This is a genomic window from Algoriphagus antarcticus (assembly GCF_002150685.1).
Lineage (GTDB): Bacteria > Bacteroidota > Bacteroidia > Cytophagales > Cyclobacteriaceae > Algoriphagus > Algoriphagus antarcticus.
This window is the reverse complement of the sequence record NZ_MSSW01000064.1, coordinates 1-57671: the sequence shown is the minus strand read 5'-3', so window position 1 is coordinate 57671 and position 57671 is coordinate 1. Positions and strand designations below refer to the sequence as shown.

Genomic DNA, 57671 nt, shown 5'->3' with positions numbered 1-57671 from the left:
TGGAAATTTTATGGATTCCTCGAAGTAAGTTTGTCATTGGAAAGGTCCGTACTAAAACACGCCGCAGCTCACCTTGATAAACGTTATTAAAAACACAAAAAATCAGTCTTCATTAAAAACTTTGTTTCCTATTTAAGAAACAATTATACTTGTATAAATTTGGAAATGAATGAGCCAGAAATTTAAGATCGAATTACTTGAAGAGGTAAATCAATTTCTAAACGGACTTAATGAAAAGGCACGGGATAAAATCATTTACAATCTGACGAAATCTCAAATTGTCAATGATAACGAACTCTTCAAAAAACTTAATGACAACGTTTGGGAATTTCGAACTCTTCACAACAAAACCAAATACCGACTTTTAGCTTTTTGGGATAAAACCCACAAAACCGAAACTCTTGTTGTTTCAACTCACGGAATTGAAAAGAAAACGGCCAAAACACCAAAGAAAGAAATTGAAAAGACAGAGCGTATAATGAAACAATATTTCAATGCTAAAAAATAGTGACATGGAAAAGAAAGGAATGAAAACTTACAGTTTGGACGAAGTAACCGACAAATACATCGGAAAAAAGGGAACTCCAAAAAGAGATGAATTTGAAAACGAACTACGTCTTGACTTAATCGGCCACGCCATAAAGCAAGCACGGAAAGAACGGAATTTGACACAAGCACAACTTGGGGAATTGGTTGGTGTACAAAAAGCACAGATTTCCAAAATAGAAAACAATTTGACTGACGCCAGATTTGAAACAATTCTAAAAGTTTTTAAGGCATTGAACGCCAAAATTAATTTTAATGTCGAACTATTGAATCAAAATCTGAACTTGATATAAACTGCGGAAAAGCACTACATACATCGATTAAACGGCCTCGCCAGATTTCTCTAGCGAGGTACGCATCCCAACTCAACATAGTTTGAAAGCAGAGCTCTAGGCTTAATCCCTACAGCAGCTGGATATAACTACACCTTTCTATCAATACCAATTTGTTACTGAATAGTGCCATCAACCTCCATCAATCAAGGCATCCCACCCCTACTCCTTCCTAATCAGCTGCACCGCATCCAATCGTACTCTTGCCTTTTTGATAAGGCCGGATAAGGTATTTCGCTCTTCAACCGCTGCCTGGATTTCATCGGGCCTGATATCTTTGTTCTTTTTTTGCAAAGCGGTAAGCCGATTGATTTCATGATCCAGAATGTGTTTCATCCGTTCCAAGCCCTTTTCTATTTCTTGTTCGCCCATTTCCTCCGCGATTTCTGTGGCGGATGAAATCATATCGGGCAGCATCGTTTCCACGAATACGTCATTTTCCAGCAAGGAATCCATCTTTCCGAGTATTACGCTTTTGTTGAGCAATGCTACGGAATAGCTGTCCGTCACTTCCTCCCCCGTATGGTCTACTACTATTCTCAGGGGAGTATGAGGAAGGAATCGGTCTATGTCAATTCGTTGCTTTCCGGAAGTTTCAAAAACGAAAATCAATTCAAGCACTACTCCAGGTTTGCCTGAGCCCCGAATCAGTCCACAACTTGCGGTTCCGATGGTTGAACTTAGCATTCTATCAATAGCCCCAACTGAGCGTAGTTTGATATCATTGCCCTAAGCGTAATCCGTACAGTAGTCGGATGTAACTACGCTTTCCTATCTTAATCAATTTCAAATTGATCTTGATACTAGGGTGAAATTGCAAACTTCACCCAGTGCTACCCACAGACTCTTTACTAGACTAGACAAATGGGTAGCATTGACACGATAGCAACTATTGTCCTCAGCATAATTCGATTGCAAAGGGCTAGACGTTATTCGTTCAGTAGTCGGAAGTAACTACGCATTCCTATCCTTTAGAATCCCGTACAGCTGTCGGTAGTTATTCGTCCGGCTCAAAAGCTTTTTTTTGATTTAACTTAGGATATGGGGGAAGCATATCAAATACGAGATCAAGAAATGCCATACTTTTTGACTTTTCAAGTCGTCGGATATAATTGTATTGTGCTATCCCAATAATGAATGTGAGACCTTGACACGAGTGGATCTGATAGTACAATTGAATCAAAAACGTATCATATCGTATCATATCGTATCAATAAATACTTACATTTAAGATATGGAGAATAATGTCTACAATTTGGTGCTAGATATAGACTGGAAACTTATGGGAACTATCAGTCAGATCGACCGGTTTGATGCTTCTTGGGCTTCAATAGAAAAAAAAGAAGGTCAAAGCCTATTGCAACTAAAATCTATTGCTACAGTTTTAAGTGTTGGGGCATCTACACGGATTGAGGGATCAAGTCTTAGTGATGAAGAAGTAAATACACTCTTACTCCAACTCGATATCACTAAACTTGAGGATCGAGATTCTCAGGAAATTGTTGGGTATTTTGAGACACTTGATACAATTTCAGAATCATTCAAAGAAATCGAAATAACTGAGAATAGTATAAAAAATCTTCATAACATCTTGATGAGGTTCGGTCAAAAAGATGAATGGCACAAAGGAAATTATAAAAAACACAACAATGCAGTCGAAGCTAATTATCCTAATGGCACGAAGCAAATCATATTTCAAACCACTGAGGCCGGTTTCGCAACAGATGACGCGATGAGCGACTTGATAAACTGGTATCAGTCCGATGACGAGACACATCCTCTAGTCAAATGCGCGATATTCACTTATGAATTCTTGAGTATTCATCCATTTCAGGATGGAAATGGTAGATTAAGCAGATTATTGTCTTCTCTCCTACTTTTGAAAACCGGATATAATTGGATACAATTTATAAGCTTTGAACACGAAATAGAAAGTAGAAAATCAGAATATTATCGGGTTTTAAGAAATTGCCAAAGCCAAAGACCTTATGAAAATGTAAGTGAATGGATTAACTTCTTCTTAGATGCGCTTAAAACTATCCAAGAAAAACTGTTGAAAAAGTTAGAAGTAAAAGGTATCCAGAACCAATTATCTCCGAGAGAAAAATCAATTCTGACTTTCATAGGAATTAACCCAGGATCTAAATCAAGTGAAGTGGCCCAAAAACTAAGTATTCCAAACCCAACAGTAAAAAGAATACTAACGGATTTGGTCAAAAGAAACCTAATTGAAAAACATGGAATAGGCCCAGGAACAAATTATTCAACATTATAATTGAAAAGCACTCAGATTATACTTCACCAAGTTACCATCCACGAGTTGGAAAGGCTTAAAAAAGCAGTAGATTCAAAAGAAAAAGGCTATGAAAAAACATAGAGTAATAGAAACGCTAGATCATCTGCCAGATGAATTCAGTCTTGAAGACTTAGTTGAAAAATTATTGTTTTTAGGAAAAGTTGAGAAGGGATTACAAGATGCTGAAGAAGGCAAAACTATCAGCTTGCATGAGGCAAAAATGAAAATGGAGAAAAAATGGCAAGCCTCACAATAAAACTTACAGAATCCGCTTACTTGGATATTGAAGATTTAGAGAATTATGTGAGTCAAAGTTCCCCAAAGATTGGGAGGGATTTTGTCAACAAAATTTTCACAAAGATTGAACTACTTTATGATCATCCGAGAATAGGCAGAAAGGTACCTGAGTTTGATAATGATAGAATCAGGGAACTATTACAGGGTAAATAAAGAATTGTCTATAGGATTGTGAGTGAGGACTTGATAGAAGTGCTTCGAATAATTCAAAGATCAAGATTGATGGATTTGGAATAAAAAGGCTGAAAACATTATGCATAAGCAAGACATCCAGGGATAGCTGGATATTTAAACGCTAGGAATAATCCAAACGGCAAAGGGATACAACTACGACTTCCCCTAGCCTAAACCACAATCTCTTTACAAAACAGGACTTCTTCCCAAAATTCCCGAACTTGGAATCTTGAACCAAGACAACACTCTCCCATGCTTATAATACCTGACGAGAAAATGAGCGGATTTCTGGAACACAAAAAACTGATTGAAGCGCTTCTAGAGATTTTTTAGTCTGACTAAACCATGCCGGTACGGCACCCCCCCTTGGCGTAGTCCACTCTCTTTCAGTATTGAAGTTCATGAGGGCGCTGGACTGGGTGTAATCCCTACAGCATTCGAATGTAGCTACACCATTCCATACATACCAATTTGGATAGTGTCATCAAAAGAGTCCAACCTCCATCGATCAAAGCATTCCGCCCTACTCCTTCCTGATCAGCTGCACCGCATTCAATCATACTCTTGCTTTTTGGATGAGGACGGATAGGGTATTTCGTTCTTCAACTGCTGCCTGGGGTTCATCGGGCCCACCCTGCCGAAAACCTACTCTAAACTGATTTATTCAAAAATATTTATTAAATTTGTATCCAAGTAGATACATTATTTATGTTCTTTATTGAGAAAACAAATGAATTTGACAAGTGGCTTAAAAAGTTAAAGGACTTTAAGGCAAAAGCTAAAATCCTTTTCAGAATTCAAAAAATTGAAACTGACGAACACTTTGGCGACTGCAAAACAGTTGGCGATGGAATACGTGAAATGCGAATAAATTTTTCAAAAGGTTATCGAGTTTACTTCACAGAGAAAGAAAGAAAAATAATTGTTTTGCTAATTGGTGGAGATAAATCCACTCAACAAAAAGACATTGCGAAAGCGAAAGAAATTTGGAAAAAATTAAATAAATAGAAAAATGGAAACTTCAAGATTTGAAATAGCGGATTATTTAGAAAGTAAAGAAATGATTGCGGAATATCTTAATACTGTTTTAGAGGAAGGAAATGATGCGGATGTGATTAATGCAATTGGACATATTGCAAAAGCTATCGGAATGACAAAAATTGCGGAAGAAACTGGTTTAAGCCGACCTAGTTTGTACAAAGCATTATCTGATGGAGCAAAACCTCAATTTGCGACAATTATGAAAGTGTTAAAAGCAATCGGAGGACAAATCCAAGTCAATCCAATATCCCCCACCTGAGCGTAGTTTGAGATCGGGGTGCTGGGCGTAATCCGTATAGCAATCGGATGTAACTACACCCTTCCGCCCATACCAATTTGTATTTGGATAGTGCCACCAAACTAGTCTTCAACCTCCATCGATCCACGTATTCCACCCCTACTCCTTCCTAATCAACTTTACAGCATCCAATCGTACTCTTGCTTTTTTGATAAGGGCGGATAAGGTATTTCGTTCTTCAACAGCTGCCTGAATTTCATCGGGCATGATGTCTTTGTTCTTTTTTTGCAATGCGGTAAGCCGATTGATTTCATGATCAAGGTGCGTTTCATCCGTTCCAAACCTTTTTCGATTTCACGTTCGCCCATCTCTTCGGCTATTTCCGTGGCGGATGAAATCATATCGGGCAGCACCGTTTCCACGAATGCGCCATTGTTCAGCAAGGAATCCATTCTTCCGAGTACGACACTTTTGTTGAGCATCGTTACGGAATAACTGTCCGTCACTTCCTCTCCCGTATGGTCCACTACTATTCTCAGCGGTGTATGAGGAAGGAAACGGTCGATGTCAATACGTTGCTTTCCGGAAGTTTCAAGCACGAAAATCAATTCAAGTACTAGTCCAGGTTTGTCAGATTTCCCTCTCTAAATTCTCCATACTGGGCATACAAGGTCTATAGATTATGTTCGGACGACCTGTCAAACAACTTCTCATGCGGTGAAAAAACTAAATAATCACCGCATTTTTGCGGTAAATAATAGGTATATTTGCCGCATAGTTGATTTGAGGCAATGGTGAAATACATTTACGAGCATAAAAACTGGACAGACTTTATTTGGGATGATAGAGCCATAAATGCGGTATTTGGCGAAGTCAGGTTAATGCAAGGCAAAATCATCGGGCAAATGAACGCGCTCGGATTTTCTGCCAAGGAAGAAGCCACACTTACCGCCTTAACCTTAGACGTAGTAAAATCATCTGAAATAGAAGGTGAATTGCTCAACTACGAGCAAGTGCGTTCATCCATCGCAAGACGGCTAGGCATCAACACTGCAGGACTTGTGCCGAGTAGCAGACATATAGAAGGTGTTGTAGAAATGATGCTTGACGCCACCCAGCAATACAAATTACCATTGACTGAAAAACGTTTGTTTGGTTGGCACGCAGCACTTTTTCCCACCGGATATAGCGGGCCTTATGAAATAGAAGTGGGCAAATACCGTACAGGCGAAGTGCAAATAGTCTCAGGTGCGATGGGGAAAGAAAAAGTACATTACGAAGCCATAAAACAGGAGCTTGTAAAAGCAGAAATGGACAAGTTTTTAAATTGGTTCAACAATGAATATAAGCTTGATCCCGTTCTAAAAGCCGCCATTTCTCATTTTTGGTTTATCATCATTCACCCCTTTGATGACGGAAACGGCCGAATTGGTCGGGCTATTGCTGATATGTTGCTTGCCCGTGCCGAAAGTAGTGGGGAACGTTTTTACAGTATGTCGAGCCAAATTTTAGTAGAACGCAAACGTTACTACGAAATTTTGCAAAAAGTACAACATAGCACAGGCGACATTACTGCGTGGATCGAATGGTTTTTAAATTGCCTGAAAAACGCAATGCTTGCCACCGAAAATACGGCACAGAAAATATTGCTAAAGGCTGAATTTTGGAAACTGCACGAACAAACATCCATCAACGAACGACAGCGCTTAATGCTCAACAAACTTTTTGATGGATTTGAAGGGAAATTACAAACTTCAAAATGGGCAAAAATCACCAAAACCTCTACTGATACCGCCTTACGGGACATAAAAGACTTGGTAGTAAAAGGCATTTTACATCAAACAGAGGAAGGTGGGCGAAACGCCAGTTACAAATTGCGAATCAATTACTAATCACTTCACTAATTCAATCTCATAAAGAAACTTCACCCATATTCCCCATCAAACTTCATCACCCCCCTACTCCTTCCTAATCAGCTGCACAGCATCCAATCGTACTCTTGCTTTTTTGATGAGGGCGGATAAGGTATTTCGTTCTTCAACCGCTGCCTGAATTTCATCGGGCCTGATGTCTTTGTTCTTTTTTTGCAAGGCGGTAAGCCGATTGATTTCATGATCAAGTGTGCGTTTCATCCGTTCCAAACCCTTTTCTATTTCACGTTCGCCCATCTCTTCAGCTATTTCCGTGGCGGATGAAATCATATCGGGGAGCATCGTTTCCACGAATACGTCATTTCCCAGCAAGGAATCCATCCTTCCGAGTACGACACTTTTGTTTAGGATTGCAACGGAATAACTGCCAGTCACTTCTTCTCCCGTATGGTCTACGACAATTCTCAGGGGAGTATGAGGAAGGAATCGGTCTATGTCAATACGTTGCTTTCCGGAAGTTTCAAGAACGAAAATCAATTCAAGCAAAAGTCCGGGTCGGCCGGAGCCCCGAATCAGTCCACAACTTGCGGTTCCGATGGTTGAACTTAACACCTTATCGATTGCGCCTGTGGCCATGGGATGATCCCAGGTAATGAAACTTACATCCTCTCGGCTAAGTGCGCGCTGTCTGTCGAAGGTCACCTGCACGCCTTCTCTCGGAATAGCCGGAAATACGGAAGCGCTAAATGAAGCAGGATGCAGCAAGTACGTCCGGGCAGCTAGGTCTTCCATCTCTATGTCAAAATGCCGGAAGACTTTGGTCAGATAGGTCTCAAGCGTAGGATCATGGTCTTCAGTCCGTATTTGCTGAATCAATTTCTCCGCAACTTTCGGACGAAAAGAATTCAATTCCAGCATGCTATCACGCCCTTCGGCCAGGTTTTTCTTCAGTACTTTTTGATAGTCAGCGGTCTCGGCAATCAATGCTTCCAATTCGGATTTAGCTTCTTCAAAAGATGCTTTTTTGGAAATCGTGAGTAGTCGATTGCTGAACAGTTTGGAGATCATATTTCCACCTTCCAGGTTGGCATTAAAAGCATTTAACCCTTCATGAAACCATCTGACAAGGAGCTCTTGCGGGCTGCCATTGAGATACGGGACATAAATCGTGATGTCCTTTTTTTGGCCTATCCGGTCAAGTCGGCCTATTCGCTGCTCCAGCAACTCGGGATGGAAAGGCATATCGAATAGGACAAGATGATGGGCAAATTGAAAATTCCGTCCTTCACTCCCGATCTCTGAGCAGAGCAGGATCTGAGCTCCGTCTGCCTCAGCAAACCATGCTGCATTACGATCCCGCTGTACAAGCGTGAGGTCTTCGTGAAAAACGCTAGCGGTAAACTCAGGGAATTTACTCAAGGCCGACTCTAAGGCCAGCACCTTTTCCTTGGAGGTACAGATCAACAAGATCTTTGCAGGATCCAATTCGGCCATTTTTCCCACAAGCCACTTCACCCGCGGATCTTCATCAAACCAAAATTCCTGCTCACTACTTGATTCGGAATCTCTTTCCATATCATGGGAAAACTCATTTCTCAGCCGATCAATCCATAGCGGGTGGTTTTCGGGTTCGGAAAGTGGGATCAGCTGGGCAATCCGCTTGGGGAACCCGCTCATGGCCAATCGGGTATTTCGAAAGAGCACTCTACCCGGCCCGTGTTGATCGAGCAAATCTTCGATTAGTTTGTGGGTTGTCCCCTCATCCTTATGGGCAAGTAAGGCGATTCTTTCTTTGGAAAATAGTGACTCCACCAGCGTTGTTTCTTTTGCTTTTAAACCTTTGCCTGCTGAAAGTTTTTCGACGATCGCAGCAATGTCTTTGTTGCCTTCTGACTCGTTGACAAAATCCTGAAAATTAGCATACCGATTGGGGTCAAGTAATCGAAGTCTTGCAAAGTGACTTTCCACCCCCAATTGTTCCGGGGTCGCAGTCAGGAGCAGCAAGCCTTTTGCCACCCGACTCAGCAAATCAACAATGCTATATTCTGGGCTTGCCTCGGCTACTGACCATTCGAGGTGATGCGCTTCGTCCACTACCAGCATGTCCCAGTTGGCAGAAACGGCTTGTTTGGTGCGTTTTTCAGAACCTGCCAAAAACTCGATGCTACAAATCACCAGCTGATCATCGAGAAATGGATTTCCTTCCGGCGCACCTTTTTCAAGAGAAGCGCAACGTTTTTCATCGAAAATATTAAACCATAAGTTGAATTTTCGCAAGACCTCCACAAACCACTGATGCACCAGCGATTCGGGAACAAGAATCAGTACCCGTGATATTCGGCCCGTCACCAACAAACGATGGAGAATCAGGCAAGCCTCAATGGTTTTACCCAATCCAACCTGATCGGAAAGCAACACACGGGGCGCAAACCTCGAACTCACCTCATGGGCGATGTATAACTGATGTGGAATCAAGTCTACTTTTCCCCCTACAAATCCATGTACCGGCGATATTCTTCGTTGATAATCGTGGTCAAACGTTTCCCGGCGCAAGGCAAACATCTCGGGCGAATCCACATCTCCCGCAAACAGTCGATCATCTACCGTATGCGAATTGGACACATCTCCAAGCTCAGCCTCGCTTAACTCACGGTCTTCTCCGTAGTACACATAAAGCCCATCTTGGATTTTAACATCCTCAATCACGATCAATTGTCCCTGTTGATCTACGACGGTATGCCCCGGTTTAAAAATCGTTCGCAGCAAGGGAGCGCTTTCTATTGAATACAGTCTCACTTCGTCTGATGCAGGAAATGAGATCCGCACTTTCCCTTTGCTGACTTCTGTCACAATGCCCACTCCCAATTCAGGCTCTCCGGAACTGGTATATCGTTGGTTTAGTAAAAATTCTCCCATGTTTTGTTAAGTGTGTAAGATTCCGGATAAACGGGTCAGGTTTTAGGTTAAGAATCGCACAAATGTAACCCTCTCAGTAAGACCGATGGGATAAAACTGCGAGGAATTCTGTTGTCTCCACTAGGCGTTGTTCCGTACAGTTGTCGGAAGTAATTACGACTTCTTATAGAATCCAGTTTGCAACTTCTTACAGTCCTAGCATTTTTTATTCTAACTTACTGTCGGACAAGAATTAAAGTCCTATGCTATGAATAAATTCTTAGTTCTATCGCTCATTTTGTTTGCAGCTGTTCAGATAAATAATACGTTTTCTCAAACTAAAGCACTATGGACAGAAGCAGAACGGGAATACTTAGTCACTAATCTTGAAAGGACTAAACATGAAATCATAATAGCTACTCAAAACCTAAGTGCTGAGCAGTGGGCATTCAAGGAAGACTCAACCAAGTGGTCTATAGGACAAATACTGGAACATTTGGGACTTTATGAGCGAATGTTTGCTCAGGAGGCCGATATAATGCTAAGTTCAAAACCCGAACCAGAACTCAACAGTTTTTCATTACCCGATTCCTCTTATATAGGTTGGATGAATGATCCTAGTCCTCATCAAGCAGAATGGAACGCAGAACCTTTAGGTCTAATGAAAGGAGGAGATAATCTTACTTTTTTTCTATTTGGTAGAAATCACTTGATAGATTTTATCAAGAATACAACGTATGACTTGAAAGCTCATTTTACCTACAGATGGGGTCAAGAGCAACGAAGGAGCATTCATGCATTAATGGTCGTTCACTTTGCCCATACGGACAGGCACTTAAATCAGGTATTCAGAATAAAACAGGCGCCAAGTTTCCCCCTCTGAGCGTAGAATTGGCGTTGGTTTAGGTGTGATACTTACAGCAGTCGGATGTAACTACCTCTAATTATCCCAACCAATTTTAAATAGGTCTTGATATTTGGGTTAAGTTGCAAACTTCAATCAGACCTAGGTTTGGGATATTGAAGAAGTGGAAGATAATTAGGAGCCAGAAAACGAGTATATTAATATTGAAATAGATGATATTTTAGGATATTTTTAAAGTAATTAGTAACAGCTTATATGGATAGTGAATTTTTGAGAACCTCAAACTTAGGAATTGAATTTTTTCAGTCAGGAAAAAGATGTCCGATTTACCTAGAGAACGAGGCAAAAAAAAGGTACAGAGTCTCCATGAGCCCAAAACCATTTGAACTACGTTTTCCTAACGCTAATGAAGTGATAGGAGTTAAAATTTGTGCTGCTATTGATCCATCGATATATGAACCTAGTATCTATACATCCGAGGAATTTTATCCAGATGAAAGAATATATTTTTGGCCTGGGAAAGGTTTAGCTGATACAATTTTTTCCACATCTCAATTATGCATCAGACCTGAAAATTGTAACTATTTAGATATGGATGGAAGGCTAGTGCGAGATGGTAATTACGGTAAAATGATTTACCGTAATTATTTTACTGATGATGTTAGAAATTTCTCCCTTGGACTCAATTTATATCTTGCAATTGGATTAGATACTACTAATTCGCTTCGTAAGGACATAGAAGAGGTAATTTTGGATTTTGACCAGAATGATGAATCCAGCCTTCCCAAACTAATTTCCCCGCAACTCAGCACCAAGACATTAAAAATTTTCATAGCCAGCTCATTCGAACTTCAGGAAGAGCGAAAACAAGTTGAAGATTACCTAGACAGAGAAAATAAGTCCTTAAACAAGAAAAATATCTTTATCGAAACAGTCATTTGTGAGGATTTCAATGACTCAATTTCGAGAACTCGAAAGCAAGATGATTACAACAAAGCAATCTTGGAGTCCGATATCGTCTTATGTCTGTTTTTCACTAAGGCAGGAAATTTCTCAATAGAAGAGTTCAAAGTGGCTCACAATAACTTTTTGAAACAAAATACGCCTATCATCTATACCTATTTCAAAAATGCTCAGATTGATATAAGCAAAATTTCTTCGAAAGACCTAATTAGCAAAGAAGTCTTTTTAGAATACCTTATTGAATTACAGCATTTCCCATCGTATTACACTTCTAGTCAGGATTTAATCATTCAATTCAGAAGGCAACTTGATTCATACTTTTTGGAGAAAAAGCTACTTTAATATTTTAGGACTTCTATCCCAAAGTCCATTCCCCTGCTTTCTTACGAGTTCCTAGTGTTTTATCGTGGTAAAAGAGCAATAAAATCCCGATGGAAATAATGAAATGACCAAACATTGCCGCAATGTATTAAGAATCGCTATGGAGAATAATACTCAGCAGATTCCTAGGGGAAAAGATTGCAAGATTATGAAGAAGATCTCTTTAGCTCCACTAAGCATAGTTCCGTACAAGTAGTCGGAAGTAACTACACCTTCCTATCCAATCCAATTTGCAATTGGAACACAGTAGTCAGTAAACCATTTCAAATTGTCACTGATAGTTGAATCAAGGGGAATTATAGGTAAAATTCCCCAACTTGGAATCTTAAACCAAGACAAAACTCTCCCATGCTTATAATACCTGATGAGAAAATCAGTAAATATCTGGAATACAAAAAACTGATTGAAGCGCTCCGTGGGATTTTTCAGACTGACTACACCATGCCAGTAAGGCATCATCATTTTTACAAAACACCGGAAGGAGACGAAAATACGCTGATCCTAATGCCGGTTTGGAACAACGATTACATGGGCATGAAGCAGGTAACTGTAGCTCCGGCAAATGCCAATCGTAACATGCCTTCTATTTTTGCGCAGTACATTCTTAGCAATTCTAAAACAGGTGAACCGCTGGCCATGATGAATGCCACTGAGCTTACTGCCAGAAGAACAGCTTGCTCCTCCGCACTTGCCTCTTCTTACCTATCCAGAAAAGATGCCGAAAATCTACTAATCGTAGGCGGTGGTTCTGTGGCTAGCCAATTGGTTCAGGCTCATATGTCTGTTAGAAATTTCGAAAAAGTCAGTGTCTGGATGAGGAATACCGCAAAGATGGATGAATTCGTAGCAGGTTTGAAAGATCAGGGAATAGATGCGGAAACAGTAACTAATTTGGAAGAAGCAGCGCGCAAGGCAGATGTTATCTCCTGCGCCACGCTTTCTAAAACTCCAATTATCAAAGGAGAATGGATAAAGTCTGGAACTCACTTAGATATGATTGGTTCACATAAACCAGACACCCGTGAAACCGACGATGTGGCCATTAGTAAGAGTTCTATCTTCGTCGATTCACGTGCCGGTGCTCTTCATGAGACAGGCGAACTTGCGATTCCTATAGCTGACGGCATCATCACAGCAGAAGATGTCAAAGCAGACATTGTTGAATTGGTTAAAGGCATCCACCCTGGGAGAACTTCCAGCGAAGAGATAACACTTTTCAAATCTGCTGGCTTGGCTATAGAAGATCTTGCAGCTGCGCTACTGGTTTATAAAAGCTATAATGGGTAGGGATTAGTATAAATGATGAGGGTGAATTTGAAATCCTTATTTCACCTATACATCTATTTGATCGTTAGGATTAAGGATAGAAAACTCGCACGTGAAATTAACAAATCATCAAACCATTTAAATTTGAGAAATGAAAAAACTACGTATTTATCTGGACACTTCTGTTTTTGGAGGTCTCCTTGACGAGGAATTCCAAGAATATACAGACCCTTTATTCAAGAGGATTGACAATAATGAATTCGTCAAGATTTTTTCGAATATCACAGAGACGAGCTCTTTTCTGCACCTCAAAAAGTGAGACAAAGAGCTGAATCCTTACTAAAAAAATCAACTGAATTCGTAAAATCTGACATTGAATCTGTCGCATTGGCTAAAAGGTATATTGAGGAAGGTGTTATAGGTATAACATCCTATGCAGATTGTCTTCACATTGCACTTGCAACCATTCACAACGCCAATATTTTGGTAAGTTGGAATTTCAAACATATTGTGAATGTGGTTCGTATTATTGGTTATAATTCCGTAAACTTAGCAGAAGGCTACAAACAAATAGATATCCGTTCACCAAGAGAACTTCTGTCAAATGAAGACTAAGAAGAAACAAAAGGAAAAGACTTTCGACGCAGTGAAATACATGCGAGAGCAGAGAGCGCGGATTTCGAAAGACATAATGGATTTGAGTCCCGAAGAAATCGTTGCTTATTTCGAAAACCAAAGGAATAGAAAACCTATTGTCTGATTTTTGACAAAATCGTACACTTTTGGCTATGAAGATGGTAACTGTTGCAAAAGCGAATGCCAATCGTAACATTCCTTCTGTTTTTGCGCAATACATTTTTAGCAATTCCAAAACTGGTGAACCTCTGGAAATGATGAATGCCACTGAGCTAATTGCCCATAATATGCCTTGAATCTTCGCACCTGCCTCTTCTTTACTATTCAGAGAGGATTCCAAAAATTTACTAATCGTAGGGGGCGGTTCTTTTGCAGATTAATTATAACCTCCCATGGCTACTACAGTGGTCACCCACACAATGGCGCATGAGATAAAAATCCCGATAGTATTTGCTAGAAAAGCTTTCTTTCTATCCAACCCAAAAAGATAGCCTGCTATGGTACCCGCATACACACCAGTGCCGGGAAGTGGAATCAGCACAAAGACCATTAGCCCCCAAAAACCATATTTTTTCACATTTTTGCCCGCGCCAGCTTTGGCTCTACGCCCTACAAAAATCGCTGCTTTTTTGTAGTGATTCCATTTCATGAAATAACGATTTACTACATCTAAAAAAAACGACATTAAAGGGAATACCAGCACATTGGCAAAAAAGCAAAGAACAAAGGCCAGATAAATATTTATATCATTCAGCAGCGCGTAAGGGATACCGAATTTCGCCTCTCCAAAAGGGGAAATGCTCCATAGCATGGCGATAAATATGTCGAGAAACATTTTGTGGTGATTAGATGCAGCAAAAGTAATGAATTTCGTACCTGCTACCGCTGGGCAAAACTTCAAATTGCTGATAGAAACGCTTTCCAGTGCAAAAGGATTTATTTTTTTTATCAAGCTGTAAGCAACTCATTACTTTATGCGATTAAAAAGATTATCTGGAATTTTGGCTTCTCCCCACCTGAATGAAGATTGAGAGCAGAGCGCAAGCTATAAGGCAATACAGTAGTCGGAAGTACGTCTTTCACATCAAAAAATGAGGGGTTTTGTTTTTACCAAGTGACGATTATTGCTTCCTTTAGTTCTTCTGCGAGTTTATGAAGTGTTCTTTCTATCTTTTTAACCTGTTCTTCTGATGGGCTTTTAGCTCCTGATACATATTGTCTTAGAAGTCCAGGATTCATACCTGCATGCTCAGCTACGTTGGATATTTTCAAAAAGTCAAACTTCTGAAATAACGCATAAATGTCATATTGACAAATGAATTTCACTTGTTCTGGTGCGAGCTTTTCAAAGCCCCACAATAGTCCTTTGATTTTAGTTTCCAGTTCTTCTACGGTTTGCGCAAAGTCTGTCATTAGGTTGTCGTTGTATTCTACTCTCCCCAACAATACCTTGCCTCCTTGCCTTTCGATGGTCATTGGGATTTTTACGATTTCCATTTCCTTTTTATTTGTCGTGCTATTCTATTGTTGTTCCGGTATTGTTCCGGTGTTGCTATTGCTTATTTGTAAACTCGGAAGCAAGGAGTGACTATTTCAGCCCCGCCTGTTTCAGAATGGAGTTTAAAGTTCCTGGCGGCACGTCCCCTCCATGGATTGGAACCGTCACTTTTCCAGGCTTTACCGGATGTATGAGTTGCTGATGGCTTCATTTCTGATTTTTAATTTTCCATCCATCCTCATAAAGTAACTTTTGCAGTTCCTTTACTTTCATTATCAAAAAGTAACAAATTTGCTACTTAATAACAAGAAAGTAGGTAAAAAGTAACAACCATATTTATTTCCCACTTTGTTGTTTTTAATAGACTCTAACTGAGCCATTTATAGATATTGAGCTTTCCGTAACCTGTAAAGTAATCAGAACTCCAAACGACCAATCTAAATCATTATGGTAATTTACTAGAACAAGAATTGTAAAGTTGAAAGTAAAACCAGCCTGTGAGCTAGTTGTGATTTTTATATTGCAACTGTTCTTCCACCTTACTACCCTATGAAAAACAGAATTGGAACAATCTCTTTAGCCGTTGCCCTTGTCGGTTTGGTGTTTTTTGAAGTGATGTTGCGGGTAGGATTTCTGTCACATCACAGCTGGAAGGTTGTGTTGGCAGGTTTTGAGGCAGCAGCGATCGGAGGATTTGCAGATTGGTTTGCCGTAAGTGCCTTGTTCCGTGAAATACCCATCCCCTATTTCAAAAGACACACCAATATAATAGCTAAAAACAGAGGAAAGCTTACCGAAGGCATAGTCGATTTGGTCACTAACCAATGGCTTTCTCCAGCCGTCATCTCGGAGAAAATGAGCGAAATGAATCCGACCAAGGCTATTATATCCTTTCTGAAAAAACCCACGAACCAACAGAAAACTATTTCCGTGGTGAAGAAAATCGTGGTGAAGTTGGCCGACGAAGTGGACAATCCAAAAATGGCTACTGCGCTTAGAGCAATGCTCAACGAACAGATCAACAACCTGGATTTGGCCACATTCCTAGCGGAATGGTTGGAGAAATCGATTAAAAATGGCGATCACCACCAACTTTGGGAGCTGATGATTGACGCGAGTTCCACGGCAGTTTACAGTCCTGACACCAGAAAACTTTTGCTCGACAAATTGGAATATGCAGCCGCTGAATACGGACACAAAAGCCTGGTAAAAGGCCTCACACTTTCCTTGGCAAAATCTATCGGGGGAATTGATCTAAATGTACTTGCAGATGATCTTCTCCGAAATGCAGAGGAGTTTCTAGCCGAAGCCAAAACGAATCCCACCCATCCGATTCGTGCTAAGTTTGATCATTGGATGTTGGATTTTGCGCAGCAAGTAGCTTCGGGAGATGCGGACAGCCGAAAAATGATCGACAATTTTATCCAAGGATTTACGCAACATTCAGATGCCGAAAAGATCATCCAAAACCTGCTGACAGGCTTCAAACAAACAATCAGGCAACAGCTTGAACATGACGAAACCCCACTCATGCAGTTTGTGATTTCCAAATTGAACAAAGTAATCCTCGATTTAGAAAACGACCTCGATGTACAAAATAAAATCAATCGTTGGATCAAGGATACCGTCTCTCAGCTGATCACTCAATTTCATGGAGAAATCGGAAATATGGTTCGCAACAGTCTCAGTAAGCTGGACAACGAGGAATTAGTCGCTCAAATTGAAGAAAAAGTTGGAAGTGATCTGCAATACATTCGACTAAATGGAGCCGTAGTTGGCGGAATGGTTGGAATCCTGATTGCCTTGGCGAAATTGATTTAAATCATGCTTACTTATCACGTCTATTTGGTTGGCGCTTTTAAAACTACCCACAATAAATTTGAAGTAAAAGGAGTTCAAAATCCATTGGTTCCGAGGGATAAATCAAGATTAACTTTTATAATTAGCCGCATTATTACCAGCAATGGATCCTTTACCAAACGGCTACACATCGCTCAGCCAACGAGGTCAGAATTTTTCCTCTTTGCTCATAGCCATTCTATCCGGACACCGAGCTAAGTCGAGGTGCGAGAAATTTAATTTGGCTTCTGGTCTGGTTGCGGATATACATATTTACTTTTATAGGAAATAATCCCGAATCTAAACCAAGCGAGGTCGTCTTCTACAACCTGAAGGAGATTTTTTTTCTTACTCCTAAAAAATCATGGGTATTCGCATGAATGCACGTACTAGAATTAAGTTTGGTCTTTGCTATTCTAAATAACCCTCTGCCGCGGGGGAGAGAATTGCCAAATTTAAAATTCAATCATTACTTCAAAGATTAAATGTGCAGTTACTTGGATATGCATATAATTACTATTCAAAAACTAATTACGCTATGTTTTGAATAGTAAAAATCAATAATTAATGCGAAACGACACAACAAATTAATTGATAATCAATTACACATTAATATAAACAAAAATAATCACTGCTTTAAACTAAAGTAAAATTAACTAATCTGTAATATGTAAATTAATACTCTAAATTTTAATTTAAATTTATCTCAATAAAAAAATTACTTGCCAAGAAAAAACAGCCATTTACTGACACTGTATTTTTAATAACTTCAATTACATTAGCTTTTTCAGGGAAGTAAAAGCTATTCATTTCGTTAAAGAAAACGATTCTCCGCTAATGAATTGAAAGTAGACCAAATGTTTTTATTAAAAACTAAATACATTGTATTGACTTGAAAAAACCTAAATAAAAACAGTGTATCGAAAAATAACCACGATACCACAATTTTTTTTTCATATTGAAATCTATAGATGTAAAGCAAATATAAAAGAAAAATTATTATTCACTTTTAAAACTAAGAAAGGAGCACATTATGGCTAATGAAAAAAACAATGTTTTAGTAGGACTAACACGTGATGAAATTTTAACTACTAATTCCTCAATTGAAATCAATGTTTCTCGAGATGCAGATATGAATTCTGTTATCAAAAGCATTGGGGTGCAAGGAGTAGATGGTAGAGTAACTCCAACAAGAAAGAGCGGGAACTTTGTATGGAGTGCAGAAAATGGACTTCCACCCGGCAAACACATATTGACTATCGAACCAATTGTTAATTCAAAATCTCAGAAATTGAGTGATTCAATTGTCATCCCTTTTACTGTCATTGCTACAAATTCAAAAATGGAAAGTAATATGTTGATAGGGAGTTTTGTCAGATTAAAACTAGTTGAAAATGGTGTGGAGAGATTACCAAATGATAAAATTACCGATGAAGGATTTATTGAATTTTATAAAGCAATTGACCGAAAAAGCGGTTTACCAATCTCATTTGAATTTGATCAAAAAGGAAGACGAGTGGATGGGGAAAAGATCTTGGAAAGTCATCGTAGTAAGCTGAATTCAAAATTTGGAAAGATTCATCCGACACTTTTTTCGCTCATCAATTCTGAAAAGCCCCCAAAAAAGGTTTTGGTAGATATTTGGTATGAAATAGAAGAACCAGAAGCCATGTCCTCTGATCGTGCTCTTAATGAGTGTGAAAAAGAATCTAACAGTAAAAGAGATCAGGAACAAAGACTGGAAATGCAGGAGCGCTCGGAGAAATTTTCCAAATCTATTGAAGGTAAATTAAAAATTTTGAAAGTTGATGATATAGCACCTTTGATTACTGCAGAGGTCGAAACTTCGAGTATCCGTGAGTTAGCGGCCAATAAAGAAATCGCCGGAATACTTTTACATGAAACTGAAGGGATTTTAGATCTGGATGATTCTATTGCAATTGCCGGGTCTGACGTAGTCCATTCAGGAGGAGAAAAAGGATATGGGGTAAAAGCAGCTGTCTGGGAAGGAGGTCCTGCAAGCAATACTAATTTAGTAATTGCAGGAAAATTCAAATCTAGCCCCACTTCAACTTCAGACCATTCTCAAAATGTGCATGCCATCATTCGAAATAAAGAATCGGGAACACCGGATGGACATGCTCCAGAATGTAGCTTGTATTCTGCTAATGATTTCGACAGAGATGCATTAACCTGGGCTGTTAAAGAGAAAGGTTGTACAGTCATTAATCAAAGTTTCCACAGGGCAAGCGAGCCTGGTTCAGGTGCATTGTCAGGAGATGATATTTATGGCGATTATCTGGCTACAAAGGATCCTTACCCTTTAATCGTTCATGCAGCTGGGAATTTCTGGAATGGTGATGCTGACAACATAATTCCCCCAAGCAGCGAATTCGTCAACCATAAAGGCTATAATACTATTTCAGTAGGAAATCATGATGATACAGCTTCTGCCATGTCAGCCTCTTCAGTTTTTCGTAACCCAAGTTCTTCTCACGGTGACCGAGAACTACCAGAAATATGTGCAAATGGCGTGGGTGTCACTGCAGATGGAATCACCAAAAGTGGTACAAGTATGGCTTCACCGGCAGTTGTGGGTGTCTCCTGTTTACTTCAGGGAACAAATTCAACTTTGAAGCATTGGCCTGAAGGCTGCAGAGCGATTCTATTAGCGAGTGCAACAAAAAATGTCACAGGAAATACCTGGTGGCAGGATGTAAGTAATGGGGTCGATGCAAAAGATGGTGCCGGAGCTGTCAATGCAAATGAAGGATGTAAAATCGCTAAAAACAGAAGGTGGCACAATGCTCCTGCAACTTTAAGAGGCTGGGATATAGGATTACTTAGTTCTTCAAATTTTGGATCTGATAAACTTTCGAATTTTGAATATAAAGTATCAGTGCCAAATCACTTTCATGGACCAAGGAAAGTAAAAGTAGCCTTGGCATGGACTTCAAAAGCGACAAAAACATCAATCCTGTTTTTTAGCTGGTTTATGTCTCAATTAAAAGTTGACCTAGATCTTATCATTTATGATGAAAATGGTGCTGTAGTCGGATATAGTGGGTCCTGGGATAACAGTTATGAGATTGCAGAATTCACTGGCCAACCAGGAAAAACCTATACCATAAAAATCCGACGTTGGTCTGGAACAGATTCTACTTGGTTTGGTATTGCCTGGACTGTAACAGGAGGTCTGAGTTTTACTTTAAATCCAGAACTGATTCAAACAAGTCGTTTGTTCAGTGAGTTTTAGACTTTAGAAAAATCTAAAAGGCTATCTATAAATTTGTAGATAGCCTTTTTCTTTCCATGTACCCGCTTATCTGCACTTATGCCTTTGAAATAAATGTTTATAATACAAATTCGGCAATTCCCCCTTTCCAAAAGGGGGGCATCCTTCTTGAACTTCGGCGTTGAACATTCAATTTACGGCCTCCGCCTGCCGAAGTTAAGTTCGATATAAAGTGGTTTAAATTTGAAATTTTAAAACAACAAACTATAGAATTCGAATTCTGGTTTTCGAAGCTCCATCTCAATAACTATTTTTAAATTAATTGATTGTTAAATTTCTTAATGTCATGAGATCTTCTTAACTGTCTTGGCAATTCAAATGCAATTAATTACATTTAAATTGCTATATTATTATTATATATATTTTTCAATAAGAATGCCATGAAAAAAAAATTAAGTGATCAGGTAATGAATCTTTGGAAAAAAGAATATTCATCTTATTTAAAAAAATACACCAAATATGAACCTACTGAGCAATTCCATCATATCGCCAAGTTGTGCGCACCTGGTAAGTCCTATTACTACATTCTAAATCTAAGTAATTTAAGTTTAGACTACGTGGACCCAAATATTGAAACAGTTATTGGAGTACGGCAAGACATGGCAACGATAGATAGTTTACTGAAAATAGCTTTGCCAAATGAGCTCGAACTAATTTTGAAAAAGGAAAAAATAATTTTTGAGTTTATCTCAACTTTTGTAAACCAACGTGATTTATTGTCCTACAAAATAGTATACACTTATAAATGTAAAGGCTTGAAAGGTCAAATTCAAACCATGATGATTCAGACAACAGCACTAGAACTTTCCGAAATGGGGAAAATTGAACATGCATTTGTAATTCATTCAGATATCAGTCATCTAAGAAATATAACTACTGACTGGGTTTCTTTTATAAGTCTAAACGGTAAAAAGTCTTATTTAAACATCAAAGTAGAACATGCTTGTTTTGATCCAAATCTTGCAAATATGGGTGAATCATCCTGCAACGCAGACCTTTCTAAGCGTGAGCTAGAGATAGTAAAACTTATGAGTCAAGGCTTAAGTGCGAAAATTATCTCTGAAAAACTTTTTATTTCTTTCAACACTACGCGTACTCATCGCAAAAACATTCTCAGAAAAACCAATTGCTCAAATACAGCAGAGCTCATCACAAAGTGCTGGGCTGATGGCGCTATTTGATTTTTTCGGCTCTTACCATATACATTTGAAAAATACGCCTTTTGGGGGATTGCACATAGTTTAATAAATATGCAATTTTAGGTAAATAAGCAGTAGAAATTTATATGCTGGTTTATACTTCATTTATTTTTGGAAAGACTCAACAACTTCAGATATTGAGAAGAATTATGAGATGCTTACTTTCAAATATAGTTGAGTATTAAATCATATAAATAGAAGAGATTAAATACTTTATTAGCCTTTTAAAAAATTATTTGGATGAAAATAATTAGCAATTTCGCATATTTACATGTTATATGAAACTGACTAACAAAATCCGTAGATTAAATTTATTTTGATTTCTATAGAATTATTTCTTACACTTTTATTTTATGATATTTTAATAATGCAAACTTCTCCGGCATAATAGGGATAAGCGTTCAAGCATAAGTAACGAAATAGTTATGTATAATTTTAATATTTATTTTATGGCATCTATTACAAACGCAGTGTTAAACATTGCACACGACCACCAAAAGAAAATGGCAAGGGTAAAAGTTACTTGCAAAATTAATTTTACAAGTCTTGAGCTTTGCCAGATGAAAACCTGTAAAGGCAACTGGTTCAAACTAAAATGTCAACTTTGGGGTGAGGATTCGGGACTTACCGGCGCTGATGATTTCCTCTACACTTTTGGCAATGTATTTTTCTTCCCAGACGCAACGCCATCAGCTTCAGAAACCAAAACCTTTGAAGTTGAGGTAGGTGAAGGATTATTGAATGAAGATTTTGGCACAGATGAAATTTACGCCAAGTTAATTCTTTATAATCTGACTTCTATGGTAACGGTGAGGAAAAAGTCTAATGTGGTTTCTCATAGTTTTTAAACGTTTCTCGAAGATTTGTCTATTTCCTTGATGATGATGTTTATTCTCAATAGGTCAAGGAGGAAAAATTTTACCACGGAGGCTGCGCTTGCAGCCTTCTTTTATTTTGATACAGCGGTTCCCCTGCTGAGCGTAGAATAGTCGTTGGTCTAGGTGTAATCCCGTACAGCAATCGGCTGTAATTACACCTTACTTTCAATCAGAATTTGTAATTCATTGAGATCAAAAGCATTTTTTTGATTTAACTAATGGTATACGAAAAGCATATCAAATAATATAGCGATTGATATCCATAAGTCTAATCACCAAACGGTTTTAACTCAAATTCATAACTTTAGGCTGTGACCCGAAAAGAAGTAAAAACTGCAATTAATGCACTTTTAGATAATACACCTGAGCAAGTACTTCAGGAAGTATATGATTCCCTTAAATCTGTTCAAGGGAAATCTGACAGATCTTTAGCTCTTTCCCAGAACTTTAAAACCATCCTAGCTGAAGACAAGGAACTTCTCAAGAGACTAGCTCAATGATCACAGAGGAGGAAGTTTGAAATCCATTCTATTCTTATTGAACAAGTTGGTGGATCAACTGGAGTTCGAGACAAAGACCTGCTGGCTTCAGCATTGAATCGTCCTTATCAAACTTTTGATGGGATTGAACTATCCCTAAACCCATAGCCAATGCACCTGCAATTCTAGAAAGCATTGTTAAAAACCATCCATTTACTGATGGAAATAAAAGAACTGGATATGTGCTGACAAGGCTTCTCCTGATGGAAGCAAACCTTCATATTCATGTCAATCAGGATCAGAAGTTTAAACTTATAATATCAGTTTCTATTGGAAAATTATCTTTGATGAAATCAAAGAATGGCTTGAACAGTATGTAAGGTTATCAGCTTCTAAATGAGTTTGGATTAACCGTTTTACTGAAAATTCCTTAAAACAGCTGGATGGAATCACACCTTGCTATCCTAATCAATTGATCATCATCAACCGGTAGACCTTAAGCTTTTTCTCCAGAGACGACTGGGTTTAGCATCAAACCATAGACTTGGTGATTCTGGCGCTATACTCACCAAAGAACATCAATAAATGTGTGGCCTTCCAATAGTCGAATCTCGCACTTTTTCACAAGCCAACCAGATTACCTTATCTTTAATGACATCAAAACACGACGCAATGAAAGCTATTCATATTACAAAATCTGGTGGACCGGAAGTATTGCAATTACAGGAAACCCCAAAACCAAACTTGGAAAAAACCGAAGTATTAATCAAAGTGAAAGCTGCAGGGGTCAATCGTAGCGACGTGATCACCCGGCAAAATATAAACATCTACGGCAAAGGATCTACCGAAAGCTTGATTCCCGGTTTGGAAGTATCCGGAGAAATCTCAGAGATCGGCGAACATGTAAGCGACAAAAAAATTGGAGATAAAGTCTGTGCCTTGATCGCAAGCGGAGGGTATGCCGAATACGTTGCGGTGGACAGTTCTCATTGTCTTCTCGTACCAGAAGGAATCAGTTTGACAGACGCCGCAGGAATTCCAGAAACTGTTTTTACGGTTTGGTTCAATGTATTCAATTTGGGTAAACTCCAGCCAGGCGAGAAATTACTGATACACGGCGGCACCAGCGGCATTGGAACGATGGGTTTACAAATGGCAAAAGCTTGGGGCTGCAAAGTATACAGCACCGCCGGAAGTGATGAAAAAATTGATTTTCTAAAAAAATTGAATCTCGGAACGGCCATCAACTATAAAAAAGAAGCTTTCGAAGAAGTCTGGAAGGATGAGAAAATAGACGTCATCTTAGATATGGTCGGCGGAGATTATACCCAAAAGAATCTCGAAATCCTGAATAAAAAAGGTCGGCTGGTTTATATCAATGGAATGAAGAGCACTGACGTAAACGTTAATCTTCGGACCATTATGAGTAAGAATCTGATCTTGACAGGAAGTTTTTTAAAGCCTCAAACTGCTGAAGTAAAAACTCAGATAGCACAAGAGGTGGAAAAAAACATTTGGCCCCTATTCCATTCAAAACAAATTCATCCTGTTATTTACAAAACATTCCCTCTGGAAGAGGCTGGAGAAGCACACCGTCTTATGGAAAGCAGCGAACATATTGGGAAAATTTTATTGACAATGGATTAATGTAATAAAAGCTTTTAAAACAACCTGTTAAGATCACCTCTGAGCATGGAATTGGTGTTGAGCTAGGTGTGATCCCATATAGCGGTACAGAGTAATTACACCTTTCTATCCTAATGATCCCGATATTGATCTTGATATTTGGGTAAAGTTGCATTCTGATAATTATCGGAGATCACCCAGTCTAAATAACGGACTTTCTACAAAATGTCTAGCCTAAAGTTGTTTGACCACAGAGGGATTTCGGAAGTGGTGTATTGATATTATTTAAACTAGTTGAAATATGCTTAGTCGCCTCACATCGAAACCACCGCTTTGATGACCCTTGTTGTAGGGTCAAGCCACTCATTAAAAACATGTGGCAAGTCGTCAAAATCGGCTCGATGTGTCAGCCATGGAGTTATATCAATTTTACCGGTTTCCATCAATTTTATAATATCAGAAAAATCCTGTGGCAAACTATTCCGACTTGCCAAAAGGGTGATTTCTCGGCGGTGAAAAAGTGGGTCATCAAAAGTAACTTCGCCAATAAATAAGCCAACAAAAACCAACTTCCCGCCAAAAGAAACATAACTGAAGGCATTTTTCATCGAATTGGGATTACCTGTGGCATCAAAAATGACTGTTGGTAAAAAACCATTAAGGCAACGCCTGATTATATCAGGTGAAAAATCTTCCGTTGCTTCAAGAATAAAATCAACCTGCATTTGCTGTCGTGCAAATTTCAAACGGTCTTTATTGATGTCCAAAACAAGCACTGTCGAACCTCGTAATTTGGTAAATTGCACAACAGATAAGCCAATCGGACCCGCCCCAATGACTAAGACTAAGTCTTTTGCTGATACTTCTGCCCGCTGCACAGCGTGAGCGCCAATGCTTAATGGCTCTACCATAGCCAGTTGCTCGAAGCTTAAAATTTTTGACTTGTGTAATTTGTGATACGGTACTTTCAAATACTCCGTCATGCCACCATCCACATGAACACCCAAAACTTGCAGATTTTCACAGCAGTTCCCCTTATCGTTCAGACAAGATTGACATCTACCACAATTCAAATAGGGTTCGATAGTCACTTTATCGCCTAAATTAATTGTATTCGTATTGCCGCCTAATTTCACCACTTCGCCCCCCAATTCATGACCTAGAACACGAGGATAACTAAAAAAGGGCTGTTTGCCTCTAAAAGCGTGATAATCTGTACCACAAATGCCGATATTCTTTATTTTCACTAAGGCCTCATCGGCTTCAAGGCTTGCAGGTGCCTCTTGCTCTTGAAATTTGAAGGCTTTGGGGTTTTCTAAAACAAGGGTTTTCATTTTTACTTTTTTTTATTTTGAAACATAATACTTACAATGGTGAAGTTTAAACATCCAAAATATGCCTGCCTTTTTCACCAATCCGTTGTAAAGTTTCTTCAGTTATATACTTCTTTTGGTCAATTTGTTGAGGTTGCTCTCTTGTGCAGAAATAACTATGAATACTCCTTCGGTCGTGGTCAGTTTGATTGGTAGTGCCGCCATGCCAAACGTGCGAGTTAAAAATAAACACCGACCCTGCGGGAGCTATAATCCGGATTTCGTCAGGATGTTTGTCATTAGGGTCTACCATCACTTCATCGGGCAAGGTGCTTAATTTATGCGATTTGGGTACGATTCGGGTAGAACCATTATGGGCTGTAAAATCGTCAAAAAGCCAAATACTATTGCATACTTTGTACGAGCCATTCACAACAGTATTTTTCCAATCCACATGAAGTTTTTGAAGCCCTTTATTGGGTTTTGCAGCCCGATAATTGAGCGAGGATAATTTGTATGCATGTCCTAAAACGGCTTCAATACCCGCTAGCACACGAGGATGCGTGTAAAAAACATCAAAAATAGGCCCTTTATTGACCAAATTAGCCAGGCGGTCTGCCCCTTCTTCTTTCGGGTGGCGGATATATTTTGATTCTGCTAATTCTGCCCCCGCATTTTCTCCTTCTGACTGCATCAATTCCTCAATCCGGTCATTGACTTGTTTGACCTGTTCTGCGGTCAATAATTGACCTAAATTAAGATAACCATAGGTATCTAAAAATTCGATTTCTTGTTTGGTAAGCATGTCAATATATTTTAGTCTTTATATAATGTAGCAAAGGTAGAAATACTGAGGGGCGGGGTTCAAGTGGTATATTACAACATAGAAGTTGAAATTATTTCTACAACACCAAAAAACTGACAGTAAAGATGGATAAGAAAAGAAGAAATATATTACGAGGTTTGGCAATTGCACCAGCTTTATTTGCTTCACATCACCAAAGTGCTAGCTCTAAAACTGACAACTTAGCCCAACATAGAGTGCAATACAGCGTCAATGCTTATTCTTTCAATTCCCTGCTAAGGAGCGGTGAAATGACATTTTTTGACATGATGGAATTTGCTGCTGAGATCGGGCTGAATGCTGTGGACTTGACTGGATACTATTTCCCCTCCTATCCTGAAATCCCTTCAAATTCTGAGCTTTTTCCTCTGAAACGGAGAGCACTGGAACTTGGGCTGAATATCTCCTGGACCGGTATAAGAAATGACTTTGTCAATCCAGATGCAGATTCACGCAAAGCGGATAGAGACCTGATCAAAAAATGGTTGACAGTTTCGTCTAATTTAGGCGCATCAATCATGAGGGTTTTTACAGGAAAACATTCATATGATGGGTTCACTAGAGATGAAGTGAAAAACTGGTTGGTAGAGGAGTATAAAATCTGCGCTGGCTATGGGGAAGAAAGTGGTGTGATAGTAGGACTACAAAATCACAATGAGTTTTTATTCCAGAGCGATGAAATTATTGATATACTTAAAAGAGTAGACTCTGAATGGTTTGGATTAATATTAGACATAGGCAGCCTGAATGCTGTGAATCCCTATGATGAAATTGAAAAGCTTGCACCCTATGCAAACTATTGGTTCATAAAAGAACATGTATTCCCAAATGGCATTAAGACGGAGGTGGATATGAAAAAACTTGCCCCAATCATAAGAAATCAAGGCTATCAGGGATACATTTCTTTTGAAAGCCTTTCTGATGGTGACCCCAAGCAAATTGTCTCCTCTATGTTTATTGCGTTCAGAACCGCGTATGAAAAACTCTAAGCACGAAAGTAAGTTCGCACATCTTTGAACCGGGAATCAATTAGCATCATCATGAATTCACCTAATAAAATCTACGATACGATTTAAGCAATGGAAAAATCCCCGACGTGCAGGATGGGCAGTCAGTATAGAAACTGCAGTTTGGCTTACATACCTCCCCTGCATCCTTGCTCCTCGCTAATCAGGAATGCTTTCGAGACCACCGAAAATTTCTTAAAGCTCAACCCTCTCACGGCAATCCAGCTTGGCTCTGATTCATCGTGATATTGTTAGTTAGAATAACCTAAAAAAATAATTAAAACTATGATTATATTTGAAAATCAAAAATGTAAACTATATTTAGGGCACCTCAAACCATAATCCATTTTAATTTGAAAAATATAACCTTCGAAACTATTTTTAAGAAAGATTCACTACTTTTTTTGATAAAAGTATATGTGCCAACAATGCTATTTTTAGCAGTTTTTTTCATTGTTGGAAGAATGAACGGCATTAAATTTGATTATTTTTCACGTGATGCGATCCAAACGCTTTGGCACGAACCTGGCGCAGTAGTCGAACCTTACATAGGAATGTTATCAAATATTGGGGTAATTTTTTGGTGCTTTACAGTTGCTATCCTTTTCTTTTCCTCAAAAATTGCCAAAGATTTTGGCAAACCTAAAATCGTATATCAGTTTTTCTTATTTACAGGACTTTTGACTTTACTTATGATGATTGATGATCTTTTTTTGTTACATGATGTAATCATCCCTTACTATCTGAATATTAGCGAAAAATTATTTTACCTTTTCTATGGCTCATCAGTTGTGGCGCTACTATATACCTTTCGTAAAGTCATTCTTAATACTGACTACATTTTGTTCCTTCTTGCATTTGGCCTAATGGCAGGTTCTGTAATAACAGATGTTTTACTAGCTTTTGGGGTCAATATCCGCGAAACGTATTTAATTGAAGATGGATTCAAATTCATGGGTATAATCAGCTGGTTCGTTTATTTTGTGCGAACATGTTACTTTAATATTAGGCCTGTTAGGTAACAAATTAACCTTAAAAATTGAATTTGTACTAAATCACCATTCTTTAAAAAATGTACTTTCAAAAACACTTATTTTTTTCAGAAAGTAGCTAGTAAATTAGTTAAAAAGTAATTGATAATAAATAAATCGAGTTTATGTTAGGTGTAACCTTGACATCTGTTTTCTAAACTACATAAAAATTCTTGGATCACTCATTTCAAAATGCGGTTACGTCAGAGTCAAGATTTTTTTCTTTTGGATAAATGATTCAACATTAAAAGAGGAGAGAATTTATTATGGCATCCAAGCTTTAAGGCTTAGAAAGTTGATGATCTATCAGGTTGAAAGTCGAAAATTCGGGGAGGGATTCAGGATAGGATTTAAATAGTTCGAACATAATTGGGACAATGTCAGCATGAACTATGGATCGCCCCATGCTGAGTGAAGCATTAGGCGTTGAGCTAGGTGAAATCCTTACAGAAGTCGGATGTAATTACACGTTACTATCCAGTCCAATTTGCAATTGAGCAAACAGGCAAGAAACCAATAAAGACTAGAACTGATATTAGGGTGAAGTCACAAACTTCACCCAGTCTAAATCATAAACTATTTACCAAAGGACTTGAACTTAGATGAACTCAAAAAATGGCTTGAACAGTATGTGAGGTGATATGCTTCCAAATGAGTGTAGAATAACCAATGTGCTAGGGGTAATACGAAAAGCAGTCGGATGCAATTACACCTTTCTATCCTAATCAAATCATCATCAAACAAGTACCCTTAAGCTGGCTCCAAACTTTTCTTAGTCTTACGATAAATATAATTTGGGTAAATAGATCGTTTGGCAAAACGGTTTAGCTTATCGCTATTGATCATTTTATGATAGACTTGTGGGGTCACGCCAAAATATTCATAAGTCGATCCATCGACAAATGTGATTTCCAGCAACATGCCTTTGTGGTGATAGTCAGCAATTCCACCGTTGTTAATCGTTTCTGTGTAGGCTTCTAAATTGGACTCGATGGTTTCTGGCGCTATACTCACCAAAAAATGGTAACCATCAATAATCCTTCGGCTTTGTAATTCTGCTTCTACTTTTAAAGCTTCTCCATCTTGAAATTTATCAGGATGCCACTGCTTAACTAGTTCGCGGTAAGTCTTTTTCAAGGTGGTCAATTCGATTTCCTTTTCAACTCCAAAGAGTTTCTTGTATTCGTTTATGCGCTTCATGTGACGTTTTATTTGCGGGCGCAAAAGTACACCTTAATTTGACTTTAATCACTATCGGGTCTTAGCTTTATGTTGATGAGAATATTAAACTCCCACTGAGTAGAGCTTGCGCTGGTTTATCTGTAATCCTCCCTGCCTTTGCACAAACTCAAGCGACAACTCATACCCGCTTTTAGAAGCTTCTAAGTAACTTTTTACTTTATTGTGAACCCAGAACCAACAGCTACAGTTTAATCCGAAAATAGGATATTCATTGAAAAACAAAATCAATCTAGTCTGGATCAAAAGAGATTTGCGTACGCAAGATCATGAACCTCTGCAAGAAGCGGAAAGAGCTGGATTACCCTATTTGATCATTTACCTTTTTGAGCCCTCATTAATCTGCCATCCCGATACTTCAGAGCGCCATCTACAGTTTATTTACCAATCTATCTTGGAAATGAATTCAGCACTGGAAAAGTACAACCGAAAGGTCGATATTTTTCATTCCGAATTTGAAAGCGCTCTAAGTTTTATAAGTCAAGAATTTGAAGTCAGGCAAATCTTTAGCTACCAAGAAAGTGGCGTAGAGATCACTTGGAATCGAGACAAAAATATAAAGAGGCTATTAAATAAGACTGGAATTGAGTGGCGGGAATTTCAGCGGGACGGAATCCTGAGAGGTATCCGTAACCGAGATGGATGGGACAAAAGCTGGTATGTAAAAATGAGTGAACCCATCTTTCAAAACACCTATAGCAAGAATGAACTTCCATCTTTACAGCACCTTTTTGGATTAGAAAAAGGGCTTCAATCCAAACTTGAAAAATATGCTGATAACTACCAGCCTGCTGGAGAGTCAAATGCCTGGAGATACCTTAAATCATTTGCCTATAAAAGAGGAGCTAAATACAGCTATCATATCTCCAAACCATTAGAAAGCAGAAAATCTTGCTCGCGGATCTCACCATATCTCTCGTGGGGCAACCTCAGCATCAAGCAAGCTTATCAATACATCAAGAATCATGATAACTTCAGTAAGCACAAACGCTCATTTGGTGGATTTCTCACGCGCCTAAAATGGCACTGTCATTTCATTCAAAAATTTGAAGTGGAGTGTGCATACGAGAATAGTTGCATTAACAGAGGATACGAGTTGCTCGAGCGAGACGATAATCCAGACTTGCTTAATGCCTGGAAAGAAGGAAGAACAGGTTATCCAATGGTGGACGCCAATATGCGATGTGTGATTGCCACAGGATGGATCAACTTTCGCATGAGAGCCATGCTGGTTTCATTTCTTTGCCATCATCTGGATCAAGATTGGAGAAAGGGAGTTTACCACTTGGCCAATCAATTTTTAGATTATGAACCCGGCATTCATTATCCACAATTTCAGATGCAGGCAGGCACCACCGGCATTAATACTATCAGAATGTATAACCCTGTAAAACAATCTATGGATCACGATACTGAAGGGATATTCATCAAAAAGTGGGTACCGGAATTAACCATGGTACCTATAAACCACATCCATGAACCATGGCTAATGACAGAAATGGATCAAGCCTTCTGTGGTGTCAAAATTGGAAAGGACTACCCTGCACCTATCATCAATCTTGAACAGTGCGCTAAAAAAGCCCGAAACAAAATCTGGGGACACCGAGAAAATGAAGCTGTAAAAACAGAAAGTAGAAGAATCATTGCTACACATACTAGAAATACTTAGCGATCAAGTCTGAAAAAAATTCCACCTGCTCCCCTCCAAGTGCACAACAGACGTCTCGCTAGGTGCAATGCCTGTGAGCCGTAATAACTACACCTTCTTATCAACTCATTTCAATACTGATGCGAATTCACCATCTAGGGACAATACCCCTTAAACTGCGATCACTACTATCCAATCTTAATTTAAAATGCACTCGAAAAGAGGTTTGTTATCAAATTCATAACTTGGATTGATTGCGGTATTTAAACCCGAACTGAGCAAAATATTTTTTGAAATAGTCTTTTAATTATGAATTTCACTCTAAACTGAGGATTTTCGAATTGTTAATTCTGAAGGTTCTTTTGAAGACGAAAAACACTAGGTTTAAGATGAACTTGACAGGCTTGAGTCAGGTAAGTCAAAACCGTATTCCATAGAGAAAATGAATGGGTTGATATGGTAGGAATGGACAATTATAGCGATACGGGAAGAGATGGATATGACCTTGAAGCTGCTACAAGGAAATTGAAAATAGTATCTGATTATGCCCGAAAGCATAAAAAATTAGCAGCATTTACAGAAACTGGCTTGGAGTCATTCCCGAATGAAAAATGGTGGAAAGAAACAAAATTGTCAAATGGGACTGGGTTAACAAAAAGGAAGATATCATTTTACAAAATCCAGAATGCACTTCAAATCATGGTTCAAAAGCGACTCCGCAATTGAGTGCAGATCTTTTTGGTGATTGGCGTGAGGAAGTGATGTGGAGAACTTCTGATAATAAAAATCTACGGATTTATTCAACGCTACATCCGAGCAATTACCGATTCTGTACTTTGATGCATGATTCACAATACCGTGCAGCATTTGCCTGGCAGAATGTTGGATATAATCAACCTCCTCATCCTAGCTTTTTTTGGGAGAAGGACGGAAAGTAAACCCGATAAAAATTACCGAATAAAAACTACCTGCTTGGGAAAAAGCAATCCTCCACTCAAAAAGGGATTTGCCGTATTGCAGGTTGATGAAATATAATTCTGCTTTTATATTAGTATTAGCTAATACACGGCTTTACCGAAATCTATTTGACTGTAAGTTGCTAACTTCCTCATAAATTTATCAACAGGTTTCACTTGGTGGGAGGATAGCTATTAAATTCTAAGCTTAGAACCAGGGCAGTTACTTTGCATTCATTTAAAAGAACCTTGGCACTTAAATAAACCCATTCAATAGTCCGTGACAAGGCGGATATAATAACTAAATAACAACTTAAATTTTTCACGTATGGAAGGCTTGATAATGAATTATCCACTCACCACGAATACGATTCTTGAGTTTGGAAACAGCGTTTATCATCATAAAAAAATAATAACCCATTTACCAGATGGAACACGACATGAGTATCGTTTTGGGGATCTGTATAAACGGTGTAAAAAGTTGGCCAATGCGTTGACTCAAAAACTAGGAATCACGAAAGGTGACATAGTTGGTACTTTCGCCTGGAATCACGCTCCTCATGTAGAATTGTACTATGGCATATCTGGTATCGGAGCTATTTGTCATACGATCAACATCAGATTATCAAGTCAGCAAACGGAATTCGTAATCAACAATTCTGAAGACAAAGTAATCTTTGTGGATGCCACGCTAGTTCCACTAGTAGAAAAGATTGCAAGTAAGCTTGAAACTGTAACCTGTTTTGTACTGATAAATGCCCCCTCAAATTTCAAAACAACCTTACTTAATACAATCCATTATGAAGATTTGTTGGCGAACGAATCTGAGGAATTTGAATGGCCTGCATTAAATGAAAAAGACGCTTGCGGCATGTGTTATACCAGCGGAACAACAGGCTTACCAAAAGGTGTGTTATATTCTCACAGGTCTACGTATTTGCATGCATCTACCATTTTATCACCCAATGCCGGAAATTATAGCAATCAGGATACAGTTTTATTAGTGGTGCCACAATTTCATGTAATGGCCTGGGGATTTCCTTATTTATGTCTCTTGTCTGGATCAAACATGGTCCTACCCTCTTCAAATTTACAGCCTGAATCTATTATTAAAATTCTGATAGAAGAGAAGGTGAATAAGGCAAATGGAGTTCCTACTATTTGGTTGGGTGTATATCATGAGATGAAGAAGAATCCACCAAGAGAAAAACTAGCACTTGAGGAATATATTGTAGGTGGTTCTGCCCTGCCCAAAAGTCTGATTGAAGGTTTCGAAAAAGATTTTGGAATAAAGGGGGTTCAAGCCTGGGGAATGACAGAAACATCACCCTTGGGTACGGTCTGTAGACTACAACCAAAGCATGCCCATTTATCAGATAACGAAAAGCTTAACATTCGCGCCAAACAAGGTATTGCTTTTCCAGGTGTGGAATTAAGGATTATGACAGATGAAGGGACATTGGCACCCACCGATGGTAATGCCATGGGAGAACTACAAATAAAAGGGGCGTGGGTTGTTAATTCCTATTTTAAAACTAATAATTTAGATAGTTTTACTGAAGATGGTTGGTTTAAAACTGGTGATGTAAGCACTATCGATGCAGATGGTTATATGGAAATTAAAGACCGCACAAAAGACCTTATAAAAAGTGGAGGCGAGTGGATTTCCAGTGTTGCCTTAGAATCTGCATTAATGGCTCATCCCAAAATAAAAGAAGCCGCAGTGATTGCTATACCAGACGAAAAATGGGTGGAAAAACCCTTGGCTTCAATAGTCTTGGTGAATGATGAAGATAAAATTTCAGATGAAGAATTAATTGAATTTTTATCGAGAGACTTTGTGAAATATCAGATTCCCAGAGACTATGTTTTTATAAATGAAGTACCAAAAACAAGCGTGGGTAAATTTGATAAAAAAGAGATTAGAAGACTCTTTGCTGAAGGAAAACTTATTTGAATAGAATAACTGGTAATTAGATTAGAATTTAAAGAATCTGATTATCCGCAATGATGCAAGTGTCCATATTTTCTTTGATTTAGCAGACGGAAAACCCGCCACAGCGAGGCATGCCGATGACGGGTGACCCAAGTAGCGTAATTGCTTAAGTTCACCCAATTCTATGATGCTTTTGTCTCCTCACTGGCAGTAATACACCAAATGGCCTCGTCTTAGTTCGGCATGCTCACTACTATTGGCTAGGCCACCGGTTTAAGAATATGTCAAGGGGGAGGGAAAAGTAAGGCTTCGCTGCGCTTTTCCCTCCCCTCAAGAACCATTATCTCCGGACACCGAGCAGTTAGTTCTGCTGAGCTAGTCGAAGTATGCCGAGGTGCTGATGAAATTTAATTTGGCTAGTGGCAAGATTCTGCATAATCATATAGTCTTTTTTCACTAGAGTTGACTGGCATGCCAACCTCTCAAATTAAAATATGAACCTCAACCTGGTGTTGCATACCGTCATCTTTTAGGGGAAGAATATTTCCTTTGCCCTGCTCATTTGCCATTTTCCACCATGATCCTTCACTATTTTTCTCCTGAAATACTTTGATAGTATAGCCTGTGCTTTTGAAACAGTAGTTAATCGTAACTGACGGCCATTCTTCAGGATAACATGGTGTAAATTTAAGTTTGTCTACCTGGAGTTCCATTCCCAGAAGGGAACCAATAATAAATTGATTCATCCAGCCTGAGGAGCCGGTGTACCAAGTCCATCCGCCACGGCCCCGATGTGTTTCATTGGCGTAAACATCCGCAGCCATCACATAAGGCTCCACTTTGTAAATCTGTACATCCTTCTGATTTAAGGCATGATTTACAGGTTGTACCATACTAAAGAGTTCATAGGTTGTTTTCCTGTCGCCCAGCGCTGCAAAGGCCATTAAGGTCCAGATGGCTGCATGGGAATATTGTCCGCCATTTTCCCGTACCCCCGGTACATACCCTTTTATATAGCCCGGATTCAAATCAGATTTATCAAAAGGTGGATCAAGAAGCTGGATTATTTTCATATCTCTATTAACCAGATATTTATTTACTGAATCCATAGCTTGATTTCTTCTTTCTTCCGGAGCAGCATTTGTCAAAACAGACCAGCTTTGGGAGATGGCGTCAATGCTGCATTCTTCATTTACTTTCGATCCAAGAGGTGTTCCGTCATCGAACCAGGCGCGTTTATACCATTCACCGTCCCATGCAGATTTCTCGATATTGGATTGTAGCTTAACAGCCTCCTTTTTACAGGTTTTCGCAAATTCGCTATCACCATAGTTACTAGCGACTTTCTCAAAATTGGAAAGAATGTCATAAAAGAAAAATGCCAGCCAGACGCTTTCTCCTTTTCCTTCATTTCCTACCTGATCCATGCCGTCATTCCAGTCGCCAGACCCGATTAATGGCAAGCCATGTTCTCCAAAACGGAGACTATGTTGTATGGCGAGACGACAATGGTGGTACAGATCAGCAATCAAACTTCCACTCATCGGTAAATCATAGAGAGACTCCTCCCCTTCATCCAATCGCCTGGATTCCAAAAATCCAGCTTGCTCTTTCAGTATCTCCATGTCACCGGTAGCATTCAGATACCTGTAAACGACAAATGGTAACCATAAGAGATCGTCAGAACACGTTGTACGCACACCTCTTCCTTGAGGAGGATGCCACCAATGCTGAACATCTCCTTCTTTAAACTGCCGGGAAGCATTTAGCAGTATCTGTTCCCGGGCAAATTCAGGTTTATTGTGTAATAAGGACAAAACATCCTGAATCTGGTCTCTAAAACCAAAGGCTCCTCCGGATTGATAGAACCCACTGCGGGCAAATAACCTGGAAGCGATGGTTTGATAGGTAAGCCAACCATTGGCGAGAAGATTCAACGCCTCATCAGGGGTCTGAACCTGAACCGTATTTACTATCCCATTCCAGTATTCATTTATCTGGTCAAAAGATTGACTAATTGTACTCAGGTCCGAAAAGTCCTGAATGAGCTTAATAGCTGCAGCCGTATCTTCACCACTGCCAATCAGGAAAACAAGCTCTCTTTCTTCTCCTGGCAGCAAATTGAATTTTCCCTGCAAACCGGCGCAGGTGTCATGTCCTGCACCGATTCTTCCTCTGAGATCCTGTCTGAATAAAGCCTGAGGATTTGAAAGATTTCTGTTTCTGCCAATAAACTTCGACCGGTCGGTGGTATAACTATACTTACCTGCACCAATAACTTTAAAAAATGCCACTCGATTGGCAAAAGCATCGTTGTACCTATTGCGAAATAACAAGGCTCCGTTCTGCACATCATACTCTGAAAGAATATGCATGTTGGTTTTAGAGCGAATATCGCCTAATACAATTTCCAGGTATCCTGTAGCCGAGAGTTTACGCAGATGGTCAGTTTTATTTTGTATCGTAAGCACTACAAACTTAACGGGCGCCTCTTTGTCCACAAACACTTTCATTTTGGAAAATATACCGTTTTCTATATGTTCATAGCTGGTATAACCAAAGCCATGAGTAGTGATATAATTCCCTTCACCTTTTGCAGGAAAAGGCGTCGGTGACCAAAATAATCCTGTTTCTTCATCGCGAAGGTAAAAAGCTTCACCACTGGTATCCGTTACTGGATCATTATGCCAGGGAGTAATACGGTATTCATGTGCATTCACTGCCCAGGTGTACGATGAGCCACTTTCAGAAACCACTGTTCCCAGAGTAGGATTTGCAATGATATTTACCCAAGGTGCAGGGGTGGTTATTTCATTATCGATATGTATCTTATATTCTTTTCCATCAGCCGTAAAACCCCCAGTTCCATTGAAGAATTTTAGATCTGTTGGCATCATTAAATTTTCAAGACTTATGTTTCCAGCAGCTTGGGGTTTGATTTCTAATAATGGGGATGAACCTATCTCCCTGTATTGTCCTGATATTTGCTCTGATAAGGAGCCATTATTATCGGTAATAATTATTTTGGCTACACTTTCAAATAAAATGCGGTCCTCTGAGGATATTTGATCAGAAGATTTTACATATATTTTTCCGGGAACATGGCTGGTCAAGACGTTGACGGCAGAAATCATTCCTAAGATCTGATCTTGTAATTCATGTCGGTATGAACCATGATCCTCGTTCCAGATCACAAGATCTACGGTCAATCCCTTTAATTGCCAATAACTGTGAGCCTTGATCATTTGCGTTACCAAATCAAGGCTTTCCAGGTTAAATATTTGTACAAGCACAATAGGCAGGTCGCCTGAAACTGAATGACTCCAGAGTCCGGATTGTCCTCTGAAATTGCTTTTGATCACTGCCTCATTGGCGCGCAAAGCTGGATTAGAATAAATAACCGACGCCGCTAATTTTCCAAATAATTGTGCATCTGCTTCTGTTGCGTTAATCTGTCGTAATAATACCTGACTATGAGTCCAGGATAGATCCAAGGCGCGTTTTTTAAGATTCTTATCCCTGTATTTATGCATGAGTGCTTCGCTCTCTTCGCGACTATCACTTATTCCATATATAAGGTCGATGGTAGCAGTCTTATATGGCTTTATGGTTATACGGTATTTGGTAGCCATTACTGGATCCAAAACAGCTCCCTGATTACCAGCTAATTTTCCTGCATCCAGTGCCTGTGGATTGGCTAATGTTCTCCCTCTACCAATAAACTTCATCCGGTCTGTTTCGAAGGAAACTTCTTCCACTTCTGCTCCATATGCATCCGTTAAATGGAAAAAATGAGGTGGAAATTCATCTTTGGATCGGGGTCTCCTTGTGCCAAATATGGCGTTGCATTCTGGCTGTATCTCTGTTTGAACGAACAGGTTACTAAATGCAGGATGTGCCTCGTCTGAAGCTTGGGAGGCCAAAACAATCTCGGTGTAACTGGTGATCTCCAGAACTTTGGCAACCTGTGACCGATTGGTAATTTTAATTTTTCTTATTTCTACATTATCTTCAGGAGATACCACAATCTGGGTTTTGGTTTCAAAACCGAAATCCTGCCTGTGGAACTCGATTGTCCCCGGGGAAAATATAGTCTCATAATTTTTGGAAGGCTTAAGGGTGGGATGGTAGGTATTAGACCAGAAATTTCCACTGTCGACGTCTTTTATATAGCAAAATATTCCATAATTATCCTTAATGGCATCTTCCCGCCACCTGGTTACAGCTAATGTTTTCCAACGGCTGTATCCTCCTCCTGAATTTGTTACCATTACCTGGTAATTTCCATTGCTAAGTAATTGCAATTCTGGTACTGGAGTATTTGGGGTATTTGTAATTCTTAATTTCGTATCTGCTACGGCAGTATGTATTTCGGTACCTTTGGCTGTATGCGCATAAAAGATAGATTTCTTTGGAATACGTTCCTGCAATAGAAGCATGGTCGCCTTAAAGCGCAATTCCGAAGCAAATCGATTTTGCATAGGTTTGTTTAATAAAACATACGCAAAGGATAAAAATCCCATCCCTTGGTGGTGAGCCATATAAGAATTTATGATTACGTGGTTTTCGCCACGAGGCATCCTTGATTTGGTATAATCAATCGCTTCGAAAAAACCATATTCACCTACAAAACCTTGCTCCGTCAAAAGTTTTAAATTAGATACTGCTTTTTTCGGAGATACCATTAATGCCAGCATTGTGGCGTATGGCGCTATGACCAAGTCATCCTCCAATCCACGTTTTAGCCCTAATCCGGGCACCCCGAATGCCTGGTATTGATAATTCAGACTGGTATCAACACTGTTATAGCCGGATTCTGAGATGCCCCACGGAATATCATTCTTTTTAGCATATTCGATCTGCCGCTTTACCATTGAAATATTGGTAGCATGCAGTAAGGTGTTTTCATAAGTTGGCATTACCAATTGCGGCATCAAATATTCAAACATAGATCCGCTCCAGGACAACAGGACAGGTCCGCCTTGCGAATCGGTGAGCAAACGACCTAAGGAGAACCAGCTTTCCTGTGGCAACAATCCCTGTGCAATACCTACAAAAATGCCCATCCTAGCTTCCGAAGCAAGCATATCATAAAAGCTATCATCTCTTCTCAACTCATCCACATTATAGCCTATCGAAAGATGACTGGTGTGTTTGTCCAGTAAAAAATCATATTCCACAATGCTCAATTGTTCAAGTTGCTCGGCCAATTTCTCGAAAAGGCTGAGTTTTTCCGGTATAACATCTATCCTGGTTTTCAAAGCAGCTTCTACTTTTAACAGCCATTCAGCATCATACTCATTACTTGTTTCTTTTTTGTATTGATTTATCTGTTGACTCAACTCACCGTTTATTTCCCAGAGTGACAGAAAAGAATGATTAAAATCTAAAGTTGATAAACTGGTAAATGATTGGGGAATGGGTAATAGATTCAGCCAGGGAATTTGTCTGTACAAATCTTCTCGGATGTTTTCAATTTGGGTTTTTAATTTAAGCATCCATTTACCCGTTTCCGTATTTTCATCATACCCGGTAATTTGGTCGCTGAGAATTGCCAGATCATCTAAATTTCTTTTTATTACTGACAAGGAATTATCTTTTTCACTAATAGCATCATCCAGTAAACTTTCTATATTTTCTATATTTTCATCGCTTTCATCTTTCAGCAAATCCTGAATTAATCCTACTGTCGAGCGAAGGCCAGTATAGCTTTCAGGATTGAAAATGGGATTGGATCTAAATGCTATAATGCCTTGTCGCAAAATAAGAAGATGCCCCACCAGATTTCCACTATCGACCGTGGACACATATGCCGGTCTCAGAATTGATAAGGAACGGGTATCATACCAATTGTAGAAATGGCCCTTGTAGCGGTCCATTTTATGTAATGTTTTGAGCGTGTTCACGCATCTCAAAAGCATTTCCTCCATGACAATATATCCAAAATCATACGCTGTAAGGTTCGCCAGCAAAGAGAGGCCAATATTGGTGGGCGAAGTACGGTGTGCGATTACCCGATCAGGATGTTGCTGGAAATTGTCTGGCGGCAGCCAGTTTTCTCTTTCATTTACAAAATATTCAAAAAAGCTCCATGTTTTTCTAGCCGTTTTATGAAGAAATAGCTTTTGGGTCTGGCTAAGGTCGGGCGCATCTTCTTTTTCTGTCAGACTTAATCTCCAGGCAATAGAAGGTGAAACAAACCATAAAATTAAAATAGGAATGGAAACAAAAAAGGCCGGGGAATTCGAGTACAGAAATAGTATAAGACAAAGAAAAGCAAGTACCGGACCTATCCACATTTTTTGGGAAATAAACCAGATACTGTTTTTTGATTGACGCGAAGCAGTGGCAGATGGAGTCCATTCCAACAATTTTTTACCGCTTATGAACATTCTCCAGTTGGTTCGGAGGATAGCATCTGTAAACCGGTAGGCTTCGTATGGCAGTACAGCTATTCCAAACATAAAGCGCAATAATACTTCCTTGACAGAACTACCTATTTCGGAAATATGGGCTTTAAAATCTAAGTCTTCAGGACGGTGAAACAACTGCAGGAAAGCTGCCGCCAATACAGGTAATAAGATAATATTGGTAACGGCAAGTGTCCAAAACCAGGGCTCGGGTAGCACAGACCAGCCTAGAACTAAGATTAATAAAAGAGAAATGGGCAACAAACTTCTACGCAGATTGTCTGCTATTTTCCATCGGGACAAAATGGAAAGGTTATTTTTGACCCACTTTCCATTGCCATTTTTCACAAATGGCAATATCCAGGCTGCTATTTGCCAATCGCCCCTGATCCAGCGATGATGTCGCTTAATATCCGCTTCATAATTGGATGGATTGCTTTCGTATAATACTACATCGCTTAATAGTCCGGATCGGGTATAGCATCCTTCTAATAGATCATGGCTAAGGATACGGTTGTCAGGAAAACGCTCGCCTACAACTTTTTCAAAAATGTCAACATCATAGATGCCTTTCCCAATAAAAGAGCCTTCTTCAAAGATATCCTGATAAACATCAGAGGACGCGCGAGTGTAAGGGTCTATGCCTTTCATATCCCCTTGCAGACGCAAATAAAGAGATGTTTTACTTTTAGGAAAATCTGAGGCTACTCTTGGTTGCAGAATTCCATAGCCCTCCACCACTCTTTTTCTTCCTTCGTCATACAATGCGCTGTTTAAGGGATGCGCCATTGTAGCTATTAATTTCCAAGCTGCATCTCTTGGAAGCTGCGTGTCTGAATCTAGTGAGATTACATATTTTGTGTTTTTGAGAACTCCATATTCTCCAACAATTCGGCTAAAATCATTGCTATCCCCATCTCTTAAGAGCCTATTCAGGGCAGAAAGCTTGCCCCTTTTTCGCTCATATCCCATCCACTTACCTTCTTTAGGATTCCATTTTCTCGCTCGGTGGAAAAGATAAAAAATATCCGGCTGCCCGGCTTGGTTGTATTTCTCATTCAATTGTTCAATCCGTTCACTTACCAAATTGAGCAACGAACGATCATCCGGCATTGTCTCTGAGTCTGCATCCGTAAAATCGGTTAGGAGACTGAAGTGTAAATTTTTCCCCCGGTTTGCTAAAAAACGAATTTCGAGCGCTTCCACGTTCTCTTCAATTTCATTTTTACCCGAAAGCATTGATGGAATGGTTACGAGGGTACGGTATTCAAAAGGGATGTCTTTTGAAAAATCGAGTCTGGGTAAAATTTTTGGTTTTATCCAAATAGTTGCCAGCCAGTTGGTAAAGGTAATAGCCAAATGAGCGGAGCCAGCTATACTTAACAGTCCCACCAGTATCAGAACTTGCCTGCTAAAATCTCCATAGATCAAGGCTACCGAGAGCATCCCCACAGCGAAGGCGAATGTAAAAATTGATATGGAAGATAGGTAAATGAAAACTGGCCTTTTCCGCATGAAACTGTTCAGACTTTGTTTTATCGTAAAGCGCATCTGCGCAGCTTCCTTTAATTGATAAAAGCCTTTTCCAATCAAGTAATACCCCACGTGTCTTTCTCTGGGATATTGCACATCCTCTATATCGGGTCTTTTGGTTAATTCAATAGTTTTTTCTGCAATTTCTGTTTCAGAAAAAGGGCTGTGCAGTGCAACAGTTTCAATCACATGCCTGTATCTGTCCCGTGTAGCAAAATCCAATTGAAGGTAAGTACCTGTTATTTCATCCCGTAATATTTGCTCTACAATGCTGGAGCCTTCTACAAATTTGCGCCAGTCAGTTGAGCCGATGAATCGCAATGTGCCAATGCTATTTTTAACGGATACTTGATCTGCAGCCTGTTTTTGATTTTCGTGCCAAACCAAGTCAGTACCGGCTATTCCTTCCTTGGATAATTGTTGCTCGAGCCAGCTTAGCGGTAAAGCGAAGGTGGGCCCCTTTCCCTGTAGTTTGCGTGTAAATCCCGCGACAAATGGACTATTTAAAACCGGCTTTGATCTTGCTAAATCAGCGATCGTCAACACCAGGTCAGCTGGATCTTTCTTAACTGTTTCGATCATTTGATCGCTCCAATAATCTGCAAGGTTATTGTCAATCATGTCAAGAGCTGATTTTTCAGCAATCCTTCTTAGATTTTCTATAACGGCAAGTTTCATCATGATCGGGATAGCCCATAATTCTCCCAGAGTCAGAATTTTTTCTGATTGATAAGCGGCGATAAAACTTTTCAAACCATTCGAGTCAACGTGGCCATCACTGTGAGCAATTATTTCTAGAGCGATATCGTAAACCCTGGGCATATCGCTTGAATTTCCATTGGCCAGATAGGGCAGGCCTTCGCTATATTTTTTGGGCAGGTGCTTTTTAGCAGTTACAATTTGCTCTTCGATTAAATAGAAATTATCCAGGAGCCATTCTGCTGCAGGTGTTATTGACTGGCCGGATTGAATGCTTTCAACAAGCAGATTGCGTACCTCTACCAGGGTTTTTTCATTGTCATCCAACCTTTTTAAAAGCTTATCGTTCCGCTTGCCTTTTAATATCTTATGAGACCGTGCCACTATTCCGGCATGGACTTTCATTTGATTGAAATTGTATAATTCTGATCGTATAGGATCCGCGGTCGTTAAGTTTGAAAATGAGTCATCCATTTGAAAATATTCCCGCATGCGAGACAGCATTTCGAAAACTGTAGTGTTTTTAACCTTCATATTCAAGTTGGTGTAATTTGCAAAAACGAAAACAAATGATAGTCAAAATATTTTCAATTATCTAATAGTACTGATACTGGTGTGGAAAGTGTTGGTGTAATCAGCTAGTTCCAAATGTCACCTATATTTTCTCATTCAACTGTTTTTTATCAAATTCCTAGTTTTCCTCTTAGGCGATAGTTAAACTCAAAGTGCGCGATATGATTCTTGAAAAAGGCCTTTGGTCATAAGGACAATTCAAGAGGGATGATCTACAAATTGTTAATTCTGAAGTCTCTTTCGAAGCAGACAAATGCTACGTTCAGGATGAACTTAAAAGCCTTGAGCTTCTTGAGTCCAACTTGCACTCCATTGGGCACATGCATGAGATGCTTGAAAACACGATTAGCCAAAATGAGAATTTAATTTCGCTATTCTTTTATTCAAAAACGCCATAGATAAGTAGGCGATATCGCATAGTCCCTCATTTCAAGCCCATAACCGATTAGCACTTTTGCTGCAACTTCTTGAAAATTGTCACGATCTACAAATACAACTTTTCTTTTCTAGCAGGGAAAAGAGCCATGTTTCTAAAACCGGCTCTCTTGACAAACGAGGCGATCTCAACTAGTAAACTTTATTTCTGAAAAGATATAATTCAACTCGCATGCCTTTAATTGGCCAGAGAGTCTATGAATCAATACTAAATTGGTATTGATATTACGGTTTTGTTGCAAAATAAGCCTCAACTCCAGAGGTCTTCCAATAGAACATAAGTAGAACACATTATAGTCATGCACGAAGTCCTTCTATTAAGCTTGGTACTAATTACCTTTCTTACCTAAACTAACATCCAGAAAATTGGCTTAAAATTAGCTAAGAGGAATTGGCACTTCATAGTTGATCTCTTTCTCGCTTCAATTTCTAAAATGAACTCAAAAACATTTCTTTTACTCTTCTTTTTCTTGATTTCAGCGGCCTACGGCCAAGCCCAAACAGAAATCACCGAGCAAATCAAAACTGATCGAGACAATCAGCTCAAGGAACTGAATGAAAAGCTGAAAAACAATGAGGAGATCGTCAATCGTCTCACCGAAAAACTCGCGGCCACTGACAACAAAACCTCATCCGATAAAGAGAAAATCGAAGACTTGGAAAAACTCCAATTTGCGCTCGATAATAGACTCAAAATATTGGAAGAAGCCCCAAAAACTAAGATCAATCTAAACGGGCAACTGGCTTTTACCGAACTACTCAGCATACAGCGGGATATTCAACCGCTTGAATTGTTTCTAACTTCTCAATCATTTTTTGAACAGCTGGGAAGTATCGGCAAAATCCAACAATACAAGTCCTTTACCAGCTGGAAAAGTGAATTTGACAAATGGTATGAAAAAGACGGGAAAACAGATGCGATGACCGGCTTGCTTCAAAACTCGCTAACTTTAATTTCAACTGCCTCTTCTGTGGTACCGCTCTATGGTACTATGGTAAATACCGCCATCTCTGGGGTCACGGGCTTGATGGGAACACTGGGAAAAAAAGAAAAGGATCTCTACGACAAAACTCCGGAAATGCTTAGAATTTTGACTATTTCCAGTCAGTTTGAACAACAGAAGTCAATCATCGACCACGAATGGAAGCTGATCAATCAGGAATTGGAACAACTACAGAAGGAAAACACGCTTTTGCTGGATGAGCAGATGAACTACTTTGACATCAGTAAGCAGCGCTACGAAAGCAGGTATTTAAGAGCCACATTGGACTCAGAGCGGGAACAGTTTAAAAATGAATGCAGAAAATCGATTTCAGATAAAATATCAACAATAGACAAATCCCCGGAGACCAAGGGCAAATGGCTGGGTCAGGTGGAAACTTATATGTACAAAGTGCAGTCTTTGCGATTGAGATTTGGGCAGCTCACCGCTCGTATGCTGGCAAATATCGATCAATACGAGTCACTTTTGGGAAGCTATTCTGATTCAGGGAAATTCCCATTAGAGTTTACCTCGAAAATCATCGCTATGAATACCCCGCTGAACAATCTGAGGAATAAATTTTACTCCAGCTTCAACCCTGCCAAGTATGTGGAGGACTCTGCGGTGATGTATATCGAGCGACAGTGAATAGATTAGAAAACCCTAAAAAATGGCAGAACTCACCAGAAAGATTAATTAAAAAAAACTAATTTATTCTGACGAAAACTAGAATTAAACGACCCTTCATGAAAACAAAATTCAAAATAGGCGATGAGGTAAGCTGGAACTCAGAGGCAGGAAGAGTTTCAGGAACCATTATTAAGATTCATAAGAAAAATTTTGACTACAAAGGTTACACTCACCATGCTACAGAAGAAGAACCTCAGTATGAAATCAAAAGCAGCAAAACAGATCATATTGCAGTTCACAAAGGTTCGGCTCTTACAAAGAGTGAAAAAGGAATTGAGATTACAACGAACCGCTAGCACTAGGTTGCGTCAACTGGGCTGAAATCACCTATTACATTCAACCCTAGATTAAACTATTTTTCAAAAACAATCTCCAATCCTTTCCACTCGGACTTTGTATCTTAATGCAGTGAAAAAATTTATTATTCCAGCTATCGCATTCCTTATTTTTGTAGCCGGGCTTATTTCGCTTATGCTACCATTTATCCCATTAGGTTGGTTGCTGATCGCACTTGCTTCCTTGCTTATGGCGCCGTATTTCAAATTCATGCGGAAATTCATAGGCTGGCTGGCGAGAAAAGACACTACCGGCTTTGTGGAAAAAGCAGGTGAAAAGGCATCTGACTTATACAAATGGGCTGGCAATCGCAAAAGAGCAGAAGAACTGGAGGACATTATTAAAGATAATAGCCAGGATTCCAAAAGCTCTAATACTGATGCTGACTGAACTCACCTCCAACACAGGCTTGGGGTGCTATGTTTTGGATTTAATTGCGCCATTTTTGGATAGAAGAAAAATTGTAAATCAATGAAAATAAGTCTACTACTGCTTAGTCTTCTTCTTTGTTCGATATTTTATACGAACAATAAGGAGCCTAATGACCGGTACATTTTTTTCCTTCACAACCGATTTCTAGAAGAGCACGATTTTGATGAACTGCATCCTGAATTTGGGCGAACAGAGTACACGGAAATTATTGCTGAATTTGAAAAAAACGGCTTCAAAGTTTTTAGTGAAAAAAGAAACGGGAATGTGAATGCGAGAGAGTACGCTATCGGAATTGTAAATCAAATTGACAGCCTACTAAAACACGGAATCGACACTAGTAAAATAACAATAATAGGGACTTCCAAAGGTGGATATATTGCTCAATACGTTTCGACCTTGGCTAATAATCCGGATTTAAACTTTGTCTTCATTGCAAGCTTTAGGAATGAAGACATTGAGAATTTGCCTGAAATCAATTTTTGCGGGAATATTCTAACGATTTATGAAAAGTCAGATTCTTTTGGCGTTTCGGCGGTTAAGCGAAAAGTAGCGTCCACCTGTGAAATAAAGAATTTTAAGGAAATCGAGTTAAATACGGGGTTGGGGCACGGATTTTTGTTCAAACCTTTAAAAGTATGGATGGAACCCTCAATGAAATGGGCAAGCGAAAATTACACGTTGGAATAATTTAATGGAGCTATCGCTCCTTGATAAAACACTACCTCTAGTAAGAGGTAATAGAAGCACTTGTTTTCAACTTTGTATTGCTTATTAGCGTCGGTTTCTTGATTCTTCAAAACCTACAAATGCCTGTTAAAGATGCAAGTAAAGCTGACTACAATCCTCTATCATTTTGGTATTACCCTTGGGGAAGTCTGTCATCCATAAAGGAATAGATATTTTCGCACGAAAAGGAACGGAAATTAATTCCTCATTCTCTGGAATTGTATTGTACTAAGGAGAAATAAGTATTGGGGGGAAAGTGGTACTTATCCTCGGCCCCAAATGGCGATTACATTACTTTACACATTTGGAAGAATTGAAAACTTCTTCTTTAAACTTTGTACATGTGCAGTCAATTATTGGAACTGTGTGAGCAAGTGGAAATGCGGCCCGGAAACCTACTCATTTGCACTATTCAATCTTGACAATAATCCCTTACGTGTGGAGTATTGATTCTGACACTCATGGTTGGAGCCAAATGGTTTATTTAAAATCTGTTACGTATTTAGAGCAATGAAAAGGAATTTGCTTGAGTAAAGCTCTCCTTTCAATCTTTATTTTTATCTCTCTCCTCGTTGTCAACGGTTTCTTCCTGAGGGTCATTTTCCCTATCGTTTTCCCGTTCCGCCTTTTTATAATCTTCCTTTTTGGGAGGTCTGGCACCTTCTGAATTACCGGGAGTTTTTCGAGTGGTCCCCTTATCTACATCGTCTTTCTTTTTGCCAAGTGAGCTGAATAATTCAAGGTCAGTTAGGCTGTTATTGATCGTAAGCATAATTAAATTGATATAGGTTGACTTCATAGTTACCAACTATCATTCCAGCCTATTTCAAAAGCCGGTAAATTATTTTTGCCTAATCTGTGGCAAATTCCACCATCCTATTATGTGTGGCATCATTCAAGCATAAAACAGGAAAACTAGGATGGTAAGTAAGAGTATAAACTGTCTTTACTCCATTTAAAAGATCCAAGCTGATTATATGAAAGCATCTGACTTATTTATCAAGGCACTCGAAAATGAAGGTGTGAAGTATATTTTTGCCGTACCTGGGGAAGAAAATCTCGATATGATTCAATCCATAAAAGAATCTTCTATTCGATTAATTGTAACACGTCATGAGCAAGGAGCAGGTTTTATGGCTGCTACCTATGGTCGCCTATCTGGACATCCGGGCGTATGCTTATCTACCTTAGGTCCAGGTGCTACCAATCTCGTTACTCCTGCAGCTTTTGCGCAACTGGGAGGCATGCCCATGGTAATGATAACAGGACAGAAACCTATCAAAGAAAATAAGCAAGCAAAATTCCAAATAATAAACGTGGTGGACATGATGCGCCCACTTACCAAGTACACCAAGCAGATTGTAAACAGTGAGAATATTGCTTCTCAAATCAGAGAAGCATTTCGGCTGGCAATAGAAGAAAAGCCAGGTGCAGTTCACTTAGAATTCCCAGAAGATATTGCGCAAGAGGAATGTAATTTTAAGGTTTTCGAACCTATTGGCCACCTTATTCCCAAAGTTGATCCGAGAGCTATTGATGAGGCAGTTAAAATGATAACAGCTGCAAAGAAACCGCTTTTGCTAATTGGAGCAGGAGCTAACAGAAAAGAGACTTGCGACTCATTACGCAATTTTGCTAATCGAACAGGTATTTATTTTCTCACCACCCAAATGGGCAAAGGTGTAATCGATGAACGTGCGCCTAACTACCTGGGTACAGCAGCACTTTCAAGCGGTGATTTTATCCATGCTGCTATTGACAAGGCAGACCTCATAATCAATGTAGGTCACGATGTCATCGAAAAACCTCCTTTCTTCATGAAGTCAGGTGGCAAAATAGTAATCCACATAAATTTCTCTCCAGCCGAAATTGACCCTGTATATTTCCCCCAGCTAAACGTGGTAGGAGAAATTACAGATTCTATAAATCAACTTTCCCAGGCACTTCAGGTGCAGGAGCATTGGGATTTTAGCTTTTTTCAAAAGGTAAAGCAAGAAGCACTTTCTTCTTCTGAGAACTATTCGAAAGATGTGCGCTTCCCCATCCTTCCCCAGAGACTAGTGTATCTCCTTCGGAAAATATTGTCTTCTGAAGACATCATTACGCTGGATAATGGGATATACAAACTCTGGTTTGCACGTAATTACATTTGCCATCAGCCAAACACTTTACTTCTCGATAATGCGCTTGCAACTATGGGGGCGGGACTATCAGCGGCCATAATGGCCAAAATATTGAACCCTTCGAAAAACGTAGTGGCTGTATGTGGAGATGGGGGATTTATGATGAATTCTCAGGAGTTAGAAACTGCCATCCGCCTTCAATTAAATCTCACTGTGATTGTATTGAATGATAATGCTTTTGGAATGATCAAATGGAAACAGAAAGATATGGGGTTTGATGATTTTGGGTTGGATTACGGAAATCCTGATTTTGTAAAGTATGCTAAAAGCTACGGTGCTGGAGGTTTTAGGCCGGAGACTGATGAAGAATTTCAGGAGGTATTTTCAAAATGTCTAATTTCTCAAGGAGTAAATCTCATTGAATTAAGGGTGGATTATTCTCTCAATCATCAGCTATTGAATATCATGTTTAAAGAACAATCCTCGAAATTAATTAATGAAGGATAATAGAGACTCTCCATAAAAAAGAAGTTAATTTTAAAACTCCAACTATCTGAAAGATAGAAGTCCTTTTAAAAAAAAGTTTAAAAGGACCTCTACCTTAGTTTTAATGGATATAATTCTGAACGGAGTACTTTATTAGAGGAGACCACTAGAAAATAAAATATGGTTGGCAAGATTTGTTGCTTACGCTAAATCCTCAAAACCCTCAATTTCCTCTACAGGTACGCGCTTGATAAATTCATCGTAATAGGGGTTATCCCGATCAGAGTAAGTTCCATAAGCGTTTAACAGAAAACCCTTCTCATCTGCATCGCTATGAAGCAGGTAGATCACAGCCATATCAGATGGATCTGACTCACCCTCGAATCTGTAAACTTTGACGATTTTCAATTGCTCAGGTTTGTATATCGTATCCGAATCATCAAAGCTTGCCCCTGCACGCTCAATATTCAGTTCCTTACCATAACCTCTTCCTGGCAGAATATTCAATACCTGAGAATAGGTGGTCATTGATTTGGATGTACTCATGGTTTGTATGGTTTGGTGAAAAAAAAGCGAGCTATTCCCGCTACCCAGTAGAATACAAGTCCAAGACCATAACGCTTAACTTTTTCAAAATTCTACCAAAACTTATCCTTAAAAGAGTTTAGGGTATGATTTAAAAAATAATGCATCCCTCCAATTAAACTGAAATTATAGAAATGTGGTAAACTCACCCCCAAATGGGAAGGCATCGAGCTATATCTAGTGACCTCCATTTAGAGTAGATATTCAACTACTCCTCCTTCGTAATCTGATCCACCACCAATGCAATTGCACCGTCGCCTGTGACATTACATGCCGTACCGAAACTGTCCATAGCGATATAAAGTGCGATCATCAATCCGATCATCTCCTCACTGAATCCCAGCATGGATTGCAAGACTCCAATAGCCGCCATAATCGCACCTCCAGGCACTCCCGGCGCGGCCACCATCGCAACACCCAGCATAAAAATAAATCCGGCGAGCATACCAAAATCATAGGGCACTCCCTCCAATATCATCAAAGCCATCGCACAGGCCGTGATTTTCATAATACTTCCCGAAAGGTGAATGGTAGCACAAAGCGGAATCACAAATCCCGCGATCTTAGGCGAAACACCATTTTTCTCCGCTTGCTCCAAAGTAACTGGAATAGTAGCGGCAGAAGATTGAGTTCCCAAGGCTGTGAAATAAGCAGGCATCATATTGCCCAACAATCGCAAAGGATTCTTCTTAACTATAGCTCCGGTAATCACATATTGTAGCAAGAGTAAGAATATATGCATGGCGAAAATCACCCCTATAATATTCACGAATACAGAGAGTATGGAATACACCTGACCACTGAACGCCATATTCGCAAAAATCCCAAGGATAAAAATCGGCAAAAGAGGCACAATCACATTCTCGATCACCTGCATGATGATGGTCTCAAAATTCTTTACCACCTTCTTAAGCACAGAATTCTCCTGGTAAGAAAGCCCCAACCCAATCACAAAAGCCAATACCAAAGCAGACATCACGTCTATCACTGCCGGAATAGTAATACTGAAATAAGGGACTAGGTCTTTTCCTCCTTCCGAAATCTCAGCCGCTTCATTGATATGGGAAGAGAGAAGAGAAGGAAAAATAGTAGCGGAGGTGAAATAGCTCATAAAACCAGAAAAGATCGTGGATCCATACGCAATAGCCGCGGTAATCAAAAGTAATCTTCCCGCTCCCTTGCCCAGATCGGAAATGGCAGGCATGATCAGACCAAGTATAATCAGAGGAATGGCAAAGTTCAAAAATTGACCAAAAAACGAATTGAACGTGGCAAAAATCCTATTGATGGATTCCGGTAAGTAAAGGCCGAAAACGATGCCCATCACAATGGCGATAAATACTTTAAATAATAAATTGGAGAATAGACTCTTCATTCTTTTGACTGGAATTACTGTAGTTCAAGACACTATGCCTTAATTCGATTTTGAGATTGCTAAGATAAAAGGAAAGTGTCTTTAGCTTTGAGTAAGGTGAATTAAATTGAATCATATATAAAAACACCCCTCTCCCATTTCCTAAATTTAAACTTGCTATCTCAATATTTCAAAGGGATTTCCACCATGGTTTGATCCCAAGCAATCCGCATTACCGCTGCATTATTTCCCAGATCCTCAAATCGAATCGAAAAGGCTTCTACCACTTCAGGGAGTGATTTGGCCGGAACAGTAAATCTAACCACATCATTTTTTTCCTGATAACTGTATGCTCCCCAGTAATCCAGATCTGAATTCAGAATGATAGTCCATTCAGCTTCACCCGGAATTGCAAACATGGAATAGGCTCCTGCTTTTATATTTTTGCCTCCAAGCGTGACATCCTGATATGTTTTAAATTCCACGGCTTCATTGGCTCCTAGCCTCCACACCTTATCGAAAGCAGCCATTTTCCCAAAAACCTCTCTTCCATTCTTTGCTGGTCTACTGTAATACACTTTCACAATCGCCTTTTCTCCTTCCATACGATCATGGGCAAAATTATCCGGCAGGTAGGCTACATCCATTGGGCTTCTATCAAGAGATGGAAAATCTTGGGAATAAACAAGTGTAGAAAAACTACAGAAAATCAACAGGATAAAAATAAAGTGTTTCATAGAGATAGATTAGTATTAGATGTGAGGCAAAATAGTGAAATTCTGCCGCAGCCGATCCTCCATTCTTGTACATTGTCTGACTAAAGCATGACAAACACGACCTTTTAAAATAGTGCTTTTTTGACATAAATGGATGTAGCAATTGACTACTAGAGAATCCTTTCCTAAATCGGCCATGATATCAACTGACATGTTTACAGTAGGAGTCAGAAGAAACAGCCTTTTAATAGGATTTATATTGATCTCTTGAGCCTGCAAGAATTAGAAAAAATTGAGATACCTACTTCGCTTTTTGGAAAATCATATAATGTTGGATTGGAAGGAATTTGCCATTTTCTACTAATTCAAACCCATTGGAGTTCAACTCTTTTTTGGCCTGCTTTTCGGTCATTTTATGGAGTGGTTTGATATTGATGCTTGGATCTTCGCCCTTGTATTCCAGTAATAAAATTTTCCCATTTGGTTTTAGACATTTATAAATAGCACTGAGCATTTCTTGTGGATATGCCAATTCGTGATACACGTCCACCATGATGACCAGATCTACTTGTCCTTCAGGAAGATTTGGGGATTTCTCCGTTCCATGTATTGGTACTACATTCTCAATTCCCAACTCTTCACTTCGCTTTTTGATATAGGCTACTGCATCTTCCTGAATATCCACAGCATAGACTTTTCCCTCAGGAACTAAGGGTGCAATCCTAAAAGTATAGTATCCGGAGCCAGCGCCAATGTCGGCAATTACACTTTTTGAAGCGATGGGCAGATTTTTCAAAGCAGCTGCAATCCCTTCCTCCCGCTCTCGTTCGGCTCTCTCCAGCCAGGCTTTTCCTGCAAAACCCATGACATGGGATATCTCTCTTCCCAAATAGACTTTGCCAGTTCCATCCCTACTAGGGTTCGTATAGGTGTAAAGGTCATCAGCGGTTGACTGTGCCTGACAAGAAAAATTAATGCTCAAGATGGGAACTAATAGAAGGGCAAGGATTGACTTTTTCATAAAGAATCTTTTTTTAATTAACTCATTAAAGCTAAGCTTGTTTCAAATACCATATCTCGATAGGAATGAAATGTAAACTAGTCAAATCCAGCTTCTGGAGAAGCAGGACAACTGTGACCTCTGCGAAACCACTTCGTCCCCTGCGGTTAATAAAATAAAAAATCCCGACTCCTCTCAGAATCGGGATTTACTTTTAGAAAGTTAAGAATCGCACCGGCGTGTGTCACACAGACCGAAATTCTCAAAAGGAAGAATAGCTAGTAGTCTTTGAGACACATACCACGAACTAACACAAGTGGCTAAAAAACTGGGAGATACGAACAACATTTTTTTTCTCCAAAAAAAGTAAAGAAATCCTACTTTTAGAAGGGGAAAAACAAGAACTATTTATTCAAAATTTGAAAAAAATATCCGCAATTGTAGATATTTAATATTTGAAGCAATTGGAAAAATTCTATGATCTGGGATAGCGATTTTGAGCAAAAAGTAATACTAATAGTCATAGATAAGGGTGTGATGGCTCTCATTCTATTATTTGCAGGGATATTTGCAAATTATTTATTGGAAAAATTTAAATCAGAACAGTCACTTGACGCTGAATTAAGTAAACTAAGAGTTAATAAGATTGGAGAATGTTTTGGTATTCATTCTAAATATGGCAAGTTACTTAATGGTTTTATTGATGCTCTAAATGAATATAGAAATTCGACCATGAATGACGAGCAGATAATCGAAAAGCTTTCTCCAAAAATCAAAGAGTTAAAAGAAAGCAAAAAGGAAGTGGAATTAATAACAGCTTCTCACCGATTTTGGTTAGGAGATGAAATATATGAGGAAGCTCTTAGGTTTAATAAGACCTTCCCGAATTTTTGTGATGTTTTTCATAAAGGTAATTTTAAGAGATGCGTGGAGTTGAAAATGAATATGGAAAAAGAAATGCTGGATGTTGACGAGGTAATGAGAATGATAAGGAGAAAAATCAAGAAAAGTAAAAAAGGTAAATAGCTACAATATAGCCCATAGCAATTAATGACGATTGTGACCGATAAAAAATCAATATGACTTAGGCTAGTGGTATAAGAAAGTAGCTTTGAAAACCCGCACTTTCCATAGCCGGAAAAAATCCCGACTCCTCTCAGAATCGGGATTTACTTTTAGAAAGTTAAGAATCGCCACTGCCTGTGTCTCCGCAGGACGGAACTTGGTTTTTTATTTGTCTGTGCCTGCCTATATTACCCCAGGCAGGCACAGACCACGGGCAGTTCTTATCTCATGTTCTTATATGCATTGATCAAGCCATTGGTAGATCCATCATGGGCAGTGATTTCTTCATCACCATGAAGCTCAGGAAGAATGCCACTTGCCAAGACTTTGCCTAGCTCCACTCCCCATTGATCAAAGCTGAAAATATCCCAAACCACACCTTGCACGAAGATTTTATGCTCGTACATCGCGATTAGTTGGCCTAGTGTGTAAGGAGTGATCTCTTTTACCAAAATTGAATTCGTAGGACGATTGCCTTCAAATACTCTATGTGGAGCTATTTTTTCGATTTGCTCGTCTGACTTGCCAGCTGCTTTCATTTCGGATTTCACATTTTCCAGTGACTTTCCTTTCATCAAGGCTTCTGTCTGCGCAAAAAAGTTGGAAAGAAGCTTCTGGTGATGATCACCTATAGGATTATGAGAAATGGCCGGGGCTATAAAATCACAGGGAATCAAATGCGTGCCTTGGTGAATCAACTGATAAAAAGCATGCTGACCATTGGTTCCTGGCTCTCCCCAGATAATCGGGCCAGTGGTATAGTTCACTTTCTCACCTGAGCGGTTTACATATTTGCCATTGCTTTCCATATTTCCCTGCTGGAAATAGGCAGCAAAACGGTGCATATACTGATCGTAGGGTAAGATCGCCTCAGAACTTGCTCCAAGGAAATTAGTATTCCAGATGCCAATCATCGCTAATACTATAGGAATATTTCTATCAAACATGGAATGACGGAAATGATTATCCATGGCATGTGCACCAGCAAGTAATTTCTCGAAATTGTCAAATCCAATCGTACAGGCAATGGGCAAACCGATCGCAGACCAAAGCGAATACCTTCCTCCTACCCAATCCCAGAATTCAAACATGTTTTTAGTGTCAATTCCAAACTCAGCCACTGACTTGGCATTGGTAGAAAGCGCTACGAAATGCTTGGCTACTGCTGAATCAATTTTGGCATGCTCCAAGAACCAATCACGTGCAGTATGCGCATTGGTCATGGTTTCTTGTGTGGTGAACGTCTTGGAAGCTATGAAGAACAAGGTGGTTTCTGGATCTACTTTTTTTAACGTTTCCGCAATATGCGTTCCATCCACATTGGAAACGAAGTAGCATTCTATATCTGGATTCTTATAGGGCTTCAACGCTTCAGTCACCATCACTGGGCCAAGGTCAGAGCCACCGATACCGATATTTACCAGCGATTTGATCGGCTTTCCTGTATAGCCCACCCACTGCTTGTTTTGGATTTTATCTGAGAAGGTCTTCATCTTCTTCAAAACAGCCGAGATATCTTCCATGATATTATGCCCATCCAGATATACCGATTCATCTGCAGGATTTCTCAATGCGGTATGCAATACAGAACGACCTTCCGTCACATTGATCGGCTCTCCTTTAAACATATCTTCAATGGCCACATGCAGTTTGCACTCACGTGCCAGATCAAAAAGTGCATCCAGGATATCTGGGTTCAACCTATTTTTAGAAAAATCAACCAGAATATCTTCCATCGTAATGCTCAATCGATCAAAGCGCTCCCGCTCATCGAATTGAGAAATGATGGTCATGTCTTTATACTCTTCAGCAAGTTTCTGGAGCCTTGCCCAGGCTGGCGTGGTGGTAGGATTTATTGCGTTCATTGGTTGTTTTAATAGGAATGAGCCACAAAAATAAGGTTTATCTTTTGGGATAAAAGGGTTTTATCAGAAAGCGACAGCTTGATATTGATCAGTCTAGTTATCTATAAAAATGAGGTTGCTATTTTATGAAAAATTTCAAAAAGTACTTTTTCTATAGTAAATCGATAAGATCAAAAATTCTTGAGGTGATACTTAACTACTACAAATCCCGTCTCTGGACTTAAAGAATTAACAAAAGTATGGAATTCAGAGGTGTTGTCTTCAAAATTCTGTGCCATAGCCCAGATCTCTTCATATTCGTGAAATGTGTACAAATTATCATCCTCATCCAAAAAGCGAGGCATTAAAAAATCAATGCCACCATCAATATCATTCACAACTTTTCCGCCTGAAATGATAGTAGATGTTCGCTTATTCTGTATTATAAAATTCATTCTATTGCGCTTAGCAAATCGATCTATAAAAAAATTTTCATTTACCATCAGACCTGGAAAATGAATTGCGTATTTCTGTTTAATTTCTTCCCTGTTAAGTATTTCTGAGGGTTGAATTCCATAAATCAGCTCAAGCGGTAAGTTTTGATCACTTAGGTTTATATACATCTTCGTGATGTTCCCTTTGGCACTGACTTTAAATACTGTATCCAAATAGACATAAGTTGCATAAACATCACCTTCAAATCGATACATATTATTCCTATCTACCGTGGAGCCAATTACATCTTCTTTGAAGTCATAAATAACTGGCTCAATGTTACCGGTTAATGAATTCCATTTAATCAAAAATAAATCATTTGAAAAGTCATCTTCCAGCATACCTTTCTTAATATCGGGTGAATACACCAAATAATCATCCGCTGAAATAGATTGCAGATTTCCAAAAATAAAGGGAAGCTTTACCGTCTCAATTGACTTTCCTTCTAAGGTAAATCTTATCAAATCCTTGTTGGTCAATACCTCAATAGTCTGTCGATCAGGGTTGAAATTAACCGCTTCTATCCATTGGTATTCTCCTGGCCCTTCTCCATAGTTATGAATTGTCGCAACCAACCTAAAAGACTTATCTAAAACA

At 39.2% G+C, this 57671-nt stretch carries 50 protein-coding genes and 2 pseudogenes; 34 read left to right on the top strand and 18 right to left on the bottom strand.

The features are described 5' to 3' along the window. Positions 1-169 precede the first annotated feature (169 nt). Both BVH04_RS19840 and BVH04_RS19835 read left to right on the top strand, forming a co-directional pair. Positions 170-508, top strand: a complete 339-nt coding sequence (locus tag BVH04_RS19840) for a type II toxin-antitoxin system RelE/ParE family toxin (protein WP_086543214.1) — start codon at positions 170-172, stop codon at positions 506-508. A 19-nt stretch (positions 509-527) separates the two neighbouring features. Continuing rightward, positions 528-839, top strand: a complete 312-nt coding sequence (locus tag BVH04_RS19835) for a helix-turn-helix domain-containing protein (RefSeq protein ID WP_086543220.1) — start codon at positions 528-530, stop codon at positions 837-839. A 201-nt stretch (positions 840-1040) separates the two neighbouring features. Here the strand turns inward: BVH04_RS19835 and BVH04_RS19830 are convergent, their stop codons facing one another. Further along, positions 1041-1574 (bottom strand): hypothetical protein, encoded by a 534-nt coding sequence (locus BVH04_RS19830; protein ID WP_262481378.1) that lies wholly within the window; start codon positions 1572-1574, stop codon positions 1041-1043. A gap of 538 nt (positions 1575-2112) precedes the next feature. On the opposite strand from BVH04_RS19830, the gene BVH04_RS19820 reads away from it, so the two are divergent. From BVH04_RS19820 to BVH04_RS26705, 3 genes are all read left to right on the top strand, one after another. Further along, a complete protein-coding gene (locus tag BVH04_RS19820; protein ID WP_086543211.1) occupies positions 2113-3153 on the top strand; it encodes a Fic family protein in 1041 nt (346 codons plus the stop codon). Positions 3154-3241: 88 nt separating this feature from the next. Then, entirely contained in the window at positions 3242-3430 is a 189-nt protein-coding gene (locus BVH04_RS19815) for a hypothetical protein (RefSeq protein WP_086543210.1), read from the top strand. Then, positions 3412-3624: a type II toxin-antitoxin system RelE/ParE family toxin gene (locus BVH04_RS26705; protein ID WP_086543209.1), complete on the top strand. Its 213-nt coding sequence runs from the start codon at positions 3412-3414 to the stop codon at positions 3622-3624. The genes BVH04_RS19815 and BVH04_RS26705 overlap by 19 nt, the downstream gene beginning before the upstream one ends. A 449-nt stretch (positions 3625-4073) precedes the next feature. Here BVH04_RS26705 and BVH04_RS26405 read toward each other — a convergent pair whose 3' ends face one another. Further along, positions 4074-4205: a hypothetical protein gene (locus BVH04_RS26405; RefSeq protein ID WP_262481376.1), complete on the bottom strand. Its 132-nt coding sequence runs from the start codon at positions 4203-4205 to the stop codon at positions 4074-4076. Positions 4206-4353: 148 nt separating this feature from the next. Between BVH04_RS26405 and BVH04_RS19805 the strand changes: the two genes are divergently transcribed. Then, the gene (locus tag BVH04_RS19805) at positions 4354-4653 is read left to right on the top strand and encodes a type II toxin-antitoxin system RelE/ParE family toxin (RefSeq protein WP_086543208.1); all 300 of its coding nucleotides are present in this window, start codon (positions 4354-4356) and stop codon (positions 4651-4653) included. A gap of 4 nt (positions 4654-4657) precedes the next feature. Further along, positions 4658-4945 carry an addiction module antidote protein gene (locus BVH04_RS19800; RefSeq protein WP_086543207.1) on the top strand — a complete coding sequence of 96 codons (288 nt, stop codon included), beginning with the start codon at positions 4658-4660 and terminating at the stop codon, positions 4943-4945. A gap of 138 nt (positions 4946-5083) precedes the next feature. Here the strand turns inward: BVH04_RS19800 and BVH04_RS19795 are convergent. Beyond that, positions 5084-5523: pseudogene (locus BVH04_RS19795) on the bottom strand (hypothetical protein). Between the two features lie 192 nt (positions 5524-5715). Between BVH04_RS19795 and BVH04_RS19790 the strand changes: the two are divergent. After that, positions 5716-6816 (top strand): Fic family protein, encoded by a 1101-nt coding sequence (locus tag BVH04_RS19790; protein WP_086543205.1) that lies wholly within the window; start codon positions 5716-5718, stop codon positions 6814-6816. A 66-nt stretch (positions 6817-6882) separates the two neighbouring features. On the opposite strand, the gene rapA is transcribed toward BVH04_RS19790, so the two are convergent. Continuing rightward, positions 6883-9711, bottom strand: coding sequence for an RNA polymerase-associated protein RapA (gene rapA / locus BVH04_RS19785; protein ID WP_086543204.1), 2829 nt, complete (start codon positions 9709-9711; stop codon positions 6883-6885). Between the two features lie 247 nt (positions 9712-9958). Here rapA and BVH04_RS19780 point away from each other — a divergent pair, with 247 nt between their 5' ends. The 7 genes from BVH04_RS19780 to BVH04_RS25540 all read left to right on the top strand — a co-directional run bounded on the left by BVH04_RS19780 (position 9959) and on the right by BVH04_RS25540 (position 14097). After that, on the top strand, positions 9959-10573 hold the full coding sequence (locus BVH04_RS19780) for a DinB family protein (RefSeq protein WP_086543203.1): 615 nt from the start codon (positions 9959-9961) through the stop codon (positions 10571-10573). Between the two features lie 573 nt (positions 10574-11146). Next, positions 11147-11860 (top strand): hypothetical protein, encoded by a 714-nt coding sequence (locus tag BVH04_RS19775; RefSeq protein ID WP_140160625.1) that lies wholly within the window; start codon positions 11147-11149, stop codon positions 11858-11860. A 387-nt stretch (positions 11861-12247) separates the two neighbouring features. Continuing rightward, a complete protein-coding gene (locus tag BVH04_RS19770) occupies positions 12248-13186 on the top strand; it encodes an ornithine cyclodeaminase family protein (protein ID WP_086543201.1) in 939 nt (312 codons plus the stop codon). A 130-nt stretch (positions 13187-13316) separates the two neighbouring features. Next, on the top strand, positions 13317-13484 hold the full coding sequence (locus BVH04_RS25870; protein ID WP_205635890.1) for a hypothetical protein: 168 nt from the start codon (positions 13317-13319) through the stop codon (positions 13482-13484). Next, a complete protein-coding gene (locus BVH04_RS25865) occupies positions 13481-13780 on the top strand; it encodes a PIN domain-containing protein (RefSeq protein ID WP_205635889.1) in 300 nt (99 codons plus the stop codon). The genes BVH04_RS25870 and BVH04_RS25865 overlap by 4 nt, the downstream gene beginning before the upstream one ends. Continuing rightward, positions 13770-13925 carry a hypothetical protein gene (locus tag BVH04_RS25545; RefSeq protein ID WP_169714466.1) on the top strand — a complete coding sequence of 52 codons (156 nt, stop codon included), beginning with the start codon at positions 13770-13772 and terminating at the stop codon, positions 13923-13925. The genes BVH04_RS25865 and BVH04_RS25545 overlap by 11 nt, the downstream gene beginning before the upstream one ends. A gap of 28 nt (positions 13926-13953) precedes the next feature. Further along, positions 13954-14097: a hypothetical protein gene (locus BVH04_RS25540; protein WP_169714465.1), complete on the top strand. Its 144-nt coding sequence runs from the start codon at positions 13954-13956 to the stop codon at positions 14095-14097. Positions 14098-14177: 80 nt separating this feature from the next. On the opposite strand, the gene BVH04_RS19760 is transcribed toward BVH04_RS25540, so the two are convergent. The 3 genes and pseudogenes from BVH04_RS19760 to BVH04_RS26210 all read right to left on the bottom strand — a co-directional run. Beyond that, positions 14178-14636: a COG2426 family protein gene (locus tag BVH04_RS19760; RefSeq protein ID WP_086543219.1), complete on the bottom strand. Its 459-nt coding sequence runs from the start codon at positions 14634-14636 to the stop codon at positions 14178-14180. Positions 14637-14908: 272 nt separating this feature from the next. After that, positions 14909-15298, bottom strand: coding sequence for a helix-turn-helix domain-containing protein (locus BVH04_RS19755; RefSeq protein WP_086543200.1), 390 nt, complete (start codon positions 15296-15298; stop codon positions 14909-14911). Between the two features lie 91 nt (positions 15299-15389). After that, positions 15390-15494 (bottom strand): annotated as a pseudogene (locus tag BVH04_RS26210) (type II toxin-antitoxin system HicA family toxin); the annotation flags it as partial. A 354-nt stretch (positions 15495-15848) separates the two neighbouring features. Here BVH04_RS26210 and BVH04_RS19745 point away from each other — a divergent pair. From BVH04_RS19745 to BVH04_RS19715, 7 genes are all read left to right on the top strand, one after another. Next, positions 15849-17120, top strand: a complete 1272-nt coding sequence (locus BVH04_RS19745) for a DUF445 domain-containing protein (protein ID WP_086543199.1) — start codon at positions 15849-15851, stop codon at positions 17118-17120. 1051 nt (positions 17121-18171) lie between these two features. Next, on the top strand, positions 18172-20394 hold the full coding sequence (locus BVH04_RS19740; RefSeq protein ID WP_086543198.1) for a S8/S53 family peptidase: 2223 nt from the start codon (positions 18172-18174) through the stop codon (positions 20392-20394). 419 nt (positions 20395-20813) lie between these two features. Beyond that, entirely contained in the window at positions 20814-21614 is an 801-nt protein-coding gene (locus BVH04_RS19735) for a response regulator transcription factor (RefSeq protein ID WP_086543197.1), read from the top strand. Between the two features lie 443 nt (positions 21615-22057). Further along, positions 22058-22480 carry a hypothetical protein gene (locus BVH04_RS19730; protein ID WP_140160624.1) on the top strand — a complete coding sequence of 141 codons (423 nt, stop codon included), beginning with the start codon at positions 22058-22060 and terminating at the stop codon, positions 22478-22480. Positions 22481-22821: 341 nt separating this feature from the next. Continuing rightward, complete coding sequence (locus tag BVH04_RS19725) at positions 22822-23010, top strand: hypothetical protein (RefSeq protein WP_086543195.1); 189 nt, start codon at positions 22822-22824, stop codon at positions 23008-23010. Positions 23011-23141: 131 nt separating this feature from the next. Further along, positions 23142-23369, top strand: coding sequence for a Fic family protein (locus BVH04_RS26205; RefSeq protein WP_317045512.1), 228 nt, complete (start codon positions 23142-23144; stop codon positions 23367-23369). 292 nt (positions 23370-23661) lie between these two features. Beyond that, positions 23662-24636 carry an NAD(P)H-quinone oxidoreductase gene (locus BVH04_RS19715; protein ID WP_086543194.1) on the top strand — a complete coding sequence of 325 codons (975 nt, stop codon included), beginning with the start codon at positions 23662-23664 and terminating at the stop codon, positions 24634-24636. A 293-nt stretch (positions 24637-24929) separates the two neighbouring features. Here the strand turns inward: BVH04_RS19715 and BVH04_RS19710 are convergent, their stop codons facing one another. Next, positions 24930-25949, bottom strand: a complete 1020-nt coding sequence (locus BVH04_RS19710) for a zinc-binding alcohol dehydrogenase family protein (RefSeq protein ID WP_086543193.1) — start codon at positions 25947-25949, stop codon at positions 24930-24932. Between the two features lie 46 nt (positions 25950-25995). Continuing rightward, positions 25996-26733 carry a phytanoyl-CoA dioxygenase family protein gene (locus tag BVH04_RS19705; protein ID WP_086543192.1) on the bottom strand — a complete coding sequence of 246 codons (738 nt, stop codon included), beginning with the start codon at positions 26731-26733 and terminating at the stop codon, positions 25996-25998. A 125-nt stretch (positions 26734-26858) separates the two neighbouring features. Here BVH04_RS19705 and BVH04_RS19700 point away from each other — a divergent pair, with 125 nt between their 5' ends. Together BVH04_RS19700 and BVH04_RS19695 are read left to right on the top strand one after the other, a co-directional pair. After that, positions 26859-27761, top strand: coding sequence for a sugar phosphate isomerase/epimerase family protein (locus BVH04_RS19700; RefSeq protein WP_086543191.1), 903 nt, complete (start codon positions 26859-26861; stop codon positions 27759-27761). A gap of 371 nt (positions 27762-28132) precedes the next feature. Beyond that, positions 28133-28801: a hypothetical protein gene (locus BVH04_RS19695; RefSeq protein ID WP_086543190.1), complete on the top strand. Its 669-nt coding sequence runs from the start codon at positions 28133-28135 to the stop codon at positions 28799-28801. A 759-nt stretch (positions 28802-29560) separates the two neighbouring features. Here the strand turns inward: BVH04_RS19695 and BVH04_RS19690 are convergent. Next, the gene (locus BVH04_RS19690) at positions 29561-30010 is read right to left on the bottom strand and encodes a KTSC domain-containing protein (RefSeq protein WP_086543189.1); all 450 of its coding nucleotides are present in this window, start codon (positions 30008-30010) and stop codon (positions 29561-29563) included. A 253-nt stretch (positions 30011-30263) separates the two neighbouring features. Here BVH04_RS19690 and BVH04_RS19685 point away from each other — a divergent pair, with 253 nt between their 5' ends. The 4 genes from BVH04_RS19685 to BVH04_RS19670 all read left to right on the top strand — a co-directional run bounded on the left by BVH04_RS19685 (position 30264) and on the right by BVH04_RS19670 (position 34610). Further along, positions 30264-31718 (top strand): cryptochrome/deoxyribodipyrimidine photo-lyase family protein, encoded by a 1455-nt coding sequence (locus BVH04_RS19685; RefSeq protein WP_086543188.1) that lies wholly within the window; start codon positions 30264-30266, stop codon positions 31716-31718. Positions 31719-32162: 444 nt separating this feature from the next. Further along, complete coding sequence (locus BVH04_RS26505; protein ID WP_317045511.1) at positions 32163-32423, top strand: hypothetical protein; 261 nt, start codon at positions 32163-32165, stop codon at positions 32421-32423. After that, on the top strand, positions 32309-32635 hold the full coding sequence (locus BVH04_RS25210; protein ID WP_394335239.1) for a rhamnogalacturonan lyase family protein: 327 nt from the start codon (positions 32309-32311) through the stop codon (positions 32633-32635). Before BVH04_RS26505 ends, BVH04_RS25210 begins: the two co-directional genes overlap by 115 nt. Positions 32636-32981: 346 nt before the next feature. Next, a complete protein-coding gene (locus tag BVH04_RS19670; RefSeq protein ID WP_086543186.1) occupies positions 32982-34610 on the top strand; it encodes a long-chain fatty acid--CoA ligase in 1629 nt (542 codons plus the stop codon). Between the two features lie 461 nt (positions 34611-35071). On the opposite strand, the gene BVH04_RS19665 is transcribed toward BVH04_RS19670, so the two are convergent. Then, positions 35072-43765 (bottom strand): GH36-type glycosyl hydrolase domain-containing protein, encoded by an 8694-nt coding sequence (locus tag BVH04_RS19665; RefSeq protein WP_086543185.1) that lies wholly within the window; start codon positions 43763-43765, stop codon positions 35072-35074. Positions 43766-44673: 908 nt separating this feature from the next. Here BVH04_RS19665 and BVH04_RS19660 point away from each other — a divergent pair. The 4 genes from BVH04_RS19660 to BVH04_RS19645 all read left to right on the top strand — a co-directional run bounded on the left by BVH04_RS19660 (position 44674) and on the right by BVH04_RS19645 (position 47367). Then, on the top strand, positions 44674-45870 hold the full coding sequence (locus BVH04_RS19660) for a hypothetical protein (protein ID WP_086543184.1): 1197 nt from the start codon (positions 44674-44676) through the stop codon (positions 45868-45870). A 98-nt stretch (positions 45871-45968) separates the two neighbouring features. Beyond that, positions 45969-46208, top strand: coding sequence for a hypervirulence associated TUDOR domain-containing protein (locus tag BVH04_RS19655; RefSeq protein ID WP_086543183.1), 240 nt, complete (start codon positions 45969-45971; stop codon positions 46206-46208). 112 nt (positions 46209-46320) lie between these two features. Next, positions 46321-46638, top strand: coding sequence for a hypothetical protein (locus tag BVH04_RS19650; protein ID WP_140160622.1), 318 nt, complete (start codon positions 46321-46323; stop codon positions 46636-46638). An 81-nt stretch (positions 46639-46719) separates the two neighbouring features. Then, positions 46720-47367 (top strand): alpha/beta hydrolase, encoded by a 648-nt coding sequence (locus tag BVH04_RS19645; protein ID WP_086543181.1) that lies wholly within the window; start codon positions 46720-46722, stop codon positions 47365-47367. Positions 47368-47950: 583 nt separating this feature from the next. On the opposite strand, the gene BVH04_RS19635 is transcribed toward BVH04_RS19645, so the two are convergent. Beyond that, entirely contained in the window at positions 47951-48205 is a 255-nt protein-coding gene (locus BVH04_RS19635; protein ID WP_086543180.1) for a hypothetical protein, read from the bottom strand. A gap of 178 nt (positions 48206-48383) precedes the next feature. Here BVH04_RS19635 and BVH04_RS19630 point away from each other — a divergent pair, with 178 nt between their 5' ends. Further along, positions 48384-50036, top strand: a complete 1653-nt coding sequence (locus tag BVH04_RS19630) for an acetolactate synthase large subunit (RefSeq protein ID WP_086543179.1) — start codon at positions 48384-48386, stop codon at positions 50034-50036. A 180-nt stretch (positions 50037-50216) separates the two neighbouring features. Here BVH04_RS19630 and BVH04_RS19625 read toward each other — a convergent pair whose 3' ends face one another. From BVH04_RS19625 to BVH04_RS19610, 4 genes are all read right to left on the bottom strand, one after another. Beyond that, positions 50217-50561 (bottom strand): hypothetical protein, encoded by a 345-nt coding sequence (locus BVH04_RS19625; RefSeq protein ID WP_086543178.1) that lies wholly within the window; start codon positions 50559-50561, stop codon positions 50217-50219. Positions 50562-50808: 247 nt separating this feature from the next. Continuing rightward, positions 50809-51975: a dicarboxylate/amino acid:cation symporter gene (locus BVH04_RS19620; RefSeq protein ID WP_086543177.1), complete on the bottom strand. Its 1167-nt coding sequence runs from the start codon at positions 51973-51975 to the stop codon at positions 50809-50811. A 161-nt stretch (positions 51976-52136) separates the two neighbouring features. Continuing rightward, complete coding sequence (locus BVH04_RS19615; RefSeq protein ID WP_086543176.1) at positions 52137-52691, bottom strand: DUF2911 domain-containing protein; 555 nt, start codon at positions 52689-52691, stop codon at positions 52137-52139. A gap of 280 nt (positions 52692-52971) precedes the next feature. Beyond that, positions 52972-53691, bottom strand: coding sequence for a class I SAM-dependent methyltransferase (locus BVH04_RS19610; protein ID WP_086543175.1), 720 nt, complete (start codon positions 53689-53691; stop codon positions 52972-52974). Positions 53692-54147: 456 nt separating this feature from the next. Between BVH04_RS19610 and BVH04_RS19605 the strand changes: the two genes are divergently transcribed. After that, positions 54148-54696: a hypothetical protein gene (locus BVH04_RS19605; RefSeq protein WP_086543174.1), complete on the top strand. Its 549-nt coding sequence runs from the start codon at positions 54148-54150 to the stop codon at positions 54694-54696. Between the two features lie 260 nt (positions 54697-54956). Here BVH04_RS19605 and pgi read toward each other — a convergent pair whose 3' ends face one another. Both pgi and BVH04_RS19595 read right to left on the bottom strand, forming a co-directional pair. Further along, positions 54957-56600 carry a glucose-6-phosphate isomerase gene (gene pgi, locus BVH04_RS19600; RefSeq protein WP_086543173.1) on the bottom strand — a complete coding sequence of 548 codons (1644 nt, stop codon included), beginning with the start codon at positions 56598-56600 and terminating at the stop codon, positions 54957-54959. Positions 56601-56770: 170 nt separating this feature from the next. Next, on the bottom strand, positions 56771-57671 hold a 901-nt coding region (locus BVH04_RS19595; protein WP_140160621.1), incomplete at its 5' end, for a 6-bladed beta-propeller.

Excerpts from the sequence above, each read along its gene's own strand:
- BVH04_RS19840 (WP_086543214.1), top strand. The coding sequence starts at position 170 with ATGAGCCAGAAATTTAAGATCGAATTACTTGAAGAGGTAAATCAATTT.
- BVH04_RS19835 (WP_086543220.1), top strand. The coding sequence starts at position 528 with ATGAAAACTTACAGTTTGGACGAAGTAACCGACAAATACATCGGAAAA.
- BVH04_RS19820 (WP_086543211.1), top strand. The coding sequence starts at position 2,113 with ATGGAGAATAATGTCTACAATTTGGTGCTAGATATAGACTGGAAACTT.
- BVH04_RS19815 (WP_086543210.1), top strand. The coding sequence starts at position 3,242 with ATGAAAAAACATAGAGTAATAGAAACGCTAGATCATCTGCCAGATGAA.
- BVH04_RS26705 (WP_086543209.1), top strand. The coding sequence starts at position 3,412 with ATGGCAAGCCTCACAATAAAACTTACAGAATCCGCTTACTTGGATATT.
- BVH04_RS26405 (WP_262481376.1), bottom strand. The coding sequence starts at position 4,205 with ATGATTGAATGCGGTGCAGCTGATCAGGAAGGAGTAGGGCGGAATGCT.
- BVH04_RS19805 (WP_086543208.1), top strand. The coding sequence starts at position 4,354 with ATGTTCTTTATTGAGAAAACAAATGAATTTGACAAGTGGCTTAAAAAG.
- BVH04_RS19800 (WP_086543207.1), top strand. The coding sequence starts at position 4,658 with ATGGAAACTTCAAGATTTGAAATAGCGGATTATTTAGAAAGTAAAGAA.
- BVH04_RS19790 (WP_086543205.1), top strand. The coding sequence starts at position 5,716 with ATGGTGAAATACATTTACGAGCATAAAAACTGGACAGACTTTATTTGG.
- rapA (WP_086543204.1), bottom strand. The coding sequence starts at position 9,711 with ATGGGAGAATTTTTACTAAACCAACGATATACCAGTTCCGGAGAGCCT.
- BVH04_RS19780 (WP_086543203.1), top strand. The coding sequence starts at position 9,959 with ATGAATAAATTCTTAGTTCTATCGCTCATTTTGTTTGCAGCTGTTCAG.
- BVH04_RS19775 (WP_140160625.1), top strand. The coding sequence starts at position 11,147 with ATGGATGGAAGGCTAGTGCGAGATGGTAATTACGGTAAAATGATTTAC.
- BVH04_RS19770 (WP_086543201.1), top strand. The coding sequence starts at position 12,248 with ATGCTTATAATACCTGATGAGAAAATCAGTAAATATCTGGAATACAAA.
- BVH04_RS25870 (WP_205635890.1), top strand. The coding sequence starts at position 13,317 with ATGAAAAAACTACGTATTTATCTGGACACTTCTGTTTTTGGAGGTCTC.
- BVH04_RS25545 (WP_169714466.1), top strand. The coding sequence starts at position 13,770 with ATGAAGACTAAGAAGAAACAAAAGGAAAAGACTTTCGACGCAGTGAAA.
- BVH04_RS25540 (WP_169714465.1), top strand. The coding sequence starts at position 13,954 with ATGAAGATGGTAACTGTTGCAAAAGCGAATGCCAATCGTAACATTCCT.
- BVH04_RS19760 (WP_086543219.1), bottom strand. The coding sequence starts at position 14,636 with ATGTTTCTCGACATATTTATCGCCATGCTATGGAGCATTTCCCCTTTT.
- BVH04_RS19755 (WP_086543200.1), bottom strand. The coding sequence starts at position 15,298 with ATGGAAATCGTAAAAATCCCAATGACCATCGAAAGGCAAGGAGGCAAG.
- BVH04_RS19745 (WP_086543199.1), top strand. The coding sequence starts at position 15,849 with ATGAAAAACAGAATTGGAACAATCTCTTTAGCCGTTGCCCTTGTCGGT.
- BVH04_RS19740 (WP_086543198.1), top strand. The coding sequence starts at position 18,172 with ATGGCTAATGAAAAAAACAATGTTTTAGTAGGACTAACACGTGATGAA.
- BVH04_RS19735 (WP_086543197.1), top strand. The coding sequence starts at position 20,814 with ATGAAAAAAAAATTAAGTGATCAGGTAATGAATCTTTGGAAAAAAGAA.
- BVH04_RS19730 (WP_140160624.1), top strand. The coding sequence starts at position 22,058 with ATGTATAATTTTAATATTTATTTTATGGCATCTATTACAAACGCAGTG.
- BVH04_RS19715 (WP_086543194.1), top strand. The coding sequence starts at position 23,662 with ATGAAAGCTATTCATATTACAAAATCTGGTGGACCGGAAGTATTGCAA.
- BVH04_RS19710 (WP_086543193.1), bottom strand. The coding sequence starts at position 25,949 with ATGAAAACCCTTGTTTTAGAAAACCCCAAAGCCTTCAAATTTCAAGAG.
- BVH04_RS19705 (WP_086543192.1), bottom strand. The coding sequence starts at position 26,733 with ATGCTTACCAAACAAGAAATCGAATTTTTAGATACCTATGGTTATCTT.
- BVH04_RS19700 (WP_086543191.1), top strand. The coding sequence starts at position 26,859 with ATGGATAAGAAAAGAAGAAATATATTACGAGGTTTGGCAATTGCACCA.
- BVH04_RS19690 (WP_086543189.1), bottom strand. The coding sequence starts at position 30,010 with ATGAAGCGCATAAACGAATACAAGAAACTCTTTGGAGTTGAAAAGGAA.
- BVH04_RS26505 (WP_317045511.1), top strand. The coding sequence starts at position 32,163 with ATGGACAATTATAGCGATACGGGAAGAGATGGATATGACCTTGAAGCT.
- BVH04_RS25210 (WP_394335239.1), top strand. The coding sequence starts at position 32,309 with ATGGTGGAAAGAAACAAAATTGTCAAATGGGACTGGGTTAACAAAAAG.
- BVH04_RS19670 (WP_086543186.1), top strand. The coding sequence starts at position 32,982 with ATGGAAGGCTTGATAATGAATTATCCACTCACCACGAATACGATTCTT.
- BVH04_RS19665 (WP_086543185.1), bottom strand. The coding sequence starts at position 43,765 with ATGAAGGTTAAAAACACTACAGTTTTCGAAATGCTGTCTCGCATGCGG.
- BVH04_RS19660 (WP_086543184.1), top strand. The coding sequence starts at position 44,674 with ATGAACTCAAAAACATTTCTTTTACTCTTCTTTTTCTTGATTTCAGCG.
- BVH04_RS19655 (WP_086543183.1), top strand. The coding sequence starts at position 45,969 with ATGAAAACAAAATTCAAAATAGGCGATGAGGTAAGCTGGAACTCAGAG.
- BVH04_RS19645 (WP_086543181.1), top strand. The coding sequence starts at position 46,720 with ATGAAAATAAGTCTACTACTGCTTAGTCTTCTTCTTTGTTCGATATTT.
- BVH04_RS19635 (WP_086543180.1), bottom strand. The coding sequence starts at position 48,205 with ATGAAGTCAACCTATATCAATTTAATTATGCTTACGATCAATAACAGC.
- BVH04_RS19630 (WP_086543179.1), top strand. The coding sequence starts at position 48,384 with ATGAAAGCATCTGACTTATTTATCAAGGCACTCGAAAATGAAGGTGTG.
- BVH04_RS19625 (WP_086543178.1), bottom strand. The coding sequence starts at position 50,561 with ATGAGTACATCCAAATCAATGACCACCTATTCTCAGGTATTGAATATT.
- BVH04_RS19620 (WP_086543177.1), bottom strand. The coding sequence starts at position 51,975 with ATGAAGAGTCTATTCTCCAATTTATTATTTAAAGTATTTATCGCCATT.
- BVH04_RS19615 (WP_086543176.1), bottom strand. The coding sequence starts at position 52,691 with ATGAAACACTTTATTTTTATCCTGTTGATTTTCTGTAGTTTTTCTACA.
- BVH04_RS19610 (WP_086543175.1), bottom strand. The coding sequence starts at position 53,691 with ATGAAAAAGTCAATCCTTGCCCTTCTATTAGTTCCCATCTTGAGCATT.
- BVH04_RS19605 (WP_086543174.1), top strand. The coding sequence starts at position 54,148 with ATGATCTGGGATAGCGATTTTGAGCAAAAAGTAATACTAATAGTCATA.
- pgi (WP_086543173.1), bottom strand. The coding sequence starts at position 56,600 with ATGAACGCAATAAATCCTACCACCACGCCAGCCTGGGCAAGGCTCCAG.